This window comes from Saccharopolyspora elongata, assembly GCF_004348985.1.
Taxonomy (GTDB): Bacteria; Actinomycetota; Actinomycetes; order Mycobacteriales; family Pseudonocardiaceae; genus Saccharopolyspora; species Saccharopolyspora elongata.
The window spans coordinates 1-46,527 of record NZ_SMKW01000075.1 but is presented as its reverse complement, the minus strand read 5'-3'; the positions used below and the strand labels follow the sequence as shown (position 1 = coordinate 46,527).

The 46,527-nt window shown below is 68.9% G+C and carries 43 protein-coding genes; 15 read left to right on the top strand and 28 right to left on the bottom strand.

Features of this window, described 5'->3' with window-relative positions; genetic code table 11:
* Positions 1–217 precede the first annotated feature (217 nt).
* Together E1288_RS36810 and E1288_RS36805 are read right to left on the bottom strand one after the other, a co-directional pair.
* Complete coding sequence (locus E1288_RS36810) at positions 218–1,054, bottom strand: MBL fold metallo-hydrolase (protein WP_165968454.1); 837 nt, start codon at positions 1,052–1,054, stop codon at positions 218–220.
* A 37-nt stretch (positions 1,055–1,091) separates the two neighbouring features.
* Positions 1,092–2,375, bottom strand: coding sequence for an MFS transporter (locus tag E1288_RS36805; protein ID WP_165968453.1), 1,284 nt, complete (start codon positions 2,373–2,375; stop codon positions 1,092–1,094).
* A gap of 308 nt (positions 2,376–2,683) precedes the next feature.
* On the opposite strand from E1288_RS36805, the gene E1288_RS36800 reads away from it, so the two are divergent.
* The gene (locus tag E1288_RS36800; RefSeq protein WP_207954759.1) at positions 2,684–3,001 is read left to right on the top strand and encodes an aldehyde dehydrogenase family protein; all 318 of its coding nucleotides are present in this window, start codon (positions 2,684–2,686) and stop codon (positions 2,999–3,001) included.
* A 324-nt stretch (positions 3,002–3,325) separates the two neighbouring features.
* A complete protein-coding gene (locus E1288_RS36795) occupies positions 3,326–3,523 on the top strand; it encodes a hypothetical protein (protein ID WP_165968452.1) in 198 nt (65 codons plus the stop codon).
* Positions 3,524–3,559: 36 nt separating this feature from the next.
* Here the strand turns inward: E1288_RS36795 and E1288_RS36790 are convergent, their stop codons facing one another.
* Positions 3,560–4,201: a GntR family transcriptional regulator gene (locus tag E1288_RS36790; protein WP_132493304.1), complete on the bottom strand. Its 642-nt coding sequence runs from the start codon at positions 4,199–4,201 to the stop codon at positions 3,560–3,562.
* Positions 4,202–4,317: 116 nt separating this feature from the next.
* On the opposite strand from E1288_RS36790, the gene E1288_RS36785 reads away from it, so the two are divergent.
* Genes E1288_RS36785 through E1288_RS36775 form a run of 3 tightly spaced genes read left to right on the top strand, consistent with a single transcriptional unit; the run spans position 4,318 to position 8,448 of the window.
* Positions 4,318–5,643 carry an MFS transporter gene (locus E1288_RS36785; RefSeq protein WP_235884070.1) on the top strand — a complete coding sequence of 442 codons (1,326 nt, stop codon included), beginning with the start codon at positions 4,318–4,320 and terminating at the stop codon, positions 5,641–5,643.
* On the top strand, positions 5,643–7,268 hold the full coding sequence (locus E1288_RS36780) for an N-acyl-D-amino-acid deacylase family protein (RefSeq protein ID WP_132493303.1): 1,626 nt from the start codon (positions 5,643–5,645) through the stop codon (positions 7,266–7,268). The genes E1288_RS36785 and E1288_RS36780 overlap by 1 nt, the downstream gene beginning before the upstream one ends.
* A gap of 40 nt (positions 7,269–7,308) precedes the next feature.
* A complete protein-coding gene (locus E1288_RS36775; protein ID WP_132493302.1) occupies positions 7,309–8,448 on the top strand; it encodes a mandelate racemase/muconate lactonizing enzyme family protein in 1,140 nt (379 codons plus the stop codon).
* A gap of 148 nt (positions 8,449–8,596) precedes the next feature.
* Here the strand turns inward: E1288_RS36775 and E1288_RS36770 are convergent, their stop codons facing one another.
* From E1288_RS36770 to E1288_RS36700, 15 genes are all read right to left on the bottom strand, one after another.
* On the bottom strand, positions 8,597–11,350 hold the full coding sequence (locus E1288_RS36770) for a sensor domain-containing protein (RefSeq protein ID WP_207954758.1): 2,754 nt from the start codon (positions 11,348–11,350) through the stop codon (positions 8,597–8,599).
* A 482-nt stretch (positions 11,351–11,832) separates the two neighbouring features.
* Positions 11,833–13,050 (bottom strand): cytochrome P450, encoded by a 1,218-nt coding sequence (locus E1288_RS36765; RefSeq protein WP_132493301.1) that lies wholly within the window; start codon positions 13,048–13,050, stop codon positions 11,833–11,835.
* Positions 13,051–13,063: 13 nt separating this feature from the next.
* Complete coding sequence (locus tag E1288_RS36760; RefSeq protein ID WP_132493300.1) at positions 13,064–14,248, bottom strand: cytochrome P450; 1,185 nt, start codon at positions 14,246–14,248, stop codon at positions 13,064–13,066.
* The gene (locus E1288_RS36755) at positions 14,245–15,084 is read right to left on the bottom strand and encodes an SAM-dependent methyltransferase (RefSeq protein ID WP_165968451.1); all 840 of its coding nucleotides are present in this window, start codon (positions 15,082–15,084) and stop codon (positions 14,245–14,247) included. The genes E1288_RS36760 and E1288_RS36755 overlap by 4 nt, the downstream gene beginning before the upstream one ends.
* A 468-nt stretch (positions 15,085–15,552) precedes the next feature.
* Positions 15,553–16,356, bottom strand: a complete 804-nt coding sequence (locus tag E1288_RS36750) for an SAM-dependent methyltransferase (RefSeq protein WP_132493298.1) — start codon at positions 16,354–16,356, stop codon at positions 15,553–15,555.
* A complete protein-coding gene (locus E1288_RS36745; RefSeq protein WP_207954757.1) occupies positions 16,353–17,759 on the bottom strand; it encodes an NAD(P)/FAD-dependent oxidoreductase in 1,407 nt (468 codons plus the stop codon). The genes E1288_RS36750 and E1288_RS36745 overlap by 4 nt, the downstream gene beginning before the upstream one ends.
* A complete protein-coding gene (locus E1288_RS36740; protein ID WP_132493296.1) occupies positions 17,756–19,027 on the bottom strand; it encodes an FAD-dependent oxidoreductase in 1,272 nt (423 codons plus the stop codon). The genes E1288_RS36745 and E1288_RS36740 overlap by 4 nt, the downstream gene beginning before the upstream one ends.
* A complete protein-coding gene (locus E1288_RS36735; protein WP_165968450.1) occupies positions 19,020–20,705 on the bottom strand; it encodes a prenyltransferase/squalene oxidase repeat-containing protein in 1,686 nt (561 codons plus the stop codon). Before E1288_RS36735 ends, E1288_RS36740 begins: the two co-directional genes overlap by 8 nt.
* Positions 20,702–21,742, bottom strand: coding sequence for a polyprenyl synthetase family protein (locus E1288_RS36730; RefSeq protein WP_132493294.1), 1,041 nt, complete (start codon positions 21,740–21,742; stop codon positions 20,702–20,704). Before E1288_RS36730 ends, E1288_RS36735 begins: the two co-directional genes overlap by 4 nt.
* 43 nt (positions 21,743–21,785) lie before the next feature.
* A complete protein-coding gene (locus E1288_RS36725; RefSeq protein WP_132493293.1) occupies positions 21,786–22,835 on the bottom strand; it encodes a prenyltransferase in 1,050 nt (349 codons plus the stop codon).
* 28 nt (positions 22,836–22,863) lie between these two features.
* Positions 22,864–23,991 (bottom strand): 4-hydroxyphenylpyruvate dioxygenase, encoded by a 1,128-nt coding sequence (hppD, locus tag E1288_RS36720; RefSeq protein ID WP_235884069.1) that lies wholly within the window; start codon positions 23,989–23,991, stop codon positions 22,864–22,866.
* A gap of 435 nt (positions 23,992–24,426) precedes the next feature.
* Complete coding sequence (locus E1288_RS36715; RefSeq protein WP_235884068.1) at positions 24,427–25,749, bottom strand: MFS transporter; 1,323 nt, start codon at positions 25,747–25,749, stop codon at positions 24,427–24,429.
* On the bottom strand, positions 25,746–26,948 hold the full coding sequence (locus tag E1288_RS36710; RefSeq protein ID WP_132493291.1) for an acyl-CoA dehydrogenase family protein: 1,203 nt from the start codon (positions 26,946–26,948) through the stop codon (positions 25,746–25,748). The genes E1288_RS36715 and E1288_RS36710 overlap by 4 nt, the downstream gene beginning before the upstream one ends.
* 229 nt (positions 26,949–27,177) lie before the next feature.
* The gene (locus tag E1288_RS36705; RefSeq protein WP_132493290.1) at positions 27,178–28,734 is read right to left on the bottom strand and encodes an acyl-CoA synthetase; all 1,557 of its coding nucleotides are present in this window, start codon (positions 28,732–28,734) and stop codon (positions 27,178–27,180) included.
* Between the two features lie 68 nt (positions 28,735–28,802).
* Positions 28,803–29,396 carry a M20/M25/M40 family metallo-hydrolase gene (locus E1288_RS36700; RefSeq protein WP_207954756.1) on the bottom strand — a complete coding sequence of 198 codons (594 nt, stop codon included), beginning with the start codon at positions 29,394–29,396 and terminating at the stop codon, positions 28,803–28,805.
* Between the two features lie 284 nt (positions 29,397–29,680).
* Between E1288_RS36700 and E1288_RS36695 the strand changes: the two genes are divergently transcribed.
* A complete protein-coding gene (locus E1288_RS36695; protein WP_132493289.1) occupies positions 29,681–30,304 on the top strand; it encodes a TetR/AcrR family transcriptional regulator in 624 nt (207 codons plus the stop codon).
* Here the strand turns inward: E1288_RS36695 and E1288_RS36690 are convergent.
* From E1288_RS36690 to E1288_RS36680, 3 genes are all read right to left on the bottom strand, one after another.
* Positions 30,268–30,555 (bottom strand): hypothetical protein, encoded by a 288-nt coding sequence (locus E1288_RS36690; protein ID WP_132493288.1) that lies wholly within the window; start codon positions 30,553–30,555, stop codon positions 30,268–30,270. The two genes, E1288_RS36695 and E1288_RS36690, sit on opposite strands and share 37 nt — an antisense overlap.
* Before the next feature lie 437 nt (positions 30,556–30,992).
* The gene (locus tag E1288_RS36685) at positions 30,993–31,955 is read right to left on the bottom strand and encodes a PDR/VanB family oxidoreductase (RefSeq protein ID WP_132493287.1); all 963 of its coding nucleotides are present in this window, start codon (positions 31,953–31,955) and stop codon (positions 30,993–30,995) included.
* Between the two features lie 13 nt (positions 31,956–31,968).
* Positions 31,969–32,661 carry a hypothetical protein gene (locus E1288_RS36680; protein ID WP_132493286.1) on the bottom strand — a complete coding sequence of 231 codons (693 nt, stop codon included), beginning with the start codon at positions 32,659–32,661 and terminating at the stop codon, positions 31,969–31,971.
* Positions 32,662–32,794: 133 nt separating this feature from the next.
* Here E1288_RS36680 and E1288_RS36675 point away from each other — a divergent pair, with 133 nt between their 5' ends.
* Positions 32,795–33,514 carry a GntR family transcriptional regulator gene (locus E1288_RS36675; protein ID WP_132493285.1) on the top strand — a complete coding sequence of 240 codons (720 nt, stop codon included), beginning with the start codon at positions 32,795–32,797 and terminating at the stop codon, positions 33,512–33,514.
* Between the two features lie 22 nt (positions 33,515–33,536).
* On the opposite strand, the gene E1288_RS36670 is transcribed toward E1288_RS36675, so the two are convergent.
* The gene (locus E1288_RS36670; RefSeq protein WP_132493284.1) at positions 33,537–34,163 is read right to left on the bottom strand and encodes an MBL fold metallo-hydrolase; all 627 of its coding nucleotides are present in this window, start codon (positions 34,161–34,163) and stop codon (positions 33,537–33,539) included.
* Entirely contained in the window at positions 34,160–35,245 is a 1,086-nt protein-coding gene (locus tag E1288_RS36665) for an S-(hydroxymethyl)mycothiol dehydrogenase (RefSeq protein WP_132493283.1), read from the bottom strand. The genes E1288_RS36670 and E1288_RS36665 overlap by 4 nt, the downstream gene beginning before the upstream one ends.
* Positions 35,246–35,397: 152 nt before the next feature.
* On the opposite strand from E1288_RS36665, the gene E1288_RS36660 reads away from it, so the two are divergent.
* Positions 35,398–36,675: a helix-turn-helix domain-containing protein gene (locus E1288_RS36660; RefSeq protein WP_132493282.1), complete on the top strand. Its 1,278-nt coding sequence runs from the start codon at positions 35,398–35,400 to the stop codon at positions 36,673–36,675.
* 27 nt (positions 36,676–36,702) lie between these two features.
* Here the strand turns inward: E1288_RS36660 and E1288_RS36655 are convergent, their stop codons facing one another.
* The gene (locus E1288_RS36655) at positions 36,703–37,629 is read right to left on the bottom strand and encodes a DUF4331 family protein (protein ID WP_235884067.1); all 927 of its coding nucleotides are present in this window, start codon (positions 37,627–37,629) and stop codon (positions 36,703–36,705) included.
* A 409-nt stretch (positions 37,630–38,038) separates the two neighbouring features.
* Between E1288_RS36655 and E1288_RS36650 the strand changes: the two genes are divergently transcribed.
* From E1288_RS36650 to E1288_RS36620, 7 genes are all read left to right on the top strand, one after another.
* The gene (locus E1288_RS36650) at positions 38,039–38,428 is read left to right on the top strand and encodes a hypothetical protein (protein ID WP_132493280.1); all 390 of its coding nucleotides are present in this window, start codon (positions 38,039–38,041) and stop codon (positions 38,426–38,428) included.
* 270 nt (positions 38,429–38,698) lie between these two features.
* A complete protein-coding gene (gene phoU / locus E1288_RS36645; RefSeq protein WP_132493308.1) occupies positions 38,699–39,379 on the top strand; it encodes a phosphate signaling complex protein PhoU in 681 nt (226 codons plus the stop codon).
* Between the two features lie 557 nt (positions 39,380–39,936).
* On the top strand, positions 39,937–40,173 hold the full coding sequence (locus E1288_RS36640) for a hypothetical protein (RefSeq protein WP_132493279.1): 237 nt from the start codon (positions 39,937–39,939) through the stop codon (positions 40,171–40,173).
* A gap of 261 nt (positions 40,174–40,434) precedes the next feature.
* Positions 40,435–40,776 (top strand): hypothetical protein, encoded by a 342-nt coding sequence (locus tag E1288_RS36635; RefSeq protein WP_132493278.1) that lies wholly within the window; start codon positions 40,435–40,437, stop codon positions 40,774–40,776.
* Between the two features lie 97 nt (positions 40,777–40,873).
* The gene (locus E1288_RS36630) at positions 40,874–41,092 is read left to right on the top strand and encodes a hypothetical protein (protein WP_132493277.1); all 219 of its coding nucleotides are present in this window, start codon (positions 40,874–40,876) and stop codon (positions 41,090–41,092) included.
* 320 nt (positions 41,093–41,412) lie between these two features.
* On the top strand, positions 41,413–41,598 hold the full coding sequence (locus E1288_RS36625) for a hypothetical protein (protein ID WP_132493276.1): 186 nt from the start codon (positions 41,413–41,415) through the stop codon (positions 41,596–41,598).
* Positions 41,598–41,963 (top strand): hypothetical protein, encoded by a 366-nt coding sequence (locus tag E1288_RS36620; protein WP_132493275.1) that lies wholly within the window; start codon positions 41,598–41,600, stop codon positions 41,961–41,963. The genes E1288_RS36625 and E1288_RS36620 overlap by 1 nt, the downstream gene beginning before the upstream one ends.
* A 342-nt stretch (positions 41,964–42,305) precedes the next feature.
* On the opposite strand, the gene E1288_RS36615 is transcribed toward E1288_RS36620, so the two are convergent.
* The 4 genes from E1288_RS36615 to E1288_RS36600 all read right to left on the bottom strand — a co-directional run bounded on the left by E1288_RS36615 (position 42,306) and on the right by E1288_RS36600 (position 46,127).
* The gene (locus E1288_RS36615; protein WP_132493274.1) at positions 42,306–43,406 is read right to left on the bottom strand and encodes a sensor histidine kinase; all 1,101 of its coding nucleotides are present in this window, start codon (positions 43,404–43,406) and stop codon (positions 42,306–42,308) included.
* Positions 43,403–44,071 carry a response regulator transcription factor gene (locus tag E1288_RS36610; RefSeq protein WP_132493273.1) on the bottom strand — a complete coding sequence of 223 codons (669 nt, stop codon included), beginning with the start codon at positions 44,069–44,071 and terminating at the stop codon, positions 43,403–43,405. The genes E1288_RS36615 and E1288_RS36610 overlap by 4 nt, the downstream gene beginning before the upstream one ends.
* Before the next feature lie 168 nt (positions 44,072–44,239).
* Complete coding sequence (locus E1288_RS36605; RefSeq protein WP_132493272.1) at positions 44,240–44,815, bottom strand: VanZ family protein; 576 nt, start codon at positions 44,813–44,815, stop codon at positions 44,240–44,242.
* A 76-nt stretch (positions 44,816–44,891) separates the two neighbouring features.
* Complete coding sequence (locus tag E1288_RS36600; protein WP_132493271.1) at positions 44,892–46,127, bottom strand: serine hydrolase domain-containing protein; 1,236 nt, start codon at positions 46,125–46,127, stop codon at positions 44,892–44,894.
* Positions 46,128–46,527: the final 400 nt, after the last annotated feature.

Sequence of the window (46,527 nt, the reverse complement as noted above, 5' to 3'; positions counted from 1 at the left end):
GTCGCCTGATCGGAATGGGTCCGCTGGTGGCGACAACGCAGCCGTGCAACGACAATCCCCGGTGCGAACCCCTCGATGAGGGGATCCGCCAGCCAGTGGGTGGGTGAGACCTTCTTCGACTGCAACAGCGGATGGTTCTGAAACCCGGAGCCGCCACGGGCTCCTGCCAATGCCCCGAAGGTCGGCAGGAGTCCGCACCAGCGTCGGTTGTGGCGCCCTACTCGACGGGAATCCGCATCAGGTCCCGGGCGACGAGGATCTCGCCGTCGAAGTGGCGGCTCGCCTGCCTGACCCATTCGTCCTCGTCGAGGTCGTACGGGATGAGGTGCCAGAGGACGAGGGTGCGGATGCCCGCCTGCTTCGCGATCTTCCCGGCGCTTTCGGCATCGGTGTGCGCGCGGGCGAAGTGCCGCTGCAACTCGGCGACCCCGGCGTTCGTGCCCGCGAGCAGCCGGTCGAGGTGGTTCGGCGAGTACACCTCGTGCACGAGGACGTCGGCGCCCCTGGCGAGTTCGGCGACCTGCTCGGAGGCGGCGGTGTCGCCGGACACGACCACCGAGGCGTCATCGGCGTCGACCCGGTAGGCGAAGGCGGGCATCGGCGGATGCAGCGCCGTGCCGGCGGTGATGGTCATCGTCGGCGTGGTGATGACGACCCCGGGTTCCTCCACTTCGCGGAGGCGCAACAGCCCGGCGAGCTTCGGCCTGCCGAGCAGCTCGCGATGCTCGATGTCGGGCCTGCCGGCCTCCAGGAGCAGTTCGACCATTCGCGCCAGCGGCGGCGGTCCGCACACGTCGACGGGGCTGACCAGGCCCGCGGTCCACGCCAGGTGGAGCAGGGCCCCGAGATCCGCGTTGTGATCGACGTGGTGGTGCGTCACGAGCACGGATCGAAGGTTCCGCAGGCGGAGGCCCGCCGCCACCAGCTGCCGCGCGACGCCGTTTCCGCAGTCGATCACGTGGATGTCGTCGCCGCGCACGATCGCCGTCGCGGGAGCGGATCGTTCGCGGTTCGGCTGCGGTCCGCCGGAGCTGCCCAGGATGACGAGTTCCATCTTCCCTCTTTCCAAAACGGTTGTTCGACGACGTGGTTCAGCGCACCTCGGTCGGAGCGCTCGCTTCGTGGACTGGTGCGGCATCCCGGCGCGGAATCGCGTTCGACGCCGCGAGGCTCACCACGGAGATCGCCAGGAGGTAGGCCGTCACCGACCACGACGATTGCGTCGTCGTGAACAGCGCGGAGGCCACCAACGGCGTGATGCCGCCGCCGAGCAGCGAACCGATCTGATAGCTGATCGATGCACCGGAATATCTGACTTCCACGGGGAAGAACCCCGCGGTCAACGTGCCGATGGGTGCGTTGGTCACGGACAGGACGAGCCCCATCGACACCATGAACAGCAGGATGATCGGCTCGTTCCCGGTGTTGACGATGGGGAAGAAGGCCAGGCACCAGACGAGGCGGATGACCGACCCGTGCACGAACACGGCCCGCAGGCCGAACTTGTCACCGAGACGCGCCCAGAACGGCACGGACACCAGCCATGCAGCCGAGCCGAGGATCACGCACCCGAGCACGAACGGCCGGCTCAGGTTCTGCGCGGTCGTGCCGTACGACAGCACGTAGACCATGAAGATGTACGCAGCGGTGCTGTTGCCGACGATGACGAGGGTCGCGTGGATGAGCGGCTTCCAATGCTGAGAGAAGACGACCGCTGCCGGTGCTCGGTCGACCTGCTTGCGCTGCGCGGTCCGCACGTACTCCGGACTCTCCTGGACGTGCACGCGGAGGTAGAGACCGACGGCCACGAGCGCGATGCTGATCAGGAAGACGATTCGCCATCCCCATTGGACGAATTCCTCCTTCCCGACAACTGCGAGGCAGCCGAGGAACGCGCCGTTGGCGAGGATGAGCCCGGCCGGGGTGCCCAGTTGCGGGAACGAGCCGTAGAAACCCTTCCTGTCCTCGGGGGCGTGCTCGAGCGTGAGCACGATGGCTCCGCCCCATTCGCCGCCGAGACCGATCCCCTGGACCAGTCGCAGGAGCACCAGGAGGACCGGAGCCCAGATGCCGACGTCGGCGTAGGTGGGCAACGCTCCGACCATCGTGGTGGCCAGGCCCATGAGCAGCAGGGACACGATCAGCGTGTTGCGCCTGCCGGCGCGGTCTCCGAAGTGGCCGAAGATCACGCCACCCAACGGGCGAGCCAGGAATCCCGCGGTGAGCGTGCCGAACGCGGCGATGGTGCCCACTGCGGGATCCAGCCCGGGGAAGAACTGGCTGTCGAACACGAGCGCGGCCGCGGTGCCGTAGAGGAAGAAGTCGTACCACTCGATGGTGCTGCCGATCGCCGATGCCCAGGCGACCTTCCGCACTGAGCCGTTCCGCGATGTCGAGCGGCCGGGATCTGTTGTTGCCGAACACATCTCCAGGAACCTCCGTGGTGACGAGCCGGGATCAGGGAGCGTCGCCGGGTCGCGTCGAGGATGTGCCGAGGATCCGGCGGAAGCGAATGCCCATCTCGTCCGGGGCCATGTGGTGGATGCATAGCTGCAGGTCGCGACGATGTTGTCGGAGCGCCCGGGGCGCCATGGCGGCTTGACTTCCGGCTATGCGGACTGGGTATGGCTCGCGCTGAAAAGCGCATTTGATCGCTATCGGCGCGGCGGTCAGATTGGAACGCATGACGGCACAGCACGGGCTCTGGACGCGCAACTTCGTCGACGGGCAGTTCGTCGAACCCGACACCGATCGCGGTTTCGAGCAGGTCGAACCGGCGACGGGGCGGCTGATCGCCCGGGTGCACGAGGCGGATGCCGCGCTCGTCGATCGCGCGGTCCAGGCCGCTCGCCGGGCCCTGGCCAACGGATGGGCGGACACCCCGGTGCGCGAGCGGGCCGCGCTGCTGCGCCGCGCCGCCGACCGGATCGAGGAACGGTTCGCGCGGCTTCGGTGTGGACGAACGACCTGCGCCGTGGACATCGCGTCGCGCAACGGATGAACGTCGGCATGTCCTGGGTGCGCGCGTCTTCGTATGTCGGTACTTGAGTTCCGTTGGGGTGACGGGTTGATCCCGGTCGGACCAGCAACCGCACCTTGCGGAGCACGTCCCGGGGCAACCGGTGCGGGCAGCGCTGCCGGGAACGCCCGATCGCTCGGGGTGAATCGCGTTCTTTGCTTGCCGAGTTGGCGTTCCAGCACCGTGATCTGATGACGCAGGACGAGGACCTCTACGTATTTGTCCCGATCGCTCATAGGCAGCAGGCGCAGCATGGCGAACGCTTTCGTACGGTCGATCATCATGTTCGCGCCCACCGTCAGCTGCGTGGGAGCGCCGACTCGAGCGACCACGACCGGCGCCCCTGAAACCGCTCCGACCTGCTCACGCGGCCCGCACCACCGCGAAGCGGTCACCGCCGCGCTCGGCGAGGACAACGTCGACCAGGCCGAGGCGATCGTTGCCGAGCTGGCGCAGTGCCTCGCCCGGCGGCGGCGATCACCTCGGATTCTCGGCAGACTCTGATGGCCGTCGCAGCGGCACGCTGCTGACGTCGTGCCGTCAGTCGTCGAGGTAGGTGCCGATGTGCTCGGTGATCTCGGCCTCGGCGCGTTGCGGGTCGCCGGAGCTGAGGGCGTCGAGGAGTGCGCGATGCTGTTCGACCACGGCGTGCGGGCTGTCGTGGTGCGGGGCGTCGCGGAGGAAGTATGCCCGCACCCGAGGCTGGATCGTGCGCCAGATCTGCAGCGACTGCGTGTGCCGCATGGCCGCGATCACGGTCTCGTGGAACGCGACGTCGAGGTCCGCGAGACGTCGAGCGTCGAGCGGGTGGGCCGCTGATTCCATTTGCTGAACGATCACCTCGAGCGCAGCGCGGAGCTCCTCGTTCCCCGCCTTCGCCGCATCGCGGAACGCCACTTTCTCGATGACGAGGCGGATCGGCACGAGAATCTCGGAGATCTCCGTCTGGGGGATCTCTGCGACGACGGCGCCGCGATAGGAGTGCGAGACGACGAGGCCCTCTCGTTCGAGGACCATGATCGCTTCGCGGACCGGTCCCCGGCTGATGCCGTAGTCCGCAGAGATGTCGCGCTCGACGAGCCTTTCGCCGGCGGCGAGTTCACCCGAGGCGATGCGTTCGCGCAGGTTGCGCAGGACCCAGTCGCGCCTTGACTCGGGCGGCGAAGCAGGCAGTGCCGACATCGTGCAGGACTCCTTGGTTGGGCTCCTCAGCCTAGCAGATGGCCGATGGTTGACCATCTGCCATTTGCGGCCTACTGTCAGCGTCTCGTCAGGGAGTCCCGTGGAGAGGCTGGGCAATGAAGCTAGGGACATCAGCACGGCAGAGGCGCACGGACGCCGGACATCGAGTACCGGGCAAGGTCACGACCGCGGCGGTGCTGGGGACGGTGCTCGAGTGGTACGACTTTGCGATCTACGGCGCGATGGCCGCTGTCATCGGACGCCTTTTCTTCCCGACGGACGATCCGACGGTCTCGCTGCTGGTGGCCCTCGCCTCGTATGCGGTGGGGTTCGTGTGCCGCCCCCTCGGTGCGATCTTCCTTGGTCGTCTCGGCGACCGTGCCGGCCGTCGGAGCATGCTCGCTCTGACGATGGTGATCGTCGGCGTCTCGAGCCTGCTCATCGGTCTGCTCCCGACGTACGCCTCGGTCGGCTTGCTCGCCCCGGCGCTGCTCGTGGCGTTGCGGATGATCCAGGGCCTGGCGGTGGGCGCCGAGTGGACCGGCGGGGCGACGTACCTCCTCGAGCACGCACGCACTGGTCGGCGTGGGTTGTTCTCAGGCATCGTGCAGGCATCGACGGTTACCGGGTTCCTGCTTGGGACCGGCATTGCCACCGTCATCGTCCGAGTCATACCTGAGCAGACAGTCGACGCGTGGGGGTGGCGCGTCCCGTTCCTCGTCGGCGGCGTCGTCGCGGCGATCGGGCTGTTCGTCCGCCTCAAGCTCGACGAGTCCCCGGCCTACCGAGAGCTCGGCGAAGACGTTCGCTCGCATCAGCAGAGCACGAACGATGTCCCTGCCTCCGACGACGAGCGGCGAGCACCAACGCGCCGCAACTGGTTGCTCGTGCTCGGCATCGTCTTCGGCGTGACCCTCTACGGGTACACGGCGACCAGTTTCCCGGCGTTCCTGGCCGGCATCGACGCCCTTCCGCTGGCGGACGCCCTGACGACCAACGTCGTAGCTCTGCTGATCGAAGTGCCGCTGATCATCGCCGCGGGCGCCCTGTCCGACCGTGTCGGACGCAAGAAGCTGATGATGGGCGCCATGGCGCTCTTCGCGCTCGGCACCTACCCGGTCTTCGCGCTCGTCGCCAGCGGCACCTTCGCCGGTGCCCTCCTCGGCCAGGTCGTCTTCGTCGTCCTGTTCGCCACGGTCTCGGGCCCGATGGCGGCGATGTTCATCGAGTTGTTCCCCACTCGGGTCCGTTCGACCGCGTTCTCCAGCTCGTACAACATCGGCGTGGCGGTCTTCGGCGGCACCGCGCCCTTCGTGAACACGTTCCTCGCCACATCGACCGGCGTCGACGTCGCCCCAGCGTTCTACCTCACCTTCGGGGCGCTGATCTCGCTCGCCTTCCTCAGCCGCGTGCGCGATCGTCACGACCAGGAGCTCCGCTGATGCCCGCGGTCATCGCTCCCGCGGTCGACCTCGTCCTGCTCGGCGGGAAGCTCGTCGACGGCACGGGCGCACCCGCACGGGTGGCCGACATCGCTGTCAAGGATGGGCGAGTAGTCGCCGTCGAGAGCGGCCTGCGCGCCGAGGCGGGGCAACGCATCGATGTCACGGGGCTGACCGTTGTCCCCGGTTTCATCGACCCGCACAGCCACAGCGACTGGTCGGTCCTCGGCAACCGCGACGCCCAGAGCACCATCCGTCAGGGCGTGACGACCGAGGTCGTCGGCAACTGCGGCGTCACGTACGCACCCGTCGCTCCGGCCGGCGTCGACGCAGCCCGCAACGCGCTGAGCGCGTACGGGTACGACGGAGAGGTCACGTGGCGCCGCTTCGCAGATCTGCTCGACGTCGTGCATCGCCACGGCGGGGGAACGTCTCAGAACCTGGCGTGGTTCGTCGGGCACACGGCTCTGCGCGATGCAGCCGAGGTGCGCGGTACCGGCGCCGACGCCGGCGGCATCACGCGGATGGTCCGACACCTCGAGGAGGCGATGGACGCGGGGGCGCTCGGGATGTCGAGCGGCCTGGAGTACGGCTCCGGGCGTGATGCGACCACCGATGAGCTCACCGGCGTCGCCGCCGCGCTCTCCCGGTACGACGGCATATACGCCAGCCACATCCGCAACCGCGACGCCCACCTCCTCGACGCAGTGGATGAGTTCCTCGCCATCGCGCGGCGCAACGACCTTCGTGCGCAGCTGTCGCATCTCAACGTTCGCCACGACACCGGCGCGTCGCCGGATGCCTGGCACGAGGCGGTCGGCCGACTCGCCGCCGAGCGAAAGGCAGGGATGGACGTGCTTGCCGACATGACCCCCTACCCGCACGGCATCGGCCTCGCCACCGGCCTGCTGCCGGGATGGATTCTCGCCGACGGTCCTGCCCAGACCGCACGGCTACTGGATGACGCCGGGGTTCGGGGCCGACTGCGCGGCGACTGCGACCGGTACTGGCGGTTCGTGCACAAGGGGCAGTGGGACCGCGTCGTCCTCGCGACCAGTCCGGCGACACCGGAACTGGAGGGCCTGTCCTTCCCGCAGATCGCCGAGCGCCGGGGACAGGACTGTTGGGACGCGTTCTTCGACGTCCTCCAGGCAGCCGGGGCGGACATGCACGCCGTACAGCTGATGGGTCGATTGTTCACCCCCGAGCACGTCGCCGAGGCGATCGCCCATCCGCTGTTCTGCCTCGGCGTCGACGGGTTCACCAGCCGCACCGACGGGCCTCTCGCCGAACGCACGCGCCACCCGCTCTTCTTCACCGGCCACACCCACTACATCGCCCACCACGTCCTGCAGGCCGGCACCCTCACCCTCGAGGAGGCAGTGCGGAAGATGACCTCGATGGTCGCCGACCGCTTCGCACTGAGCGGGCGCGGGCGCGTCCAGGTGGGAGCACACGCCGATCTCGCCGTGCTCGATCTCGAGGCCCTCGCAGCACAGGACACGTTCGCGTTCACCGGGCGCTACGCGGCCGGGGTACCCCACGTCATCGTCAACGGCCGGCTCGTCGTCCACGAAGGACAGCACCTCGGCACCCGTGCAGGGCAGTACCTGCCGCGAAGCTGACCACGCATCAGAACACCACTACACCGCGAAAAGGGAAACAGTGAAGATCATCGACGTCAGGGCCACCGGACTGCGCGGCGCGACGCCCGAAGGAGGCTGGCAAGAGGAGCTGACGCAGGACGACGTGGTGCACACCCTCGTCACCGTCCACGCCGAGGACGGATTGATCGGCATCGGCAGCGTCTTCACCAGCGAGAACCTGGTGCGAGGCGCGCTTGAGGTGCTGCGTCCCCTGATCATCGGTTCCAACGCGCTGGAGCCCGAGCGCACCAGCGAGCGGCTGCACCGCACCACGTTCTGGATGGGGCGTGGCGGATCGATCACACACGCCATCAGTGGCATCGACACCGCGCTGTGGGACATCCTCGGCAAGGTCACCGGCCAACCGGTCGGCCGCCTCCTCGGCGGCCGCTATCGCGAACGCGTCCGCCCGTACGCCTCCCTGCTCATGGACCAGCCCGAACCGCTGCGCGACCACCTGCTCCAACTGCGCAACGCCGGCTGGACGGCGTTCAAGATCGGCTGGGGACCGTTCGGCCGCACCGATGAGCGCCTCGACGAGCGCATCGTCGCCGCCGCCCGCGAGGCCATCGGTCCCGACGCGATGCTCATGGTCGACGCCGGCGGCAGCGACAGCGCTTGGGCCCAGGGATACAAGTGGGCCCTGCGCACCGCACACATGCTGCGCGACTACGACGTCGCCTGGTTCGAGGAACCCCTGCCTCCGGACGCGCTTGACGATTACACCCACCTGCGCCGCCTCGCCCCCGTCGCGATCTCCGGTGGAGAGGTGCTGACCCGCCGGCAGTCGTTCCACCCGTGGATCGAGGCCGGCGCGCTCGACATCGTCCAGCCCGACGTCACCAAGGTCGGCGGCACCAGCGAGCTGAGGCGCATCGGCTGGGCGGCCCACGACCACGGTGTCAAGCTCATCCCGCACGGCTGGAACACCGCCGTGGGCCTCGCGACCGATCTCCAGCTCGCGTCCGCGCTGCCCGACACGGATCTCGTCGAGTACGTCACCGGATCGCCGTACATCGACGACATCACCGCTCGGCCCTGGCAACTCGACGACGACGGCATGCTCGCCATCCCCGACGAACCCGGCCTCGGCATCGACCTGGACCCCGCCAAACTCGCCCAGTACACCGACGCCGCCCACCTGCTGGGCGCAGCATGACGCGCCCGGTCCGCACATCAGACAGGAGAGCACGAACCGCCCCGGTCCTGGTGGAGACGCGGTGGGCGGCGGTCGCACCGTCTGACGGTGCGAGCGCGAGCCGGTGCGCGGAAGGGCACAGTTCCGGCCACTGTGGACACCGGAATGCCTACGGGGTCCAGCGGTTGTCGAGGAGTTGCTCGATGGGGGCGGGTTTGCCGATGTAGAAGCCTTGTGCCTGGTCGCAGCCGAGGCGCCGGAGGAGCTCGAGTTGCTGGGCGGTTTCGACGCCTTCTGCGACGACCGTGAGCTTGACCGCGTGCGCCATGGCGATGATGCTGTTCACGATGGCCTCGGCGTCGGGGTTCTCATCGATCCCGGTGATGAACGATCGGTCGATCTTGAGGGCGTCCAGGGGTAGTCGTTGGAGCTGGGCGAGTGAGGAGTAACCGGTCCCGAAATCGTCGATGGCCAGCCTGACCCCCAGTCGGCGCAGGTCGCTGAGCACCTGCGCTGCCGCTGTCGGGTCGTGCATGAGGGCGCTTTCGGTGACCTCGAGGCAGACGGCGCTGGCGGGAAGCCCGGCTTCGGCAAGGGCTTCGTGCACGTCGTTGTGCAGGTACGGGTCCTCGAGTTGGCGCGCGGAGAGGTTCACCTTGAGCCGGAGGGCGAACTGGTGCCGGGTGCGGTGGGCGGCGAGTTCACAGCTGGCCATGCGCAGCATGTGCGCGCCGATTTCGTGGATGAGGTCGCTTTCCTCGGCCAACGGAATGAATTCTGCAGGCGATACCGTGCCGTACAACGGGTGCGTCCACCGCAGCAAGCCTTCCGCTGCGACCGTCTGCCCGGTGCCCAGGTCGATGATGGGCTGGTAGGCCATCCAGAGTTCGTCCTTGTGCGCCGCCTCGCGGAGGTCTTGCTGCAGGAGGAGGTGACGCTGCAGGCGTTCACGCAGTTGCACGTCGAAGAACGCGGTTCGGCCGCGGCCGAGCGTTTTGGCGTGGTACATGGCCACATCGGCGTCGCGGAGCACATCCGCGGCGGTCCGGGGATCACCGGGTGGCGCCAGCACGATCCCGATGCTGGCATCGACATGCAGTTTCCTGCCTTCCACGCTGATCGGATCGGTGAGGCTCCGGCGCAGCCCTTCGGCGAGCAAGCGGAGCTTCTTGCGATCGTCCTCGTCGTGGGAGATGACGACGAACTCGTCACCACCAAGCCGGCCGACCACCTCGCCCTCGCACACCAGCTGCCGCAGTCGTTCTCCCACAACGCGCAGTACTTCGTCGCCGACACCGTGACCCAGTGAGTCGTTGATGACCTTGAACTTGTCCAAGTCGATGAACAGCACCCCGGTAGGGCGCGTTCGGTGCGCGGATCGCAATGCGGACTCGAGGTGCCGGAGCACCAAGGTGCGGTTGGCCAGGCCGGTCAGCGGGTCGTGCGTGGCCTCTCGCTCCAACCGTTCCCGGATGGTCCGGGACTCGGTGATGTCGGTGAACGAGATGACAACCGGGTGCGGCGCGTCGTTGTCCGGCGTGAGCGATCGCGAGGCCACCGCGAGCCACACGCCGCGTCCGTCGCTTCGCCGGGCGCCGAGCACTCGGGCGTTCTGCGGGACTCCGGTGCGGCGGGTCTGCGTTGACGGGCGAGCGTCAGGCGGCAGCGGTGCCCCGGTCTCGTCGAACAGCGGCCAGGCTTGGAGCGGTGAGCCGACGAGCTCCGCACGGGTGGTTCCGAGAATGTGCGCCGCTGCAGGGTTCGCCGATAGGACGAGTCCCTTCGCATCGGCCACGATGACGCCTTCGTCCAGCGCGTTCACGACGGTGGCGTAGTCCTGTTCGGCCCGCCGTCTTGCGGTCTCGTCGGCGCACACCAGGACGAAGCCGGATGGCATCTCCGCAGCGGAGACGCGGATGGCCAGTGCGGATCCGTTGGCGTGCAGGTGCCGCGCTTCGGTGATGCCACCAGCGGCGAGCAGTGCCGCGGGATCCAGCGGCGCGCCGACCACCGCACCGATGTGCTGGCCGAGGGCCCGCTCGGCGGGCCTCCCGTAGATGGCCGCTGCCGCCCGGTTCCAACTGGTCACCACCCCTTCCCGGGTGGTGGCGATGATGGCGTCGCTGACGTGCTGGACCAGTGCGGCCTGGTGGTGCAGCGCGACCTCGGCCGTCTGGTGGGCCGTGACGTCCCGCTGGATGACCTGGAACGCGGGCCGGCCCTCCCAGTTGATGAGCACCGCCACCGACTGGACCGGAATCGTGCTGCCGTCGAGGCGCTTCATCTCGACCTCTGCCGGCATCGCGGCCGTGCCCGGGGTCGTCAGCACCGCGAGCCGTTCCTGGATGCCTGGAATCGCGTGCCCGGCGATGAAATCGGTGATCGGGCGACCGACGATCTGCGCGCTTGACTCAGCCGCGAGCATGCGCGCGGTAGCGGGGTTGGAATAGACGACCATTCGGTCTTGGTGAACCCAGATCGCGTCCGGACTGCGCTCGACGAGGAGCCGGTAACGGGCGGCCAGGTCGGCCCTCGCCTGCCGGTCCTGGTGTCCCTGCGTGACGTCGGTGGTGATTCCGAGCAGGCCACCGGTACAGGTGTCCCCGACCATGCGGGCGCGGGAACGAAGCAGCCGCTCTTCCCCGGTCGCCGTGGTGCAACGCTGTTCTTGTTCAAGGACCTCCCCGGCCGGGGCCGAGCGGGCGGTCGCGATCAGGGGGCCGATGAGCTCGATCAGCCGGGCGCGGAGGTCGTCGCGGGTCGCACCGGGCAGGCCCAGCAAAGCGTCCAGGCCGGCCATCCAGGTCGGCTGATCACTGGCGAAGCTGAACGACCACGGGACCGCCTCGTTCAACGACCACACCGCATCCAGAAGCTCGCGATCAGATGCCGCGAACCCATCGGAATCATGCCGCTCGGTCATGGTCCTCCGGAACCGCCAGGAAAGGATGGAGATATCTGCCCGATTGGAATACCCGCTTGCTCGGGCAATCTTTCATGACGTGTCGTCATTTCTAGACGTGCTCCGGTGTGCTTTTCAAGCCGAGTTCGTTCAAGTCCGAACTTGACCGATTCGGTACAGGATTGGCGCTGTGCCCAGCGGAAACTGTGCTCCGCGTGTGACGGCAGGGAGGCTCGGGGCCAATTTCAAGCCAAGTTGTGAATCGTCTTACGAGTTCTGCTGCCGGTGTGACGCGCGGCCCCGACGCGCCTGGCCGTGCTCAGCGCACGGAGTCCGGCGAGATCAACCGCGGGTGGAACCGCCACACCCACGGGCTGTTCCCTTTGTCGGTCATGCTCTCCTTCGCAACGGAATAGTCGGCAGAAGCCGACACGCCGCGGCCCGTCGGCGATGGACGGCGTGGTGACGACGCGGGCCTAAGCTCGGGCCTCCCCGCATGGGGCTCAGTCCCAGGCCACCGGGAGCGACAGCACGCCGAAGATGCCTTCGTTGAGCTTGTAGCGGAGTTCCTCGGCGGGAACGGCCAGCCGCAGGCCCGGAATTCGCCGCAGCAGTGTGGGAAAGACGATCTGCAGTTCGGCCCGGGCCAGCGATTGGCCCACGCACTGGTGCGGTCCGAAGCCGAAGGCGACGTGCTGCCTGGACTTCCGGTGGATGTCCACAGTGTCCGGATCCGGGAAGGCCGTCGCGTCCCGGTTGGCCGACGGCGTCAGGGCCACGATCCCGTCACCGGCGCGGATGAGCCGGCCGCCCACTTCCAGGTCTTCGGTGGCGACACGGGTGGTGGCGAACTCCGAGATCGACAGGTAGCGCAGCAGTTCCTCGACCGCGCGGGAGGCGAGGCCTGCGTTCTCGCGCAGCGCGGCGGCCTGCTCCGGGTGCTGCAGGAGGGTGAGGACACCGAGCGAGATCATGTTGGCGGTGGTCTCGTGCCCCGCCACCAGCAGCAGCATCGAGGTGGTGAGCACTTCGGGCCGGGTGAGCTTGCCGGCCTCGTGCTGCCGGACCAGCCGGGAGACGATGTCGTCGGCCGGTTCCCGCTGCTTGATCGCGATCAGCTCGTCGAAGTAGCCCAGGATCGCCGCGTTGGCCTCCTGGGTCTGCTCGGGGGTCGTGTCGGCGTCGACCACGGCTCGGGTCCACTCGTTGAACTTGCCGATGTCGGCGACGGGCACGCCGAGCAGCCAGCAGATCACCGTGCTCGGCACCGGCAGCGCCAGCTCCGCGACCAGGTCCACCGGCTTCGGGCCGTCGAGGATGCGGTCCACGCGCTCGTCGACCAGCCGTTGGATGGCCGGTCGCAACGCCTTCACGCGCCTGATGGTGAAGTCCGCCGAAACCATCCGGCGGAGCTGCCCGTGTTCGGGAGGGTCGGTCCGGATGAACCCGGGGTGGAAGCCGACGTCGACCAGGGTGCGCTCGGCCGCGGAGATGATCGGGAAGCCGGGTTTCCGCAGGTCGGCGCTGACCCGCGGGTCGCGCAGCACCGCGCGCACGTCGGCGTACCGGCTGATCAACCAGGTCCGGCTGCCGTCGGGCAGGATCGCCGGGGTCACCGGGGCCTCGGCCCGCATCCGCCCGTACTCCGCGGGTGGGTCCAGCGGGCAGCCCGGTGGCCGGGCCATCGGGAACGCCGGGGCGTCGTGCTGGACGTTGGTCATCGCGTCTCCCGTTTCACCACGCCACCGGCAGGGCGCGCACGCCGTGCACCAGGGACTGCGGCAGGTACTCGATCTCGTCGAACGGCACGGCCAACCGCAGCGCGGGGAACCGCTTCAGCAGCGCCGGGAAGGCGATCTGCATCTCCAGCCTCGCCAGCGGCGCGCCGAGGCAGTGGTGGATGCCGTGGCCGAAAGCCAGGTGCGCGCCGGGAGCGCGCCCGATGTCGAACTCGTCGGAGCGCTCGTGAACCGCGTCGTCCCGGTTGGCCGAGCCCAGCGAGACGAGCACGAACTCCCCAGCGCGGATGAGCTGCCCACCAACGGTGATGTCTTCCTTCGCCTGCCGCATCGCCGCGTTGTTGACGACCGTCAGGATCCGCAGCAGTTCTTCCACCGCGCGGTCGACCGCGGCCCCGTCGCCCATGGCGTCGCGCAGCCGGGCGAGCTGTTCCGGATGGCGCAGGAGCAGCAACGTGCCCAGCCCGAGCATGTTGGCCGTGGTTTCGTAGCCCGCGCCGAGCAGGAAGACGCCGATGCCGGCGAGCTCGGTATCGGAGAGCTCTTCGCCGTGCTCGGCGACGAGCCGCCCGAGCAGGTCGTCGGTGGGATGGGCGCGCTTGTCGACGACGAGCCGCGCCATGTACTCGGTCGACTCGGCCCACAACGCGGCGGCGTGTTCCTCGCCCATTGCCAGGTCTACCTGCGCGGCGGTGCGCCGCTGGAACTCGGCGCGGTCCGCGTACGGCACACCGAGGAGTTCGCAGACCACCAGCGAAGGCACCGGTAGCGCGAACGAGCGCACGAAGTCGGTCGGCGAACCGGCTCGCGCCATCTCGTCGAGCTGGGCGGCGACGATCGACTCCACCATCGGCCGCAGCTGGTTCATCCGCCGAACGGTGAAGTTCCCCGCCAGCATGCGCCGGAGCCGGGTGTGCTCCGGCGGGTCGTAGAACAGCAGCACCCCGGGGCCGGGCGGCGCGACCTGGTCGTCGCCCGCGCCCGGCCGCATCAGCCGGGACGCGTCGACGCTGCTGAGCCGCTCGTCGGTGAGGACGTGGCGGGCATCGGCGTGCCGGGCGACGAACCACGCCGGTGTTCCGCTGGGCAGCTCGATGCGGGAGACCGGATCGTCCTCCCGGAGCCGCCGGAACTCCTCGCCCACGTCGAACGGGCAGAACCGCTGCTCGGCCGCGGTCATGCCGACACCGCCTTGCGCGCGGTGAGCACGACGTAGCCGGTGTGCTCCTGGGCGTGTTCGACGATCAGCGGAATCGCCTGCTGGACCTGCTCGGCGATCCGCTTGCCCTGCACCGAATCCACCGCGGGCCGGTAGGAGCCGATCGCGGCCAGGATCGCCTCGCCGGAGCGCCGGGTCTGCTCGGTGATGTCGAGGACCTCGGTCACCTCGAACCCGGCCTCGCGCACCAGGCCGGTCATCTCGTCCAGAGGCGGCGGCACGTGGTTGGGCAGCACGTCGACCGCTGCGTCCGGCACCGTGCCCGGCGGCAGCGGCTTGGTCTCGAAGAAGTCGGCGATGACCAGGAGCCCGCCGGGCCGCAACACCCGGTGCTCCTCGGCCAAGGCGCGCTTCTTGTCCGGCATGTGCAGCAGGGATTCCAGGGCCAGGACGGCGTCGAACTCGTCGTCGGCGAACGGCATTCCCATCGCGTCGGCGAGCTGGAAGCGCACCCGGTCGGCGACCCCGGCGGCAGCGGCGCGCTGGTCGGCCGCCTCGATCTGGCGCTCGGCGATGGTGATGCCGGTGATGTCGCAGCCGAGGGCTTCCGCGAGCAGCGTGGCGGGGCGGCCGGTTCCGCAGCCGACGTCGAGCAGCCGGTGCTCGGGACCGAGCGCCAGCTTCTCCCCGAGCAGCGCGGTCAACCGGTCCTGGGCGTCGGTCAGCGATGGCGAATCGATGCCATCGGGCCAGTACCCGTAGTGGATGCTCTCACCGAGCACGGCGGAGAAGAACTCCTCCAGCTGGTCGTAGAACATCGCGACCTCGTCCGCGGTGAACGTGCTCTGGTCGGTCAAGTCGGTTCGTCCTTCCATTTTGAGGTTTTTCCATCCTCGTTTTGCGTGGCGGTGCGGGTAGCGGAACCTCAGAGGCTCCCTGGACTGTGGGTGCCCCTCCTGATGTATGCCCAATACACGGCGGAGGGGCCGTCCTCGCCGGGAGAACCCCGGGAGGGGTGGGCACCGTGAACCCGCGGCGGTGCCAGTTGCAGGGGTGGGCTATGCGCCTGCGGCGCATGCGACACCCCATCGACGTGCACCTTTGCGACCCGCGGCTGCGGGCCGACCAGGATGAAAAACGCTCATTGAGGTTTTCCAACCTGGCTGGTGCTGGTGGCGGCGTGTGCGGCACCGGGGTCGTGAGCGGTGGTGGTCGTGATAACGACCATCGCCACTCACGACTGAGGTGGCGTGGCCTCGTGAGTGGTGGTGGTCGTTGGAACAGCCATAGCCGCTCACGAGGCCACCGCCAAGGCGGCGGTGTTTTCAGCTCCTGCGGAGGGTGAGAACCGCGTAGCCGGTGTGCTCTTGGGCGTGTTCGGCGATCAGCGGGATGGCCCGCTGGACCTGCTCCGCGATCCGGGCGTCCCGGACGGAGTCCAATGTGGATCGCTGCGCGCGCACCGCGGCGAGCAGCTCCGCGTAGGTCGGCCGGGTGGCTTCGGTGATGTCGAGGACGTCGGTCACCTCGAATCCCGCAGTCCGGATCCGGTCGGTCAGCTCGTCCAGCGGTGGTGGCGGGTTGAACGGGATGCCACCCGGTGGCGCCGACGCCTTCGACGCCTCGAAGAAGTCGGCGACGACGAAGCGGCCACCCGGTCGCAGCACGCGCCGCACCTCGGCCAGGGCCCGCTCCAGGTCGGGCATGTGCAGCAGCGATTCCAGCGCCATCGCGGCGTCGAATTCGCCGTCGGCATAAGGCATTTCCATCGCGTTGACGAGCTCGAAGCCGACCTTGCCCGCGAACCCGGCCGTGCGCTCCAGAGCGGTCTCGACCTGCCGTTGGCTGATGGTGATCCCGGTGACCGCGCAACCCGAGGACTGGGCGAGCAGCGTGGCGGGGCGGCCGGTTCCGCAGCCGACGTCGAGCAGCCGTTGCTCGGGGCGCAGCGCGAGGCGGTCGCCGAGGAGGTGGGTCAGCCGGTCCTGGGCCTCGGTGAACGAGCCACCGGCACCGCCGGGCCAGTAGCCGTAGTGGATGCTCTCGCCGAGCCAGGAGGAGAGGAACTTCTCCAGGCCGTCGTAGAACTGCGCGACTTCGTCCTCGGTGAACGCCATCTGATCGGTCAAGCCTTGCCTCCTTCGGGCGGGTCCTGCGGTGCCAACACGGCTCGTTCGGCGGGGGTGAACGGCGGGTCGCCGTTGTTCGGGCGGGCGCCGCCCCGGAGCAAGCCCCGGACTATCCGGGGGATGACCAGCGGAGACGGCATGCCGGAGAGCGTGTGGCCCTGCAACAGCGCGTCGAAGACGGCCGGGTCCTGGGCGGCGAACCGTTGCAGGCGGTCGGTCAGCCGTTTCTGCACGAACAAGGCGCGGCTGGGCCCGCGGCCGACCACGTCCGGGTAGAGCCGGTCCTGGCTGGTCGCCATCATCCAGGACGCCTGTGCGGCGGCGGCGATCCCGCGCTGGATGCGGCGGCAGCTGCCCGGGCGCAGCCGATGTCGGTGCAGCCCCCGGTGCAGGGCAACGGCTTCGCCGGCCGCCACCGACATGCCGTGCCCGTAGGTCGGGTTCGTCGTCGCCACTGCGTCGCCGATCACCAGGAAGCCGTCCGGCCACCGGCGGAGTTGGTCGAAGCGGCGACGGCGGTTGGCGTTGTTGCGGTAACCGCGGGCGCGGCCGAGCGGTTCGGCGGCGGCGATGAGCTCGCTGACGACCCGGTGCGGCAACGCCCGGGCGAACTGCTCGAAACCCGCATCGTCCACCGGAGGTTCCGCGCCCCTGGTGCCGGAAAGGGTCACCAACCACTGGTCGCCCTCGATGGGGAAGATCACCCCGGCCCGGCCGGGACGACCGGTGCCGGGTTCGGCCTGGATCGAGACGTTGGGGAAGTCCGCGGGTGCACCGGGCGGCACGCGGTAGAGGCGGGTGGCGTAGGCGAGCCCGGGATCGACCAGCTCCTCGCGCACCTCCGGCAGTCCCAGCAGCCGCAGCCACTCCGGGGCCTTCGAACCGCGCCCGGTCGCGTCGACGACGAGGTCCGCTTCGAGCAGCCGCGGCTGCCCGGACGCCCGGTCCCGCACCAGCACCCCGGTCACCCGCGCACCGTCGCCGCACAGCCGCAACGCGGTGGTGTCCTCCTCCACCCGGATCCGGCCGTCGCCGAGCACCCGCTTGCGGACGACCCAGTCCAGCAGGGCCCTGCTGCAGGACAGCGCGAACCGCATCTCGCGGAACCGCGGCATCCAGCCCTGCGCGGTCAGCGACACCACGTCGCGGGGCAGCCCGAGCCGGCGCGCGCCATGCCCGAGCAGCTCGTCGACGACGCCGGGCAGCAGCGCGTCCAGCCGCCGGACTCCGCCGGTCAGCAGCAGATGCCCGTGCTGCGCCTGCGGAACGCCCTTGCGGACGACCGGGCCGTCGGGGTACCGGTCGCGCTCGACCACGACGACCGAATCCAGGTGCCGGGCGAGCACGGACGCCGCCAGCACACCCGCCAGGCCACCGCCCAGCACCACTGCTCGTCCGTTCACGCCCAAGCCGGGGTCCTTCCCGCTCGCGGATCTGGCAGCCCGAGCTGGTGCATGCGGTCCAGCACGGTGAACGGGCGGATGCCCAGCCCGGCCATGTTGTAGGTCGCCACGTAGCGCAAGCGGCTGTTCCGGCTGGTGTGGCGCAGCATCCGGCGGCCGATCACCTTGCCCGCCCACGACGTGTCGGTGATCATCCGGGTCGCATCGTGGCTCATCCGGTCGATGTGTCGGACCCAACCGGCGCGCTCCTTCTGGTAGCTCGCCAACGCCGCGTCCACCGCAGACTTCTGCAGCGGGCCGTCGCCGACCAGCCCGGCCAGGGCGTGCGCGTCGGCTATGGCGGTGTTCATGCCCTGCGCGGCCATCGGGTGCACGGCGTGCGCCGACTCGCCGACCATGGCCAGTCCGGGCACCGACATCCTGGATGCCGTGAACCGCCACAGCTTCAGCAGCTGCCGGGTGTCGAGACTTGCCCGCAACGAATCGAGCAGCGGCCGAAGCGACGGCGCATCGGCCGCCAGCCCGTCGCACCACGCCGTCAGTTCGTCCTTCTTGATGCCGCGCAGCTCATCCGCACCCACCTGCACGTAGAGCCGAATCCGGTTGCCGGGCAACGGGTAGAGCAGCCGCAGGCCGCGGTCGGTGAGGTAGGCGGACACCTCGCTGGGCAGCTCCGGGCCGCCGGAGAGCTCGAAGGACGCCAACCGGTGGGCGTATTCGACGGGGTCGGTAGTGATCCCGGCCAGCTTGCGCAGCCGGGACGACAGGCCGTCGGCGGCGACGACCAGCGGTGCGCGCACCTCGTAGGTCCGGTCGCCTTCGCCGACCACGACCCCGTCCGTCCGCCCGCTCGCATCCCGGCTCAGGTCCTTGACCAGCGCACCGCGCCGCCACTCGACCTCGTCGGCGAGGCCGTCCGCGAGCACGCCGAGAATTTCCGAGTAGTCGTGGCTGAGCAGGTGGTGGCCTTGACCGGCGAGCGCGGCGTAGTCGAAGACCATCACCTCGCGGCCGTCGGCTTCGCGGATCACCAGCCGGTCCAGCTGCACCGCGCCGCGGTCCCGCAACTCGGGCAGCACGCCCCATTCCCGCAGGATGCGGATCGAACTCGGTTGCAGCACTTCGCCTTTGGCGATCGCCACCGGCTGCCGCTGCTTCTCCAACAACAGTACCCGCAAGCCCCGCGCGCCGAGCGCGTGCGCGGCCGCCAGGCCGCCGACACCGGCCCCGGCGACCACGACGTCGTAGGTCGCGGACGACTCAGCCATTGCCCACCTCCCGATACGCCGCGAGCGCACCGATCGCCAACCCCTGCGCGATCAGCGGATCCGAGTAGTGCACGTAGTCCCGGATGTAGATGCAGGTCTGGCCCGGCTCCCACCGGCCGTCCGGCTGCTGGGCGGCGACCAGCCACTCGGCGCCGCGCCGCGCCGCTTCGTGCTCGCCGCAGGCCACCAGCGCGCGGGTCGCGTGCCCGGTCTCGTCCGGGGTGCCGTCCTGATCACCGCGCCCGGTGCTCCACGAACCGTCGTCGAGCTGCGCGGCCAGCAGCCAGTCCCGGGCCTTGGTCGCGACCGGATGCCCGCGCATGCCGAGCTCGGTCAGCGCGTGCACCACGGCGGCGGTGGCGGGCACGCCGCCGCGATGCCACCTGGCCTCGAACGACCCGTCGGGCGCCTGGTGCCGCTCGAGCCAGCGCAGGGCGCGGCGGATCGGCGGGTCCGAAGTGGCGACACCGACGCTGTGCAGGATCTCGATCGCCAGCGCGGTGATGAACGGGCACGGGCCGTCCAGCGGCACCAGGGTGTTTCGCACGAAAGTGCTCCACGAGCCACGCTTGTCCTGCTGCGCGATCAGCCACGCGATGCCGCGCCGCATGATCTGCTCGGTGTCCGGATCGAGTTCTGCGTCGGCCACCAGGATCCGCAGCACCAGAACGGTTTCCAGTGCGTTCGGCCAGCCCTTGCGGCCGGTCCAGGCCCACGCGCCCGCCGGGCTCGCGTACACCTCGGACGGTTCGAGCTGTTGGCACCCGGCCAGCCAACTGCGGGCCCGGAGCAGCCGCGGATCGGCGGAGTGGCCCGCCAGCGCCAGCCCGTGGACGCTGAAGGCCATGCCGGTGACTTCCACCCGTTCGGCCTCGACGCCGTGGACCAGGTGCCAGGAACCGCCGGGCTGCGCCGTCATCCGCAGGTACTCCACCGAACGCCGGGCCAGTTCCGGGGCGGCGCCGGCCCGGGTCAGCGCCGTGCACACCAGGCCGGTGAGCCATGGATCGCCGCCATAGGAACCGACCCCGCCTTCCTGCTGGTCGAACGCCGCCAGCAGTCGTGCCGCGACCGGTCGGGCGAGCCGGTCGATGGCCCGGGCCAGCGGATTGTGCTTGCGCTGCCGGGATTGCATGAACGACAGGGCCAGGAACGGCGGGGTCAGGTAGGACAGCAGCCGCCTGCGCAGCGCGGCGGGCAGCAGGACCAGCTCGACCGGAACCCGTCGCAACCGGTTCGCGTCCTGCAGGCCGGCGATGGACAGCACCAGGCCGCACAGCTGTCCCATCATCGGGTCGTCGAGTCCCGCCACGCCGCCCCGGCGGTCGATCCAGCCGCGTGCGCGGGAGACGCTGTCCGCGCCGTCCGAACCCGCCGCCAGGTGCAACGCCGCCGTGGCCATCGCGGTCGCGACGAAGTCGCTGGGGAAGCCTTCGAGGGTGCCCCAGCCGCCGTCGGGGTTCTGCACCCGCAGCAGCCACGCGACGCCGTCGGCGATCAGGCCCGCCGACCGATCGGCGTCGGCGAAGTGCAGGGCCAGGACCGCGCCGGCGGCACCGGAGACCGCAGCGCGGCGCGGATTCGGCCAGGAGCCGACGCCCGCCGCGCCGAGCACGACCTGTTCGGCGGCGTGGATCGCCTGTTCCACCCGGTCCGTTGTGGACAGTTCTCGGGTCACCGCGTCCTTCCGATCAGCGTGTTCGCCAGTGCCTCGAAGGACTTTCGGACGGTGTCGGGCATGTCCAGCGAGTCCAGGCACTCGCCAACCCCGGTGAGGTGCCTCGACGCCTCCTGCTCGGCGAACTTCCGGCCGCCGGCCTCTTCGACGAGCTCGGCGGCCAGCCGGAGCCCGGCGTCGTCGCGCAGGCCCTCGGTGAGCAGCGGCGCCAGCCGCGCTCTGGCGGGCGTGTCGGTGGCCAGCGCGGCGATGACCGGCAAGGTCTTCTTGCCCTCGCGCAGGTCTCCGAAGACCGGCTTCCCGGTGACCGCCGGATCACCCCAGATGCCCAGCACGTCGTCGGTGCACTGGAAGGCCAAGCCGAGGTGGCGGCCGAGGACGTCGAAGGTCCGCACGGCGCTGGGCGGAGCCTCGGCGAGCTGCGCGCCGCCCGCGGCGGCAAAGGCCAGCAACGCCCCGGTCTTCGCCTCGGCCATCGCCTGGTACTCGTCGAGCATCACCGCCTGCGGGCCCGACCAGGGGCGCCCGGCGAACTCGATGTCCTGCACCTGCCCGTTCACGATCTCGCGCATCGCCACCGCGAGCCGCTCCGCGACCGCCGCCGCGTTCGGCCGGCCGGTGCCGAGCAGCAACTCGAACGCCGCAGCGTGCAGCGCGTCGCCGATCAGGATCGCCGCCGGCACGCCGTGGGCCTTCCACACCGAAGGCCGGCCGCGCCGCTGCTCGTCGCTGTCGATGATGTCGTCGTGGATCAGGCTGAAGTTGTGCACCAGCTCGGCGGCGGCCGCGGCCGGCAGCGCGGCCGAAGGTGGGGCGCCGACGGCCTCTGCGGCGAGGATCGCCATGGTCGGCCGGATCGCCTTGCCCGCGGTGTAGGGCTCGTCGGTCTGCCAGCCGAAGTGGTAGCACCCGATCGCGGCCAGCGACGGGCCCAGCGCTTCGACGATGTTGCGCAGCAGCGGTTCGGTGAGTCCGCGTGCCCGGTGGGTCGCGCTCGCGATCAGGTCATGATCGGCGGTGACCGGAGACGTCGTCATGGTCGACCTCGCTCCTCGTGGTTGGGCCGGTTCGGGTGGGGGCTCACCCGGCTGGACTCGGCGCGCCGGCGCGGTTGGTCTGCGCGGCGCGGACCAGCCAGGTCCCGAAGATCAGGAAGGTCGCGCCGACCACCGCCAGCCACGGTTGCCACAGCCGTCCACCGTGGACCCCCAGGTCAACGAGGAGGCCGACGATGATCGACGAGGACGTCAGCGGCATGTGCATCGACGCCCAGAACGTCACCGCGTTGGCCCGCCGCGGCTCGGCGAGCGCACCCGTGGTCAGCTGCCGGGTCACCCAGATCGGCACCGGAGCGGTGGCCAGCATCAACAGCCCCGCCGACACCGGGATCACGCCGGTGACCAGCAGCAGCGCGATCGCCGCGTACCCGACGAGCTGGCCGGCCGCGAACAGCCGGACTAGCCCGGCCGCGCCGAGCAGCACCGCGAGGGTGCGCTTGCCGGTGGCCCGGTCCCCTTCGATGTCGGAGAGGTTCATGATGGCCATCCGCAGGAACTGGAACACGAACAGCACGCCGACGTAGCCCAGCCCGGCGGTGTCGATCGTCCCGGCCTGCACGACGCACGCCAGCAGCGGTCCCAGCCCGTACAGCACCAGCGCGCAGCTGACCTCGCCCAGGCCGTGGTAGTTCAGCCGCAGCGGGGGAGCGGTGTAGAGCCAGGCCAGCGCGATGATCGCCGTCGCCACCAGCCGGGTCTCCAGGCTCGGCAGCAGCGCGAGCAGCAGCACCCCGACGAACAGCAGCACGAACGCTGCGCCGAGGCTCACCTCGGGCCGCAGGTGTCCGCCGACCAGGATCCGGCTGCCGCCGGTCCAGGATGTGGGTGCGGCGTTGGCGCGGTCGGCCTCCAGGTCGAAGTACTCGTTGCAGTAGTGCGTCATCAGGTGCGTGCACCACGCGAACAGCAGGGTCACCAGGTACCAGCCGAGGCTCGCCTGGTGGCCGCTGTGAACGGCGATCGTGACGCCGGCGGCGACCACCAGCATGCTCTGGAAGAGGAACTTCGGGCGCCCCAGGCGCACGAACGCCAGCAGCGGACGCGGCGCGGTCTCAAGTAGGTTCGATGTCATCGGGTACGGGCCCTCCCGCCGAGGCCGATCAGAGGTTTCCGCGCCGGGCCTGCTCGCGCTCGACCGCCTCGAACAGGGCCTTGAAGTTGCCCTTGCCGAATCCCTGCGAGCCGTGGCGTTCGATCAGTTCGAAGAACAGCGTCGGCCGGTCCTGCACCGGCGCGGTGAAGATCTGCAGCAGGTAGCCGTCCTCGTCGCGGTCCGCGAGGATCTTGAGCTCCCGCAGTTCGTCCAGCCGCACCCGGGTTTCCCCGACCCACTCGTCCAACGTGTCGTAGTAGGCATCCGGCGTGTCCAGGAACTGCACCCCGGCCGCGCGCATCCGGCGCACCGCCGCGGTGATGTCGTCGGTGGCCAGCGCGATGTGCTGCACCCCGGGTCCGCCGTTGAACTCCAGGAACTCCTCGATCTGCGACTTCTTCTCGCCGACGGCCGGCTCGTTGATGGGGAACTTGACCTTGCGCTCCCCGTCGGCGACCACCTTCGACATCAGCGCCGAGTACTCGGTGGCGATGTCGTCGCCGACGAACTCCTTCATGTTCGTGAAGCCCATCACCCGCCGGTAGAACTCCACCCACTCGTTCATCCGGCCGAGCTCGACGTTCCCGACCACGTGGTCGATCTCGTGGAAGGCGCCCTCGGCGGCACCGGTCGATTCCCGCGCCTCGAAGCCCGGCAGGAACACCGCGTCGTCGGTCCGCTCGACGAGCGTGTGCCGGACGTCGCCGAAGGTCCCGATCGCCGCGAGCCGCACACCGTCGGCGCCTTCAGCGTCGTGCGGAGCCTCCAGCCCGGTCGCGCCGCGCAGCACTGCGTTCTCGTACGCGCGGTCCACATCGGCGACCCGCAGCGCGATGTCGATGACGCCGTCGCCGTGGACCGCTAGGTGGCGGTCGATCTCGGTGCCCGCACGCGCCGCGCCGGTGAGCAGGAACCGGGTTCGCCCGGCAACCATGAGGTACTCGGCCCGATCGCGATACCCGGTTTCCGGTCCCCGATACGCGGCGCAGCGCATGCCGAAGGCCGTCGCGTAGAAGTGGGCGGCCTGCTTGGCGTTCCCCACGACGAATCGGAGGTGGTCGATGCCCAGGACCGGGAACGAATCGAGTGACCCGGGTGCCGCGGCGGTGGCGTCGACGGCAGTGCTTTCGAGCAAGTCCTCGGAAGGCAACATGTTCGGCGAAGTCCCCTTTTCCGGCCGTCGGTCGGGTCAGCGGCAGGAAGCCTCTACTACCGGGCCAGGGCTCGACAATCCTTTCACCGCAGCGTGAAAGGTAGCCGCGGAAACCGTATCCAATATCACAAACGCTGGCTCCGCGCGTGCGAAGCTCTCACGCGGTCCGCGAGTACGCGCTCCCGGCGTCGTGGCCGACCACAATGGACGTGTTGACTCCTTGTTTCGCACTGGCTGCCCAGGATTTGGAACGGCCTTGAGCGAGACATCGCGGTCGGCGTGACGAAGGGGCCGTTCACGACCACAGGTCGCGCGGTCGCAGGGCTGTACCACGAAGTGGATCTCGGCTGGTCGTCCCGATGGGTGCAGAACGGTGGATTGCCCGTGATGCAGGGGTTTGCTTCCTGCGGAAAGGCATCATCCTTTGTTGGTGGTGACTTCCCGGCGTGCCTGCTCGGTGCTGTCGCGGGCATAAGGGTGGTACAAGGCGGCCGAGGCGAGGCCGTTCGCCGTGGTGAGTGCGACAGTAATGAGGAGCAGCGCGGGTTGCAGCCCGATCTGGTCCCCGAGGTAGCCCGTGAGCAGCGCGTAGCCGCCGTATGCGAGGGACTCGACCAGGTAGACGGAGACGGCGAACGCCAGGGAGCGCAGGTGCGGTGGGACGACCGCCATCACGAGCGGGCGGTTCACGACGGGGACCTGTCCCTGGAGCAGCCCGAGCATCGCGAACAGCACCACGTACGGCGTGATGCCCTCCGTCGTGACCTGCAGCGTGACGAAGGCGATGGCAGCGAAGGCGAGCTGGCTGGCCTGGAGCATGATCACGCGGCCGCTTCGGGGGAGGACCAGGTGGAGGCGGTCCAGGAGTCGCCCTCCGAGGAGGGTGCCGACGACGTACCCCAGCGAGAACGGCAGCGCGGCGACCGATGCCGTCGAGGTCGAGAACCCGCGCTCCTCGACCAGGAACACGATCCCGAAGCTCATCACCACGTTCTGGCCCGAGAAGAGGCGCTGCACCAGCAGGTAGCGGAAGCTCCGGATGCGAAGCAGTTCGCGCAGGCCGTTGCGCGCTTTTCGCGCCTTGGCCTCGAGTTCGCCGCGATGCGGTGCGCTGCTGGCGGTCAATGGCCGGGGGTCGTCGAGGAAAACCAGGATCAGGACACCGATCACCAGGCAGACCGCGCCCGAGCCGAGGTAGCCGTAGCGCCAGCCGTTGTCGAGGTGCGCCAGCAATCCGAACACCGGGGCGCTGGCGCCAGCGATGATCGCGACCCCGGCGTAGAGGATTCCGGTGGCGCGGCCCCGGTGGTGGTCGTCGTAGACGTCGCCGAGGATCTCCAGGGCAATGGCACCGGAACCGGCGAAGCCGGCGGCTCCGATGCCGTAGAACACGAGGAACAGGGTGAAGTTCGTGGACATGCCGGCGGCGATGATCCAGACGCCCCAGAACCCGGAGCAGATCGCCAGGACCGTCCGCCGCGAGTACCGGCGGCCGAGCATCGCCCACGGGACGCTCGTGGCGGCGCCTGCGACCTTGGCGACCGCGACGATCGTACCCAGTGCTGCCGCCGACAGCCCGAAGGCGTCGCGCATGAGCGGGAACATCACCGTGGTGATGCTGTTCTCGGCGTTGTCCATGGAGGTCGATGCGGTCAGCAGGGCGAGGTTCTTGCCACGCGACCCGCGGGTCCCCTGCCCGGGTGTCACGGCGGCCCCCGCAGTCCGGGCGACGGCGCTCACCGCGAGGCTCCGGCTGTCGTTGCGGCCCTCCCCGCGAGGCCCTTGGCGATCGCGTTCTTGTGGATCTCGGTGGTGCCGGTGACGATCCGGAACATGCGCAGGGTGCGGAAGATCTGCTCCACCTCGTGCCCCTGCGTGACGCCGGTCTTGCCGTGGATCTGCACGGCGAGGTCGGCCACCCGGAAGGCCGCTTCGGCGGTGAACAGCTTGCACATGTTGGCCTCGACGACGATCGGCTCACCGCGGTCGGCCTGGGCCGCGGTGGCCAGCACCATCGCGCGGGCGGCATGCAGGTCGGTGGACATCTGCGCGAGGTGGTGCTGGATCGCCTGCAACTCGACCATGGGGCCGCCGAAGACGGTGCGGTTGCGGGCGTAGTCCAGCGACAGCTGCAGGGCGCGCCGGGCGAGGCCGATCATGGTGGGGCAGTGCAGCAGACGGTTCATGTTGATCCGGCCGACACCGACCTGCAGCCCCTTGCCGAGGGGACCGAGCACGTTCGCCGCGGGCACGAAGCAGTCCTCGAGGAGGATGTCGCCCTCGATGTGCTGGCCGGACATGGGGGTGTCGCCGTCGAGCACGGTGCAGCCCGCAGCGTCGAAGTCGACGATGAACGCGCTGTACGTCTCGCCCTCGTCGTGATGGCGGGCGACCACGATCGCGAAGTCGGCGAAGGGAGCTGCGGAGCTGAACACCTTGCGGCCGGTCAGCCGGTACCCTTCTTCGTCGCGCCGGGCGGTCGTCGTCATCCGGCGGATGTCGGAGCCGGCCTGGGGTTCGGTGAGCGAGAAGCAGCAGGCCCGCTCGCCGCGGACGACCGGTAGGAAGTACCGCTCCAGCTGCTCCTGGGTGGCGACGTTGAGCGCCACGCCCACCCGCAGCGGCCCGCCCATGTCGCCGAGGACGTTCGGGAACAGCGACGACCCGCGGGCTGCGGCTTCCTCCTTGAGCACGCACAGGTCGTGGTTCGACAGTCCGTGGCCGCCCAGCTCCGGCGGCAGGTTGATGCCGTAGAAGCCGAGCTCGCGGCTGCGGCGCCACACCTGCCGCAGCGTCGCCCGGTCGATCCGGGTTTCGGCGGTGATGCCGCGCTCGTGCTCGAACGGGATCAGCTCCTCGTCGAGGTAGGCCCGCAGCTTGGCGACCCAGCCCTGCAGCTCGGGCAGGTGGCGGTAGTCGGGTTCCAGCGTGAAGTTCATCGGGCACTCCTCAGTGTTTGTTGGTGGATTCGTTGCTTGCGCACTCTCTTAGCGGAACCTCAGGCGCTTCTTGGACTGTGGGTGCCCCTCCTTATGTATGTCCAATACACGGCGGAGGGGCCGTCCTCGCCAGGAAACCCCTGAGAACCCGCCGGTGGTTGCGCTGCATAGGTGGATGCAAGCGGCTGCCGCCGCTTCACAGACGCGGACGGCATTCGCCGACAGGCTCTCAGTTGACCCGGCGGTCGGCGCCGGCCCAGTAGGTCTCGCGGATGGCCTTCCGGTCGATCTTCCCGTTCTGGTTGATCGGCAGCGCATCGACGAAGTCGACCGATCGCGGGCGCTTCATGCGTGCCAGGTGCTCGCCGGAGAACTCGATCAGCGCCTCGGCGTCCACAGTGGAACCTGGACGGCGCACCGCTACGGCTTTGACCGCCTCGCCCCACTGGTCGTCGGGTACGCCGACGACGGCGGCGTCGAAGATGTCGGGGTGGCGGTGCAGCACCGCCTCCACCTCGGCGCAGTAGATGTTGAAGCCGCCGGAAATGATCATGTCCTTCTTCCGGTCGACGATGAACACGTAGCCGTCCTCGCGGCGGGTGGCCAGGTCACCGGTGCGGAACCAGCCGTCCCGGAAGCTGCGCGCGGTCAGCTCCGGGGCCTCGTGGTAGCCGGGCACTACCTCCGGGCCGCGGACCACGATCTCGCCCACCTCGCCGGGCGGCACCTCCCGGAAGTCGTCGTCAACGACGAGGATCTCGGCTTCGGTGGCCGGCCTTCCGCACGAGGACAGCAGCTCCTGCTCGCCGTCCTCGATGGCCCGCCGGTGGTCCTCGGTGGTGAGGAACATGACCGCCGAGGTGGTTTCGCCCGCCCCGTACGCCTGCGCCAGGACGGGGCCGAAGAAGTCCCAGGCCGCACGAATCCGGGGCGGCGTCATCGGTGCGGCGCCGTAGACCACGCGCTCCAGGCTGCTCAGGTCGAAGTCGTCGCGCGAGCAGGTTTGCAGGATGAAATTGATCATCGTCGGGATGAGCAGCGCGTGCGTCACCCGCTCCCGCTCGATGGTTTCCAGCACCTGCTCGGGTTCGAAACCGCGCAGCACCACGAGGCAGCCACCGGCGAACACGATGCCGATGATCGGCATCCCCGACGCGTGCGTGATCGGGCCGACCAGCAGCTGCCGTTGGCCGGGGCCGACGCGGACTTCGGGGCTGGAGGCCAACTTGCGCATGAGGGCCAGCCGGTTGCCCTGCGTCTGCACCGCCGCCTTGAGGGCTCCGGTGGAGCCGGAGGTGAAGTGCAGCACCGCAGGGTCCTCCGGGCGCAGGTCCGCCCAGGCCGGCGGCGCGTCGGTCCGGGACAGGAAATCGGCGTACTCGTGCTGCGCGCCCACAGCGCCGGGTAGCCCGACCACATGCTCGACCGGGCTGCCGGCTGCCGCGGCAACCGCCACCGCGACGTGCTCGGGACCGGCGAGCAGGACGCGGGCACCGGATTCGCGCAACAGGTGCGCGACCTCGCCCTCGCTCAGCCGGGCGTTGATCGGCACCCGCACGAAACCGCCCTTGTAGAGCGCGAACTCGGTCACCACGAGTTCGGCGCAGTTCCACGACAACGTGGCGACCCGGTCACCCGCGGCCAAGCCGAGATCTTGGAGAGCGGCGGCGAGCCGGTCGGAGTCGTGGTCCAGCTGGGCGTAGGTCATCCGGGTCTGCTCGCAGACGACGGCCTCGGCTCCGGGCTGGTGCACCGCATTGCGGCGCAGGAACTGGGCAAGGTTCATGGGGTGCTCTCTTCCGGTGACTCGGGAGTCGTTTCAAAATGCGGCGTGAGCCGCATGCGGGGTGGGACTCAGCTCGCACCGCCCCGGGCGTGTGCGGTGAGGGTCTGCGCGGCGAGGAGCGCGAGTGCCGCGGCCTGGTCGCCGAGGACGGCGTCGTCGAAAACCGCGTGCGGGGAGTGGTTCGGCGCGGGGGCCTCGTCGAGGCCGGGCGGACTCGCCAGCAGCATCAGCATCGTGGCCGGCACGTGCTGGGCGACGTAGGAGAAGTCCTCGGCGCCCATGGTGGGATGCGGTGCGGTGACGACCCGGCCGCCGAACACCGGGCGCAGGGCTTCGAGAGCGCGCTCCGTGGTTGCCTGGTCGTTGACGACGCTCGGGTAGCCGGTGGTGATCTCCGCGGTCGCCGTGGCGGAGTGCGCCTCCGCGATCCTGGCGACGACACGGGGCAACTCGGTCTCGACCTTGGCCAGCGCCTCGGGGGACAGCGGGGCGAGCGCCTCCAGCACCCTCCGTTGGGTCTCCGGCAGGTGCAGGCCCAGCTCGGGTTCTGCGTGGATCGCCCGTCGCAGCGTCACCAGCTCGGGCAGCAGTGCCTTTCCTTGGGCGATGAAGCGTTCGGCCAGCGTTGCCGGGGACCGAGGACCGTCCGCTGCGATCTTCACGAGGCAGCTCCATAATCGGGCATAAATTGAACAGTATGTATGTTTATGAACAAGTTGTTCGTGATCGTACGGCGGGTTGCATCGACCGTCAATGCACTTCTGCCGCTGCGAATCGCCGCTGCGACCACGGGGACCGTGGTCTCGAAAGGTCGGTGCGGGCGCCAGACCGGCGACGTGCAGGCCATGCAGGCTCGGGCGTGGCCCTCTGCATCGCCGCCCGCAGGGTGGGGAATCATGAGTTCGAGACCCGCCGAACCGAGGACCTGATGGAGAGGAGCCGGGCCATGTCACCGCAATCCGCAGGCGGCGACCGAAGGGTGCGCCGCACCCGCAGGGCGATCCGCGAGGCGCTCGTGGAGCTGTGCGCCGAACAGGGCTTCGGCTCGCTCACGGTCGAGGACATCCTCGACCGCGCGGACGTGGCAAGGGCGACCTTCTACGCCCACTACAAGGCCAAGGAGGACGTCCTCGTCGACATCGTCCGCTCGCTCACCGAGGATCGGGCTGCGTGGATGGCGGAGTACGAGGCCCAGTGCCCCGATGGCTTCACCGGCTACCCCCTGCGCAGCATTTTCACGCACGCCGAGAAGAACGCCGCGGTCTACCGGGTGATCCTCCAGGGCGCCGGCGACGGCCGACCGTTGCGCGAGTTCTACGAACGGACCAGCGAAGAAGCCCAGGCCCTGTTCCAGGCGCGTGCTGAACAATCCGGCCACGCCCCGCGCATCCCCGTGGAACTCGTCGCGCGCGCGTGGGCGGGCGAGCTGATCGGGACGCTCGTGTGGTGGCTCCAGGGCGACACGGGATACACCGCTGACCAGGTGGCCGCAATGCTCAGCGACCTCTCCATCCACGGGCGCCGCTGGGCTGCTCAGAAGACCGAGCCAAGGCGTAGCCAGACCTCGTAGATTTCCACGTCCTCGATGCTTTGGCCGCTCTCCATCGCGATCTGTGTGCGGATCTTGTCGCCGTCTTCGCCGCTGGCCCGCGCGTTCTCCGGGGTATCCCAGAAAGTGAGTGTCACCAGCTTGCCGGAACTGCGGCCCGCCAGCACATAAGCCCCCTGAAAGCCCTTCAGCTGCTGTACCTCGGCCGCAATCCGGTGAAGGCCGTGGAGAAGCTCGTCGAACCGCTTCGTTGGGCCCCGGTAGGTGCTCATCCGCGCTTCCATGACTGTCTCCCGCGCTCGCCTGTGGCCCCGTGCCGTCCGTGCGTCTCCGCCGAAGACCACCACGGGACGTGCGTCCCATCTGCTGAGGACTACCCGCCGACCCACGGCGAGACCCGGTGGATATGCCGCCGGGGAGACCGTCGAGGTTCTGGCCGGGCACCTTCACGACTTCGTCAGCCCTGAGGTCGGGCACGCTCCGGTACCCGAGGACAGCGCGTCCAGCTGTCGATATGCCCAAGCGGGCGGCGAGCTATCCGGGTACCAAGATGCATTTGCGCTTGCCGGGCGGTCGGGTGCGAGGTGGCGCCCAGAACCCAGGGGCAAGAGTTCGAATCTGGTGTGCGTGGAAGGAGAAGTGACCGGATGAAGGCAGCGTTCAGCGCCGTACCTGCTGTGGCGCTGAACGCTGCATGGGAAAGGGACTGTCAGAGGTCGAGCACCAGCACGCGGCCCCGTGACCGGGACACGCACGGCAGCATGATCTCGCCGCGTTCCCGCTCCTCGTCGGTCAGCACGTCGTCGCGGTGGTCCGGTTCTCCCGAGACCACCCCGACGACGCAGGTACCGCAGATCCCCGCCCGGCACGAGTTGTCGATTTCGATGCCCGAGGCCTCGAGAACGTCGAGCAACGGCTCGTGCTCGGGGACCGCCAGCCGTAGGCCACTGCGCTTGAGCACCACCTCGAACGACCCGGAATCCGCGTCGGGCTGAGGAACCTCCGCCGAGAAGCGCTCCCGGTGCAGTGACCCCGCCGGCCACGCCCCGCAGGCCTGTTCCACAGCTGACAGCATGGGCCCGGGGCCACAGCAGTAGACCACCGTTCCGTCCGCAGGCACCGCCAGGTAGCGGTCGAGATCGGGAAGGCCGAACTCGTCCTGCGGCACGATGATCAGCTCGCCTCCCGGAAGGGCGGTCAGCTCGTCGAGGAACGCCATCGAGGATCGCGTCCGCCCGCCGTAGAGCAAGGTCCACGGCCGGCCGAGCGCGGCCACCTTCGTCGCCATGGCGAGGATCGGGGTGATCCCGATTCCGCCGGCGACGAGGAAGTACCTCTCGGCGTCGGCGAGCGGGAACCGGTTGCGCGGCCCGCGGACGCGGAGCCGGTCGCCCACGCGGACGTGGTCGTGGATCCGGGCGGATCCACCGCGCCCGCGTGGTTCCCGCAGGACGGCGATCCGCCACCGGTCGGCGGTACGCGGATCGCCGCACAGCGAATACTGCCGGATCAGCCCCGGGCCGAGATCCACGTCGATGTGCGCTCCCGGCTCCCAGGCCGGAAGGTGCTGCCCCTCGGGGTCGCGCAGGGTCAGCGCCACCACGTCATCGGCGCGGCTGTCCGTGGCCTCGACCACGACAGTGCGCCAGACATCGATTTCCTGAGCGATCATCTCCGGCGGCCGATCAGGTGTCGCGGCTGGCCGCCACGGACTCGGGGCTGAACGTGCGCCAGGCGATGTCGCGCATGCCGCGCATGGCCCGCAGGATCTCATCGCGGTCCTCGTCGGTGTGCACGTAGGTCGCCATCATCTGCAGGCCCAGGCCGACGTGGAACTTCTCGTCCTTCTCGATTTGCTTGTAGATCCGGGTGACCTCGTCGAGGCCGTGCCGTTCCGCGCCGCGGAAGGTCGGTTCGAAGCTTCCCGACGCCGACGTCTCCGACAGATTCCACGCCGCGACCGCGGACAGCGGGTGGCGGTCGAGGCATTCCCAGAGGAACCGGCTCCACGGCTCGGCTTCGGCGGGAACGGTCGTGGGCACCTCGCCGCCGAGGGACTCGATCGCCTTGCCGACCATGTCGTAATGCTCGGCTTCCTGGAAGGACTGCTTGGCCAGCAACGTGATGTGCCGCCGCTCGAACTGCATCCCGTAACGCCGGATCTCCTCGTTGAGGAGGTAGACGTAGTCGATCTCGCGCCAGCAGCGGGGGATCAGCCACAAGGCCAGCCGGGCCGGGTCGGGGTCCTCGTCGTAGCTGGCGAAGAAGGCTTCGGTCGCCTGGGCCGTGGCCACCTGGACCGAGTCGAGCAACTCGTCGAGTTCGGCCCTGATGGGATCGAGGCCACTGCCGCCCCTGACGTTGCGCACGTCGACCATGTCGCCCTCCGTATTTGTGTATCCAATGTCCGTGTATCCATGGATACAATCTGAGCGCGCAGTGGTTGTCAAGACCGAGGTAGCTGAACCGGAGCAGCGCCGGCTGTCCTAAGATTTCCGTTGTGAGGACGAAATGAGCGAGGCCGCGGACACGTTGCGGGCGCCGAGCAGCTACGCCGACCAGATCGCGCACATCCTGGAACGCGAGATCCTCGACGGGCGGTACCCCCGCGGGGAACACCTGCAGCAGGACGAGATCTGCGGGCGTTTCGGGGTCAGCCGCACGCCGGCGCGTGAGGCGCTGCGCAAGCTGCAGGCGATGAACCTGGTCGAACTGGTGCCGAACCGGGGCGCCATGGTCAAGGTGCCGACCCTGCGCGAGCTCAACGACGTCTACCAGGTGCGGGCGGAGCTCGAAGGGTTCGCCGCCGAACTGGCAGCCCGTTCGCACGACCCCGAGATGCTCGCGAAGCTGGAAAAGGCGCACGAGGCGCTGGCCGAGGTCGTGCCGCTCGCCGTCGCGAAACTCGACGACCCCGAGGAGACCGAGGCAGGCGAGCGACTGCGCCGGTTCAACGACACCTTCCACGGCATCGTCCACGACGCCGGGGGGAACCAGCGGCTCGGCGGGATGATCCAGGACCTGCACCGCTACTTCCCGAAGGACACCGTGCGGCTTGCCGTCCGGTCGCCGGAGACCCTGCGGGCGCTCTACGTCGAGGAGCACGCGGTCGTCCTGGAGCACATCACCCGCGGACGGGCCGCGCGGGCGCGCACGGCGATGCGCGACCACATCCGCGGGTCGCAGGCGATGCTGGTGGACTACCTGCGTGGCCGGGGTTTCGGCGATTGAACCGGACCGGCGGGCCGGTCCGTCAGTAGCCGCGGGCGATCCATTCGGCCAGGTGCGGTGCTTCGGTGCCGATGGTGGTGCCGTCGCCGTGGCCCGTGTGCACGCGGGTGTCCTCGGGCAGGGCGAACACACGTTCCCGGATCGAGCCGATGATGGTCGGGAAGTCGGAGAACGAGCGGCCGGTGGCGCCCGGACCGCCGGAGAAGAGGGTGTCCCCGGAGAACAGGGCCTTGGCTTCGGGCAGGTGCAGGCAGATCGAACCGGGCGAATGCCCCGGCGTGTGGAGCACCTCGAGTTCCGTTCCCGCGACGGCGATCCGCTCCTCGTCGCTCGCTTGCCGGAACGACTGGCCCGGGTGGGTCATCTCCCACAGTTCGCGGTCCCCGGGGTGTAGCAGGACCGGAGCGTGGAGCTGCTTGCCCAACTGCGGGGCGGCGGTGACGTGGTCGTTGTGCCCGTGCGTGCAGACGACGGCGACGACATTGCGATCGCCCACAGCCTCGATGATCGGCTTGCCGTCGTGGGCCGCGTCGATGACGACGACGTCGGTGTCGTCGCCGACGAGCCAGATGTTGTTGTCCACTTCCCAGGTCCCGCCGTCGAGTTCGAAGACGCCGGTGGTGACGACGTGGTCGATCCGCAGGTTCAAAGGATCACCACCGAGCGCAGGACTTCGCCGGAGTGCATGGTGTGGAAGGCTTTCTCGACCTCGTCGAGCCTGATGCGTTCGGTCACGAACTTCTCCAGCGGCAGCCTGCCCTGCAGGTACAGGTCGATCAGCATCGGGAAGTCGCGCTCGGGCAGGCAGTCGCCATACCACGACGACTTCAGGGCGCCGCCGCGGGCGAAGAAGTCCAGCAACGGCATCTCCAGCCGCATGTCCGGCGTGGGCACGCCGACGAGCACGACGGTGCCGGCGAGATCACGTGCGTAGAAGGCCTGCTTCCAGGTCTCGGGACGGCCCACCGCGTCGATCACGACGTCGGCACCGAACCCGCCGGTCAGTTCCGCGATCGCTTCGACCGCGTCGATGTCGGAGGCGTTGATCACGTGGGTGGCGCCCAGTTCGCGGGCCCAGTCGAGTTTCCTCTCGTCCCGGTCGACCGCGATGATCGTGCCCGCGCCGGCCAAGCGGGCACCGGCGATGGCGGCGTCGCCGACACCGCCGCAGCCGATGACCGCGACCGAATCGCCACGGCCGACCATGCCGGTGTTGACCGCCGCGCCCAGTCCGGCCATGACCCCGCAGCCGAGCAGCCCCGCGACGGCAGGATCGGCGGCGGGATCGACCTTGGTGCATTGCCCGGCGTGCACGAGCGTCTTGTCGGCGAACGCGCCGATCCCGAGCGCCGGGGTAAGCTCGGTGCCGTCGGTCAGCGTCATCGGCTGTTCGGCGTTGTAGGTGTCGAAGCAGTACTGCGGTCGCCCGCGTTTGCAGGCACGGCACTGGCCGCAGACCGCCCGCCAGTTCAGGATCACGAAGTCACCCGGCTGCACGGATTCGACACCTTCACCGACCATCTCGACGGTGCCCGCGGCCTCGTGCCCGAGCAGGAACGGGAACTCGTCGTTGATCCCGCCCTCGCGGTAGGTCAGGTCCGTGTGGCACACGCCGCACGCCGCGATGTCGACCACGACCTCGCCGGGACCGGGGTCGGGGATCACGATGTCGGTCAGCTCGACCGGGGCCTGCTTCGAACGGGCGATCACCCCGCGCACCTGCTGTGGCATATGGGTTTGCTTCCTTGTCCGTCGGCGGAAAAGCATGCGCTTCGGCGCATGCCGTTCGCGACCCTAACCGCGCCATGCCGCTGGACGACCTGGTCGAAAGGCGGACAAAACCTCGACTTCCGGCTAGCGGACCTGCAGCCTAGACTCGCTGGATGGTCGACCCGAAGCCCCCGCGCCCGGACCGTCTGCGCGGTTTGCGAGAGGTCGTCGACGGCCCGCTGCATGGGATCGCCGGCCGGTTCTCCCGTTTCCTGTCCGCCCGGTGGCCGCACAGCGCCCTCGTCATCTTCACCCGGGAATGCACGGGCCGTCCACGCAAGGTCGCGGGGGACGCCGAGATGATCAACCGCGTCACCATCGACGAACTCGACCAGCTCAAAGCCCGTGTCGACCCCGGCGCCCCTGTCGCGGCGAGCGCCGTGATCGGCGGCGTGACACGCGCGGTGTGGGTGGTGCTGGATCCGGTTGGCACGCTGCTCGTGCTGGTGCCCCGCACGCCACGGAAGCGATTGCCGGAAGCAGAGGAGCTGGCGGGGTTCTTCGGCATCGTCGCGACCTCGATCAGGCAGCAGGTAGCTCAGGCCAGCCCGGACTACCTCGCCGAATCACGGGCCGCCTCGACCGAGCGGGCGCGCACGATCACGGAGATGGTCGCCGCGCACGAAAGCGCCTTGTTGTCCATTCTGAACGCACTGCGCTCCTCCGGACTCGATGACCGGCGTGCCCGGCTCACCGCGACCGAGGCGGCCTCGGCAGCGCTGGTCGTCTTGCGGTCCGCGCAAGAATCGGATCTGTCGTTGTCGGAAGAACCCGCATCGGCCGCGTTCACCAAGCTGCGCAAGAACATCCGGCAGCTGATGAAGCACCACGAGGTGTGCCTGGAGTTCATCGCGCCCGGCAAGACCGCGCGACCGTTGCCGGGGGAAGTCGCCTATGCGGCGCGCGCGATGACGAGGACGATCGTGTTGGCCTTCGCCGCGCAGTCCAGGTTGGCCAGGCTGCGTGTCGCGTGGAGTTGCGACGGTGGCTCGCTGCTGATCGACGTGCGTGATCAGGAAGCCGGAGAGCTGGACGTGAGCACGTTGTCGCGAGAGCTGGAAGGCCGGGCACGGACGCTGGGCGCCGCTGTCGACTTGGACGCCGTCCCGGGCTGGGGCAGCCGGGTCAACATCGCTCTCCCGCTCGACTCGCCCACCACGCACTCCGGCGAGCCGCGACTGACCAGCCTCAACGCCAGGGAGCACGAAGTCCTGCGCCTGCTCGCCCAGGGCAAGCGCAACAAAGCCATCGCCGACGAGCTCGGCGTCACGGAAAGCACCGTCAAATTCCACGTCACCGGTGTGCTGCGCAAACTCGACGTCGGCTCGCGGGGCGAGGCGGCCGCGCTGGCCCGCAGCGCCGAACTCACCCCGTCGGCGCCGGCGCGGTGACCGAGGATCCATCTGGGGCTTGGCCGGTCACCCGGCGACCGGGGCGCCGTGTGGTGCTCCGAGGTAGGGGAATTCGCTGAGCAGGTCGTCGTGCGGTCCAATGTGGTCGGTAGTGATCTTCCCGCCGGACACCATCGCCAGCCGCATGGAGGTGACGTCGTCGGTGAGCTTGCGTCCGTTGGGGTAGGCGGCCGGCTTGCTGCGGTCGAAACGCAGGACGTCGGGCAGCACCGTTCGCAGTGTCTGCTCGGCGGTTTGCGGGTCGTAGCCGCCGGTGTACTGGAGCACTGCGGTCCAGGGTTGCAGGTAGGTGTCCCAGTCGGTGGCGGGTTCGCCTTCGTTGTAGGCGTCCTTGACGTCTTCTTCGTTGAAGTAGGCGGTCAGGGAAGGGTGTGCACCGCGGTCGACGGACTTGAGCTGTCCGTTGCGGCGCAGGCTCGCCCGCATCCACAGCCCGATCTCGGGATCCGAGCTCAGCTCGGCATCGGGCATTTCCAGGACGAGACCGAAAATGTTCTTGTCGGCCATGGCGTCGTGACCGGTCCACTGGAAGTCGTTGCCGATGCCTTCCAGGTCGGCGAAGAACGGGTCGCTGCGCAGCCCGGCGAAGAACCGGTACGGTCCCGTTTCGACGGTTCGCGGGTCCGGGCCGAGGTCGACCGGAGCGTTGGTGATGACGGGATCACCGACGGCGTCGTGCTCTCTGGCCTGCGCGCCGGTGGCGCGGTAGACGGTCACGGTCTGTTGTCCGTTTCCGGGTGCGGAGAACACGAAGCTGAATGCCACGTCGGCGCGGTGGTCGCCGTCGGTGTCGACGTTGATCCGGTACACCGCATCCGGGTGCAAGGCGTCGTTCTCGCCCGCGAACGGATGGATGTCCATGATCAGGACCGTTCGGTCGCCGGGCGCGCTGAACGCGAACAGGTCGGTCAGGTCCAAGCGCGGATCGTTCATGGGAGGCCGAAGATTCGGTCCGCTGAGGTGATGAGACGTTTCATCAGGGTCGGCCAAGTCTGCCAACATCGCCAGGCGCTGAGCTGGCCACGTCCTTGGAGGCCGCGCGTCGGTGAACGCGAAGCCCGCACACCGTTGTGGCGGGATAAACGATGAACGTCGCTGAATTGGGGGAAGAATTCGACGGAGCAAGGCAGCCGGACGAGCAGATCCTGGGTGGTCCTGGGGAATGGGCGTTCCGTTCGGCATGCATCGAGCTCCATCCGGGAATAGTGTCTGCCCGTCGTCCTGGCCTCAAAGCACCTCCGACCACCGAATCGAGGAGACCGATATGTGGGTTGGGGCCTCATTCACGTCTTCCGCGTCGAAAGGCCACGCAGTGCGTGAAAGACTCACGATCACACTTTCGGTGACGATCACGACCGATCCTGTTGCTTGGTACCGCGCGCACGGTGCGGACGCCGGCGTTGACCTCCCCGCCTACCTTCTCACCAGCCTGCGGGATCTTCCTCGGATCCGCGCCACCAACAGCGGGGTTCGGCTGGCCCGCCTCAGCCGGCGCGGGCGGGGTGCCGCACGCCAACTGCCTCAACACCGTTCGCCAGACCCGCGGCCGTTCCTCGGCGAGGTCAGCGTGATCAATCGCCGCCGAGCAAGGCGGCACCGGCTCGACGCGGAAAAGCATTCGTCGCTGACCGGCCTTATCCCCGGCATCGTGAATCCTCTGCTGGGCCTGCTGCGAGGTGGCGACCAGCAGATCCCCCAGAACCCATCCGGGAAGTACCTGCAATCGGTTTGACGAGCAGGCAAACCTGATTTGGGGCGGTCTGATGGCCTGGCTATTGAGAGCGCTTCTGCGAACGCCAAGTGCAGCTTTCGACTCCATTGCGAGTGATTCCGAATTCTCGTGGAGCTTGCCAAACTGGAGTCGACGAGCCGGCTTGCCAACGAGCGCGTCCGGCCCGGGGCGGCGGGTGTCCCTGTCGAACGTGGTGAGCTTGGTGGAGCTGCCGCTTTCGGCTGCTCTCCGCATATCGCGGGCACGTCGCCCGAGGCTTACGCTGATCGCGTGCGGGAAGCTTTTCACAGGGAGCTAGCGCAGCTGGGAAATCAGCTGTCCGGCATGTGCGAGCTCGCCGCCGACACCATGCGGCGCGCCACCGCGGCCTTGCTCAACGGCGATGTGGGGCTCGCCGAGCAGGTGATGGAGGAGGATGCCACGCTGGACCAAGCGGGCAAGGCCTGCGAAGGGTTCGCTCAGTCGCTGCTGGCACTGCAGACTCCGGTGGCCAGTGACCTGCGCGCCATTCTGGCCACTCTCTACTGCGCGGTGAAGGTCGAACGGATGGGCGGTCTCGCCGTCAACGTCGCGAAACTCGTTCGCCGCAACCACCCGGCCAGGGTCGTGCCGCCGGATTTGGAAGATCAGTTCCGGGAAATGGGAGAACTCGACGTGCGCATGTGCGAGCACCTCTGCGAACTCGTCACCGGCAGTGCGGAAGGCCGGTTCGCCGAGCTCAACCGCGCCGACGACGCCATCGACGCCCTGCACGCGAGGATTCTCGAGACCGTTACCGGCGGGGGCTGGTCGCACGGGATCCCCGCGGCGGTGAACGTGGCGTTGCTGGCCCGGTTCTACGAGCGCTTTGCCGATCAGGCGGTCTCCGTGGCCCGGCGCTTGGAGTTCGCCGCCACCGGCACTCTCCCCACCCGGTCCAGCTTCCCCGGTTCTCTTGGCTTTCACCGGTAGGTGCTGATCGTCGACGCCGCTCACCGGTCGAGCGGGGACAGATCCCGGCCTAACCGCCCGGAGCGGGAGCAGTGCAGGTCCTCGGGTGAGGCCAGGACAAGATCGGCTGAGGCTTAATAGCATTCGCGTTTCGAAAAACTCTTGGTCTCGAACCTTGCGTTACTTGCCGGTAGCGCTCAGTGTTCGTAGTCACGCTGACCGGCGAAAACGGGTCCTGCGTGGTTCGGGCAAGGTGTCGGGGCCTTGCCAAGATCGGGAAGGTGCGGGTGGCCGTCGGGGTGTCACCTGCACCGCGAAGTTCACCTCGCAGCGGGCCGCCCCCGCACCCGCAGTGCGGGGGCGGCCCGTTGCGTTGTTCCACCGCGCTCATGCGTTGGCCGTCTTAAAGTCCCGGTCGCGCCTCCGCGGGGCCGAGCTGCGGCTGCCCGCGCCGTCCGCGCTACTGACTCTGCCGTCTGCCAACGGAACTAACTCGGGTCGAAAGGCCCAGGCGAACCTGAACAAGACTTCGGATACTGGTCAGTAGGCTTACCTTCCCGAGACGCCGCAGGTGATCAATGGCCCAAGTGCTCAGCCGTTGGAGAGCGGGGCACTCCGACTGGTCTCCCATCGCCCCGTACGAGATCGTCCTCGAACGGATCTATTCCAAGTGGCATGTGACCTACCTGGTTCACGGAGAGCGTCACGCCCGCATCGGGTTCGATACCGAGGACGAGGCTTTGCGGAACATTGCCTGGCTGAAAACCCAATACCCGGAGGGCGCCAGCGCGTGGATTGCGGTAACAGCGATGTAGTGGCCCTGCCACAAGATCACGAATCATTGCCACCAGGCGAGGCGAGCGCCAACTGAGCGTCTCGTGCTCGACGCCCTTTCACCGGAATTCCGGGCAGCGTCAGCGGCGGCGTGGGCGCAGTGGCTGAAGTCGCGGGCGAAGGGGGACGATCGGGCAGCCGCACATGCCCGAACGTCGCCGCATGGCGGTGGTTTCCCTTTTGCGTTGGAAGTTTTCGGTTGAATCGGTGGTGCAATCGACATCCGATGAAGGGATTCGCCAATGAAGCAGTCAACCAAGCGTCGGGCTGGCCGCGGTCTCGTGCTGGTCGCAACCCTGGGAGCGGCGCTGGTCACGGCGACGGCCGGCACCGCCGCAGCGGCCACCCCGGGCCAATTCACCTTGTGTTCCAAGGGAGGATACGACTCCTACGCCGCCTTCCCGGATTCGCATTCGTCCACTGTGGTCGTCCCCGACGGGCAGTGCATCACGCTCGGCATCAGCGGCACGGAGCGGTACGAGATCCGCATCGCGAGCAACGACGAGACCATGGGAGGCGGCACGTACGACCCGCGCGAAGGGGTGACCGTCACCACCGTCAAAGACGGCTTCTTCTGGTCCTGACGACTAGGCGGGGCAGTGCGGACGTCGTGACGCGCGGTGTCGGAACTGCCCCGTTCGCGTCCGGCCCAACTGCATGATGGTCAACGGGAGGATTCTGGTGAAGAAGTTCGCAATCGGCGCCGTTCTCGGGCTCAGTGTGCTGGCGGCCACCGCAACGCCCGCGGCAGCGGAAGGTTGGAGCTACACGGGGCATTGGTACTACACCGAGGCCCAGTGCGAGAAGGCCTGGGAAGACATGACCGGTGGGGGCCCGAGCCTGCCGCACGAGTGCCGGCACAACAACGGCGTGTACGAGTTGTGGGCCTACAGCTTGTGACGACCCGGCAGTAGTCGTGCGATTCGGCGAGGCCCTCTTCGACGACGAACCGAGGGACTCGCCGAATGGCGCCTGACCAGACACCACTGTGGACGGTCTGCGCTGATCTCGATGACAGCGCAACTGATCTGCGGATTTCTTCTTGCGGGAACTGGGTTCCGGGACCGCCTTTGGTATCGAGGGGATAACGGTTGGCTGGAACCCTGAACCGCCACGGGGTGGGCCGCATCTGAACAACTGTCGTACCGACAGCTGGAACCGACTCCTCCGGCGCGTTGGGCGGCATGCGGCACTGCACCCCAAGAGGAGAAACACCGACCATGACCTACGCCCCCACCACCGCGCCTGCGCACGGGCACGCGCCGAAGCGACCGGTGACGCTGCTCATCCTGCAGATCTTCGCCGGACTGTCCGGACTGCTGCCGATCGTCGCCGGGATCCTGAACTTCGCCAGCTGGCCGAGGACGAGCTGGTCAACAACATCGACCGCATCGAGCCCGGCCTGATGGACGAGGCGGGCCTCAGCGAGGACGCGTTCGTCGAGCTGATGCGCAGCACCGGCCAGTGGGACGGCTTCGTCGCCGGATTCCAGGGCGCCATGGCCACCTGGGCGAGCGTCGAGATCGGCTTTGGCATCCTGGTGCTGGTGTGGACGATCTTCGCCCGTACGATCTGGGCCCGGGTGCTGCTCACCGTGTTCTCGGTGCTCGCCTTCATCGTCCACTTCGTCGCCATCGGCACCTCGGCCATGGGATCGGACGTGGTCGGCGGGATGCTCATGGCCGCTTGGCCCTGCTGCCTGCTGGCGCTCGTGTTCTGCTGGCTCCCGCCGATCAACCGCTACGCCAAGGCGGTGAAGCCGGCTCGCTGACCGCGGCCGCGGGCTGCGGAGATCGAGGCCCGTCGGGAAACCGGCGGGCCTCGCCGCCTAACGACCGGTGACCGTCGCGAACACGTGCAGCAGATCGGACGTCTGAAAGGCCAGGTCGGCACTCATTGAAGAAGTGTTTCGCCGCCGAGGAAGCGCAGAAGGCCGAACTCGCCGCGTTGTCCGAGCCGTCTCGCGGCTGACTGCTCAGCACGAGGAGATCACCCGGCTGCGCGCCGCGCTGGCCTTCGGCGACGTCCGCAGGCTGCCGACTGGACGTGGCCAGCCCTGAGCGGTGCCCCGTTGCACCGGTCCTACCAGTGCTCCAGCCGGAAATCGTGACGTTCATGGGTCTTGCCGCGATGGCTGCGGGTTGCCGGGGAGTCGGATCGTGACGAGGAGACCGCCGGTGGGGCGGGGGGTGAGGTCAAGGGTCCCGTCGTGTGCTCGGACGATGCTGTGCACGATGGCCAGTCCGAGGCCGGCGCCGGCATGTTCGTTGGTGCGTATGCGCTCCGTGCCGCGTCGGAAGGGTTCGGTGAGGGTCGGGACCAGTTCCGGCGGGAGCGGATGGCCCGTGTTCTCGACCCGCAGCACGCTCGCGCCGTGCTGGGATTCGGTGTGGACCGTGACGGCGCCGCCCGCGGGAAGGTTGTGGACGATGGCGTTCTGGACGAGGTTCGTCACCATCCGCAGTATGAGTGGCGCGGAGCCGGCGGTCTGCGTCGTCTCGCCGGTGACGTCGAGCGTGATCCCGCGTTGTTCGGCGAGGGGAAGCAGCGTTTCGGTGGCTTCTTCTGCGATGAGGGAGATGTCGACGGGCTCGCGGGTGAAGCTCCCGCGGTCGCTGCGGCTGAGCAGTAGGAGGGCCTCGGTGAGGTCGATCGCCCGCGTGTTCACGACGTGCAGGCGTTCGACGAGTTCGCCCTGGTCCCGCGTCGGGTCGTTGCGAGCGACGTCGAGCAGTGTCCGCGAGATCGCCAGCGGGGTGCGCAGTTCGTGGGAGGCGTTCGCGGCGAACCTGCGCTGTTCGGTGACGTGGGATTCGAGTTGTTCGAGCATGGTGTCGAACGCGTCGGCGAGTTCGCGGAACTCGTCCTTGCGGCCTTCCATGCGGATCCGGTGGGACAGCGATCCGTTCGAGGCCCTCCGTGCCGCGTCCGCGATCCGTGTCAGCGGTGCGAGCATCCGTCCGGCGAGGAGCCATCCGCCCAGGAGGCCGAACACGAGCAGGAAGGCCAGTGCTGAGGCCGCGGCAGGCGTGAAGACCATCAAGAGGACGTGCCGGTTGGGCGAGATCCCGAGCAGGCCCTGGTCGTTGTCGGGTACGTGGCGCAGCAGGAACACCCACACCACGGCCAGCACGACAGCGCCTGCGACGAAGAGGAATCCGGCGTAGCTGATGGTGAGTTTCAGTCTGGCGCTGAGCCCCGGGCGTCTGTTCATGGGTGGGTGGTGTCGATTCGGTAGCCGACACCGGGCACCGTGGCGATGAGCCATGGCTCGCCGAGTCGTTTGCGCAGGGCGGAGATGGTGATGCGGACGGCGTTGGTGAAGGGGTCGGCGTTCTCGTCCCAGGCCCGCTCCAGTAGTTCTTCCGCGCTCACGACACCGCCTTCGGCGGCGACGAGGACTTCGAGCACGGCGAACTGCTTCCTGGTGAGCGCGACGTAGCGGCCGTCGCGGAAGACCTCCCGGCGGAAGGGGTCCAGCCGGAGGCCGGCGATCTCGCTGACCGGGGGTCGGGCGGGCGCGCGTCTGCGGTCGAGCGCCCTCAGCCGCAGGACGAGCTCCCGAAGCTCGAACGGTTTGGTGAGGTAATCGTCGGCGCCGAGCTCGAACCCGGAGGCCTTGTCGTCGATCCGGTCGGCGGCGGTGAGCATGAGGATCGGGATGCCGCTGCCGGAGGCGACGATGCGTCGGGCGACCTCGTCGCCGGAGGGGCCTGGGATGTCGCGATCGAGCACCGCGAGGTCGTAGGAGTTGATGCTGAGCAGCTCGAGGGCGGAGTCGCCGTCGCCTGCGATGTCGGCGGCGATCGCTTCCAGCCGGAGACCGTCACGGACCGCTTCGGCCAGGTAGGGTTCGTCCTCCACGATCAGCACGCGCACACTTGGAGCCTAAGCGGCACGGCATATCGCCGACATATCGAAAATCGAACACGCCCCGGCACGGTGACCGTTCAACGAGCTCCGGGCCAAGTGCCTGATCCACAACACCACGAGCCGGTCGCGGGCGGGTACCCCGTGCGCCACGGCGATCGGCGTGCCGCGGGCGGCTCAGCGTCCCGGTACCGCCGCCGATCGAGGACGGTCCGACGACGCTGTGGCCGTTGCGCGCCACCAGCGGCGCGACGCCAGCGCGGCCAGCCCGGCGCCGGCGGCGTTGAGCAGTACGTCGTCCACTGAGGACACCCGGTCCAGCCGCAGGACGTACTGCGCGGTCTCGACCAGGACCGAGCAGGCCGCCGCGAGCGCCAGGATCCGCGGTACTGACGCCAGCGCCGCGAACCGCAACGGGGCGAAGAACCCCAGCGCCGCGAACACCAGCAGGTTGCCGACGATCTGGAACGTCGCCCCGTCGTCGAGGAGCGCGAGCAGATCCCGCAGCGGAACCAGGCTCATCCGGCCGGGGACTTCGCCGGCCCCGCTGCCCGGCAACATGGTCATCCACACCCACGGCACCGTCCCGTAGACGATGCCGACATCGGCCAGCGACGTCCGCCACGGCGACGGGCTGGTCGGCGCTCTGGTGGCGGCCAGAACCCACACCGCCAGCGCTGCCAACGGCAGTGCGACCACCGTGATGACCGCTATGCCGGTGAACGTGCTGACCCAAAGCCACCCCTTGAGCATGTTTCCTCTGCTTCCGCCCGATCGCGATTTCTTCGATGTCCCAACAGCGGTCAGCGCTGGACCAGCCGAAGGCGCGTCAGCCGCCGCCTGGCGGGTCGATCGTCACGCCGGTGATGGCCTTGATCTCCTGCAGGCAGATGTCTTGTATCGGCACTTCGTCGTAGTTGCTGAGGACGACGCCGACCCAGCCGGTGTCCGGGTAGATGGTCCAGTTGGCGCTGCTGCCGCCAGTGCCGCCGCCGCGCCCGATCACCCACTGGTCGCCGATGATCGAGACCGGCATCGTGTACGCCTCGTACGACGTGGGGCCGTGGCCGGGGAGCTTGGGCCCGGCGAACAAGTCGGCGTATGGCCGGTCCAGCACCGTGCCGTCGCGCAGCGCGTTCGCGAACCGAACCAGGTCCGGCGCGGTGGCGAAGCCGTCGCCCGAGGCGTAGCCGATGAAGCCGCGGCCCGGGTTCCGGGTGCCCTTGTCCAGGTTGCGGACGGCGTCCACCCGGCTACCGTCCGCCTGGAGCATGTACGAGCGCGCGATGTGCTCGTCGGTGAGCCACTGCTGCCTGGTGTAGAACGCCGAGCCGGTCATGCCGCAGCGCCCGAAGACGTGTTGGTGCACGTAGTCCCAGAACGTCGTGCCGGTCACGGCCTCCACGATCTGCGCGGCGATGGCCAGGCTGGCGCCGCCGCCGGGTCGGTGGCCGTTGTCGCCCGAGCCGGGGACGGCCACCAGCTCCGCCTGCCGGGTCCACTGCTGGTGGTACTCGTGCACCTCCTCCTTGCTGTGGAAGACGCGTTGCCAGTCCGGCATCGGGGCGTCCAGCCCGGAGATGGGGGTGAGCAGGTGGTGGATGGTTACCTGCTCGGCGATCTCCCTGGCGAAGCCGGTCAGGTGGGTGCCCACCGTGTCCGACAGCGCCACCTTGCCCTGCTGCGCCAACTGCAGGATGGCCACCGACAAGAACGGCTGGCTCCCCGAGGAGAGGTTGACCGCGACACCCTCGTGGTTTCGGATCCCCTTCTCCTTGTCGGCCATGCCGTAGCTACGCGACAGCACCGTCCGGCCCCGGTACGACAGCAGCACCACGCCGGAGAACTTGTCCTCCGCGGCCAGTTCCGCCACGTACCGGTCGTAGGCCCCGCCGGGCTGGGTGTCCGGCGGGATCCGGTCGCGCCCTGACGGCTCCGGCGCGGCGGAGGCGTGGCCGAGCCCGGCGCCGACCAGCGGCGCGCCGGTCGCCACGCCGGCGGCCGCCAACCCGCCCAACCCGAGTAGCCGCCGCCGGTCGATACCACGTGCGGAATCCGAGTCCACGATCACGGTCCTTTCCCCATCGACGAACCGACTCATGCGCCACCCGTATGCGGATGCGCTGGGGTCCATGCCTTCACTGAAGACGCAAGACCGTTGCGGTGGCGTATGCGATTTTCGATACGCCCGCGATACACCCGAACGGCCTAAGCCTCGATCCACCGAAGAGGGCGTTGGCGGTGATTCTGATTCGCTTTGTTGATCTTTTGGCGTGGTGAAGGGCGTGTGTGATCCGCTGGTCTGCCCAGCCTGTTCCACTGATCGAGGTCTCCGGTTGGGCCCGTGTGGGCGGTGTTGGTGCTGGTCAGGCTGCTGTTGGTGGTGATGAGGCGGCGGCGTGCAGGGTGGTGAAGTGCTGGGCCCAGGGCCAGTGGGCGGGCAGGTGCAGGAGGGGTTTGCCTTG

Excerpts from the sequence above, each read along its gene's own strand:
- E1288_RS36655 (WP_235884067.1), bottom strand. The coding sequence starts at position 37,629 with ATGAACGATCCGCGCTTGGACCTGACCGACCTGTTCGCGTTCAGCGCG.
- E1288_RS36760 (WP_132493300.1), bottom strand. The coding sequence starts at position 14,248 with ATGACCGCGGCCGAGCAGCGGTTCTGCCCGTTCGACGTGGGCGAGGAG.
- E1288_RS36785 (WP_235884070.1), top strand. The coding sequence starts at position 4,318 with ATGAAGCTAGGGACATCAGCACGGCAGAGGCGCACGGACGCCGGACAT.
- E1288_RS36665 (WP_132493283.1), bottom strand. The coding sequence starts at position 35,245 with ATGCCACAGCAGGTGCGCGGGGTGATCGCCCGTTCGAAGCAGGCCCCG.
- E1288_RS36810 (WP_165968454.1), bottom strand. The coding sequence starts at position 1,054 with ATGGAACTCGTCATCCTGGGCAGCTCCGGCGGACCGCAGCCGAACCGC.
- E1288_RS36640 (WP_132493279.1), top strand. The coding sequence starts at position 39,937 with ATGGCCCAAGTGCTCAGCCGTTGGAGAGCGGGGCACTCCGACTGGTCT.
- E1288_RS36765 (WP_132493301.1), bottom strand. The coding sequence starts at position 13,050 with ATGACCAACGTCCAGCACGACGCCCCGGCGTTCCCGATGGCCCGGCCA.
- E1288_RS36605 (WP_132493272.1), bottom strand. The coding sequence starts at position 44,815 with ATGCTCAAGGGGTGGCTTTGGGTCAGCACGTTCACCGGCATAGCGGTC.
- E1288_RS36695 (WP_132493289.1), top strand. The coding sequence starts at position 29,681 with ATGTCACCGCAATCCGCAGGCGGCGACCGAAGGGTGCGCCGCACCCGC.
- E1288_RS36685 (WP_132493287.1), bottom strand. The coding sequence starts at position 31,955 with ATGATCGCTCAGGAAATCGATGTCTGGCGCACTGTCGTGGTCGAGGCC.
- E1288_RS36660 (WP_132493282.1), top strand. The coding sequence starts at position 35,398 with ATGGTCGACCCGAAGCCCCCGCGCCCGGACCGTCTGCGCGGTTTGCGA.
- E1288_RS36615 (WP_132493274.1), bottom strand. The coding sequence starts at position 43,406 with ATGAACAGACGCCCGGGGCTCAGCGCCAGACTGAAACTCACCATCAGC.
- E1288_RS36800 (WP_207954759.1), top strand. The coding sequence starts at position 2,684 with ATGACGGCACAGCACGGGCTCTGGACGCGCAACTTCGTCGACGGGCAG.
- E1288_RS36725 (WP_132493293.1), bottom strand. The coding sequence starts at position 22,835 with ATGACATCGAACCTACTTGAGACCGCGCCGCGTCCGCTGCTGGCGTTC.
- E1288_RS36675 (WP_132493285.1), top strand. The coding sequence starts at position 32,795 with ATGAGCGAGGCCGCGGACACGTTGCGGGCGCCGAGCAGCTACGCCGAC.
- E1288_RS36680 (WP_132493286.1), bottom strand. The coding sequence starts at position 32,661 with ATGGTCGACGTGCGCAACGTCAGGGGCGGCAGTGGCCTCGATCCCATC.
- E1288_RS36780 (WP_132493303.1), top strand. The coding sequence starts at position 5,643 with ATGCCCGCGGTCATCGCTCCCGCGGTCGACCTCGTCCTGCTCGGCGGG.
- E1288_RS36620 (WP_132493275.1), top strand. The coding sequence starts at position 41,598 with ATGGACGAGGCGGGCCTCAGCGAGGACGCGTTCGTCGAGCTGATGCGC.
- E1288_RS36625 (WP_132493276.1), top strand. The coding sequence starts at position 41,413 with ATGACCTACGCCCCCACCACCGCGCCTGCGCACGGGCACGCGCCGAAG.
- E1288_RS36690 (WP_132493288.1), bottom strand. The coding sequence starts at position 30,555 with ATGAGCACCTACCGGGGCCCAACGAAGCGGTTCGACGAGCTTCTCCAC.
- E1288_RS36770 (WP_207954758.1), bottom strand. The coding sequence starts at position 11,350 with ATGACCGAGCGGCATGATTCCGATGGGTTCGCGGCATCTGATCGCGAG.
- E1288_RS36705 (WP_132493290.1), bottom strand. The coding sequence starts at position 28,734 with ATGAACCTTGCCCAGTTCCTGCGCCGCAATGCGGTGCACCAGCCCGGA.
- E1288_RS36635 (WP_132493278.1), top strand. The coding sequence starts at position 40,435 with ATGAAGCAGTCAACCAAGCGTCGGGCTGGCCGCGGTCTCGTGCTGGTC.
- E1288_RS36740 (WP_132493296.1), bottom strand. The coding sequence starts at position 19,027 with ATGGCTGAGTCGTCCGCGACCTACGACGTCGTGGTCGCCGGGGCCGGT.
- E1288_RS36790 (WP_132493304.1), bottom strand. The coding sequence starts at position 4,201 with ATGTCGGCACTGCCTGCTTCGCCGCCCGAGTCAAGGCGCGACTGGGTC.
- E1288_RS36730 (WP_132493294.1), bottom strand. The coding sequence starts at position 21,742 with ATGACGACGTCTCCGGTCACCGCCGATCATGACCTGATCGCGAGCGCG.
- E1288_RS36710 (WP_132493291.1), bottom strand. The coding sequence starts at position 26,948 with ATGAACTTCACGCTGGAACCCGACTACCGCCACCTGCCCGAGCTGCAG.